Raw genomic sequence first — 57,171 nt, forward strand, 5'->3', positions numbered from 1 at the left:
GATTTATATAGGCATATATTAATAAATTATTATTATTTTTTTATGAAAATATTTATACTTGAAAATTGTAATTATAATTACTCCCCCCAATAGGATGGTTTATATGGTCTTTCAAGTTGTTTAGTATCTTTATGACTCAACTTTTTAATTATTGATTATAATTTCATAATCATATAACTCTCCAGATTCAACGAGATTATCTATATTTCCCTCCCTTGTTTTTGATCAAACCAGACTTTCTATGCATTATTATTTGAAGAAAGATATAAGCAATTTTCATTAATGAGGGGTGACAACGATGGAAGTGGTTGTTTCAAAAGCTTCTCAAAGCGACAGAGAACTATTGGAGAATTTATTACAGCTGTACATCTATGATTTCACGGAATTTACAAACCAACCGATCCCCTTGAACGGTTTATATAAAATCATGCCGGATTTTGAATCATATTGGATTGAGGGGCAGAGCCATCCATATATTATAAAAGCGAATGGTGAGATAGCAGGTTTTATTTTGACCAAGGAAATTGATGAGGGTAGAAAATACAACTATTTAGCTCACTTTTTTGTCCTGCGTAAATTTCGGGGAATGGGAATCGGAAAAAGAGCTGCTGAACAAATATTCCGGAAGTCCAAGGGAGAGTGGGAGCTAAATCAGCTATTAAAGAACGTACCGGCACAGAAGTTCTGGGATAAGGTTATAGAAGACGTATCTAAGGGCGAAGTAAAAATACGAATTGAAAATGGGAAGAGGTATCAAACCTTTATTTGTAAGTAACTCCTATTGGAGCCTTACTCCTCTCAAATTCGTGAATACGGAATCGTTTATATAAAATCTGTGAAAGCAATATTAATGGAGGTACTCATATGGAGGTTTCATTTAAAAATTACCTGATCTCAGATGATCGTTTCAAGATCAATCGGGAAATTGTTTTAGATTTTTTAAGTAAAAGCTACTGGGCAAAAAACAGAGCTCCAGAGCGTATTTTAAAATCAATTGAAACTTCTCATTGCTATGGTGTTTATTGCGAAGATGATCAAATTGGATTTGCTAGAGTCATCACAGATGAAGCAACATTTTATTATATTTGCGATGTATTTGTTTTGGAGGAATATCGTGGTCAAGGCATAGGCAAAAAGCTTATTGAAACCATTGTACATTCTGAACGATACGAATGGATGACTGGACTATTAGGGACAGCAGATGCACATGGATTGTATGAACAATATGGTTTCGGAAAAGATCCAGAACGGTTTATGAGAAGACCACCTCAAAGCAGAATGAAATAATTTCTTATTCGAGATGTGCGGATTTTTATGTAACTTATCGGAGATGGCAGCAACAAAATTACAAAGAATCATCGCGAGGTGTAGTAATACTAACAGTCCATAAGCCGTAATGGGACACCGTTAGATGCACCAAGAAAATACAGCATTCGTTCAATCATCGGTACGCTGGAGCGCGTCGTCACGTCGTAAAGACCTATCATAAAAACCATGCTGTTCGGATCGCTGGCAGGCGGTCTTTTTTCTTCTTCAGGGAACTTGGCGTTGTAGGGTGTTTTTGTAGTAAGCTGAAACTAAAGTAAATTTAACCTGAAACAGTGAGGATACGAAAAATGACGAAAAAGCTTTATTACGAATCCGCTTATATCCGGGATTGGGAGACACGAATCACGAGCAAATTGGAGCGGGAGGACGGAATATATTTGGTGCTGGAGGAGACGGCCTTTTATCCGCACGGCGGGGGGCAGCCTTGTGACTTGGGGTGGATCGATGCCATTCCGGTGCTTGATGTCGTTCAGGAGGAAGGAGAAATTTTGCATAAGGTCGAGCGTTTTCCTGAAAAAGATGTGGTTGGCTGCCGATTGGATTGGGAGAGAAGGTTCGACCATATGCAGCATCACAGCGGCCAGCATTTGCTGTCGGCCATGTGTTTGGAGGCATGCAAGGCGGAAACGCTCAGTTTCCACTTGGGACAGGATTACGCCACCATTGATGTGGCCCGTACCGATCTGCCTCAGGACGAGCTGATGATGCTGGAATTGGAAGTGAATGATCAGATTTATCTCAACCGGAAGGTAACGAATTATTTTGTGAACCGGGAGCAAGCTGCCGTCCTGCCGTTGGTAAAGCAGCCGAAGGTAACCGAAAATATCCGGATCGTTGAAATCGAAGGGATCGAATACAACGCCTGCGGCGGCACGCATGTCTCTGCAACGGGTGAAATCGGAATGATCAAACTGCTGAGAGTAGAGAAGCAGAAGGGACATATGCGCCTTTATTTTAAATGCGGCTATCGTGCGCTCAAAGAGTTTAATGCCGGCATGGAGATTCTCGGCAGTTTGTCGGCCCGTTTTAATACCGGAAAGGAAGAGATATTGGACCGGATTGCAAAATGGGATCAGGAGCAGAAGCAGCTCCAAGCTGAACTGAACGCCGTGAAGGCCGAAAATGACACGTACTTGGCCGAAAAGCTGTTGGCAGACCGTCAGGGCAGCCTGATCAAGCATGTCTTTGCGGACAAGCCGCTGAAGGATTTGCAAAACCTGGCGTCTAAGCTCACCGACCAAGCCGATGTGACCGTGCTCTTTGTGTCCGAAGGAGAAAGTAAGGTACTCCTTGCCCAAGGAGGAAAGAGCGAATTCGCCTGCGGTGCATTTTTTAAGCAGCATCTGGCTGATTATCGCGGTAAAGGTGGGGGCAGCGACAAGATGGCACAGGCCGGTTTTGCCACCGGGGAAGACGCCATGGCATTTTACCATTTTACTGCCCAGTCGCTTTCGGCGCATGAATAAGGCAGTCGGCCACATTAATTAGGTCGATAGAATAGACCGTTATCTTAGCGAGGGAGGTCTATTTCTTTTTCATGCAGAATAGTGTGTTAAGGGTTCTATGCATGAACAAAGAGATTACATATACAGCGGATAACAACATATTTGCAGATCGATTCTGTCGAAGAATACAATATGTAAAAATGATTTACCGATCCTTGAAACCAACAGGATTATTTGGAATTGCATGCTTTAGACCGGATTTTGGAGATCAAGGTGCGCCAGTACGTGAGATGTCAGATTGGGATGTTTATGAGGAAAGCACGATGAACACTATTATCAATTATAAGTTGAATACTGTAGAAGAGGAACATTCAAGTGAGATTAATAAATGGTTAGCGAACGCGAGAGAAACCGGAGAAGAAGGACAATATTTTACCTATTCTTATTCTGACAATACTAAAGAAAATATGTACTTATATGTATATCGAAAAGGATATCGTAATTATGAAGTTTCATTTATATATGACCCAAGTGATTCAAATTACCCTGGAAAAATCCATGTAACTGGGATCAATAAAGATAAGGAAAATGATGATTTTGTACAAATCCAATCCATAAATGACCTTTCAATTCAAATCATATTGTCTGATGAAAGTTTAAAGAATAAATTGAAATAAAGAATACGAGAGGAAGATTTCATGGAACTATTGGTGGTCAGAATCCCGAACTAAGGAGTGAGAAAAAATGAAATCTCCAGGCGGTTCGATATTTCCTTATTATTATAAGGGCGGCGAAATCCATTGCCTAAAGTATGGGAACAAATATAAAGATGAAGAAAAGCTTTTTGAATTGATGAGACAAGAAGAAGAATTCATCATGAACACCAATAAGAAGCTGAAAATATGGGTTGATATGTATAAAACATCGATAACCGGTAATGTTCTTCAAGAGTTAATCAATAATCTGAACAATCTGGATGGCTATATTGAAAGATTATCGTTTGTCGGGTTATCTGGAATGAACCAATGGAGATTAAAAAGAAAAATTAAAAAAGCGGGAATGAATTATAAAATTTCATTTTATTCCGACCCTGAAGATGCAAAGACATGGTTGGTAAGTGAATGATTGTTTTGAGGAGCTATCTAAGGCCGGCTTGTGTCATGTTGCGGAAATATTAGCTGAAGCCTATTCAAGATAACAATTTGAATCTGTGAGGTACAACAAATGAAACCATATAGATTAGAACAGGCGGAAAAAAATTCATTTGCGGTTCATCAAGTGATATATTCTAACGCTGACCTTGAGATGTGGTATGACTGGAATGCTCGTTTGGATGATACGAAGTTTACGGAGCAATGTTTTTGGATCATGTGCGGCGATGATCGGATTGGTGGGGTGGTAAAGATTAATGACACGGTCATGTATCCTTTTATCATACCTCCTTTTTCGGATCGACAACATATGTGGAGAATCTTATTACAATGCTTCCCAGATATAAAACATATTAACGGAGTTCTGCAAGATGATGTAAATATACTGTTGTCCTTAGGTTTTAAAGTAAATGTCATTCGACAAGTCATGTGCTGTCCTGCGGGCGCAAGTAAGAAGCCAGTTCTTCCTAATGGATTGTCTCTTTATGTGTTGGACGATTCTTTGGACCTAACCAAAATCAAAGAGGTCATGAAGGAAGGATATCATGGAGCAATTGACTTCGAGATTTTTGGTGTTCCTACTGATGAAAAGATTATGGAGGATGTATCGTATCTTTTACAAGTTTACAAGCATAGGAATCTTTCGATTTATATCGTAAATGAACAGAACCAAGAAATCGCGGGACTTTGCATAGCCGGTATCAGTGAAAAAATGCCGTTAGCATTTGCCGAAATCGGTGAAATATGTGTCGCCCCTCAATATAGAAACAAGGGAATTGCAGACTTCATGCTAAACTACATCAAAGAAACGGCGAACCCCTATACAGAGGTTGTGAAATTATGCGTTACTGTAGGGAATTATGCGGAAATGCTTTATATAAAAGCAGGATTTCAGGCAGGTCCCAGATTTGCTAGAATGACTAGAAGATCAATGCAGTGACTTATGGCTCTTAATTCCGTATCTAAGAAAGGACACATCCCATGCTGACTTCAAAAGAAATGATACACATCGTACAATCGCAGCTTGCCATCGACCTCAATTGTACCATCGACGACTTGAACGGAGAAAAAGACAGCATTGTTTTTGTAGACGCAAAGGAAAATCCCGGACGCAGGCCGTATCCAAGAAAAGAGCGTTATTTTGAAATTTTGTCCATGGGCAAATCAATCGTCGTCACGGCTACACCGGAACGATTGGCTATCGCTAAAACGCATATGCAAGGCAAAGATCGGGACACGATATTCTCCTTGCCGTTTATTAAAGGACTCTACCTTCACTTCCTCCCTGATTTGGAGAAAATAAAGCCAATGACACCCCCGGATGGTTTTTCGTATGAAGTGGTTGAGAAGGATGAGGTATACAAGCTATTGGGGCTTGAAGGTTTTGAAAATGCTATCATTTCTGACATGAATCATCCCTATCAAACGGTATTGGTCGTGCTAGCCAAGCAAAATGATAAAGTTGTCGGACTGGCAGGGGCGAGCAATGTGAGCGCAAAGATGTGGCAGATGGGGATCGATGTGCTTCCTGAATATCGTCATTTGGGGTTGGCAACGTATCTTGTAAACCGCTTAACCTTTGAAATATTAAATCGTGGTTGTGTCCCGACCTATGATGTGATTTCAAGTAATATTGCCTCTCAAAGGGTGGCTTACCGGGTAGGATATTATCCGGCGTTTGTGACGGATTGGCGATGTGATTTTAGGGATTACGAATCCCAGTGAAATGAAGCTGGTTGGGATGGGCTGTCACCCGGATTGTGGTATATTGGTGTAAAAAAATTAAAGGTGCAATACATGAAGAAAATAACGATTATCGGTTCGGGCGGTTCAGGCAAGTCGACGCTGGCAAGCGAATTAGGAAAAATATTAGGACTCCCAGTGTACCATCTTGATGCTCTTCATTGGAAAACAGGATGGAATCCTACTCCGAAAAAAGAGTGGGATCAGCTTATGGAGGAATTAGTAGCAAGAAATGAATGGATTATCGATGGGAATTATGGAAGATCCATGGATGTGCGATTGCAGGCATCGGACACGATTATTTACCTTGATTATCCTACTTACTTAAGCCTATTCCGTGGAATTAAAAGAAGCATGCAATATTATGGAAAGACACGCCCGGATATGGGAGAAGGATGTACGGAAAGAATCGATTTTCAATTTTTTAAATGGATTTTGCATTATCGACGGGATCAAAGGCCGGACATTCTGAAAAAGTTGAACGTGTTACAAGACAAGAAAAATATTCATATATTTGCATCACCCAAGCAATTAAAGAATTTTCTCAAGCAGCTTAATGAAGGCACCGCCGGCAAAACCACTGTATAAGAGAGGAATCAGAAATGAATAAGATTAAAGGCATCATTTTTGACATGGATAACACATTGTTGAAATCAAGAATCGACTTTAAGGCCATGAAAAATGAGACGTTTCACTTTCTGGTTTCCCGTGGAATTGTCTCCCAAGAACTGGATATAACAAACCATACCACTTCCACCATCATTGAAGAAGCGATGAAAACCCATTTGATGACAGAGAAGCTGCAATCCGAAATGTGGGAGATACCGAAAAGATTTGAAATGGATGGAATGAAGGACGCTGAATTGGAGGCCGGAGTTGTTGAAATCCTCGAAGAACTGAAGGGTGGATACCAAATGGCTGTTGTTACGAATAACTCGGTTTTAGCCGCAGAAATAGCGCTCAAAGATCATGATATATTGGACTTTTTTGATTTTGTGGTTGGGAGAGAACAAATGAAGTCACTAAAACCATCCCCGGATGGGTTTGAATATATTTTGGATCGGTGCAGCGATATTTTTGCAGAAGAATGGATTTCTGTGGGAGACTCATGGATCGACGGGAAAGCCTCATCAGCCGCTGGAATGAGGTTCATTTCATATCAAGGAGATCTTGAAAAGATGAACAGAATGGGCGTACATCCTTACGCATCGATTAACGATATTAGGGAATTGAAGGGATTAGTCTAGTCATCTCAAGGAAGGCGCACTTCAAACACCAAGCGCAGCAAAAGACCGGTCATAGAGCTTTCATCCCCGACCGATCTTTTTGTTGCCGCTTTTCTCCATTCACTTCACCTGCGCTCGAATTGCTTTTGACAAAGCTTCCTTTATCGGGTCTTCAATTCCCGCTCCCGTATGACACGTTCCAGTACGGCAAGCACGGGCTGGCTTTTGACGGGTTTACTGATATAATCGTCCATCCCCGCTGTAAGGCAGATATCCCGGTCTTCCTTCAGAGCATTGGCGGTGACGGCCACGATCATTGGGCATTTGTCCTTTGGCAAGCAGGCCCTCAGCTTCCGGGTGGCTTCCAGGCCGTTTAACCCCGGCATTTGAACATCCATAAACACCACGTCGTAGGACGACTGCTCTACCGTCCGAAGCACGTCATGACCGTTCGTGACGACGGTGACCGTATGTCCCTGCTTCTCCAACATTTTCCGCAGAACGATCTGGTTAATCTCATTATCTTCCGCAATCAAAATGTTCAGCGGGTCGGCATCCGATTGATGTTGGTCTTTGCAGTCTTTCGGATTGCGGGGCTGATCATATTTCCTTAGCAGAACCGTAAAGACAAATGTCGTACCCGGCCCTTCTTTTTTCTCCACCCAAATGCTCCCGCCCATCACGTTTACCAGCTTTTTGCTGATGGCCAGCCCCAGGCCTGTTCCTTCATAGTTGCGGGTCATAAAGTTGTCCACCTGGGAAAACGGCTCAAAGATCGCTTCCAGCTTGTTGTCCGGTATACCGATCCCTGTATCGGAAACCTTGAACTCCAGGTCAACAAGGTCTCCTTCCTCGTACAGCTTTCTTGCGCTGACCGTAATTCCGCCGTGAAGGGTGAACTTGACCGCGTTGCCCACCAGATTCATCAGCACCTGCTTCAGCCGTTTGGAATCGCCATAAAGCAATTCAGGAATGTCTTCGTCCACCGAAAAGGACATTTCCAGCTGCTTGGCGCTGGCTTTGGCCGACAGCACATCCAAGGTTTCCTGAATGCACAGCTTCACATCAAGCTCATCCTCCTGAAGCTCCGTCATGCCAGCCTCGACTTTGGAGAAGTCGAGAATATCGTTGATGATCGCCAGCAGCGTTTCACCGCTTTTGCGGATAATCTCGATATATTCCTTCTGTTCATCGTCCAGCTCGGTCGTCGTCTCCAAAAGGTCCGTCATACCGATGACTCCGTTCATCGGTGTGCGGATTTCATGGCTCATCATCGCCAGAAATTCGCTTTTGGCTTTGTTCGTATTTTCGGCCAGCTCTTTTGCCATGATCAGCTGTCTTTGCTCGGTAAAATCCTTGGCGATGATATAGAAGCCTACGTTTTTGTTGTTGATAATAATCGGAGCCAGCGTCGTAATGACCTCAACCATATGGCCGTCTTTATGCCGGATCGTGTTGATCTCCTGCTCAATGGCAGGGTTATCCAAGGCCTCCCGCAGAACCCGCTGCAGATTGCGCTCCCCGATAAACCGGGCAATGCTTTTGCCCGCCATTTCGCTGACATGGCAGCCCGTCATTTGCTCCGCCCGGGTGTTGGCATTCAGAATATTTCCGTTCAGATCGAGTGAAATGATTGCATCATGGTTATATCTTTTTAAGGACGTATACCGTTCGACGGTTTCCTGCAGCTTTTGTTCGGCCGCTTTATTTTGGGAAATGTCATTCACCGTCACGATGTAATATTGGGGAGTTCCGGCCTTATCGGGCATAAGGGAAATATGGATGGATGCCCATACGATCTGACCGTCCTTTCGAATATAGCGGCCTTCGATTTCAATTTCGTTCTGTTCCGGGTAATTTTGCAGCAGCGTCTTGAGTTGACTGATATTTCGCTGCCGATCGTCAGGATAAATCAGCTTGTCAAAGCGCTTTTTTTTCAGTTCCTCCACAGAATACCCAAGGATTCGGGTGAGCGCCGGATTCGCTTTGACCCATATTCCCTTGCGGGTAATCATGGCAATGCCAAAAGGAGCATGGGCGTACACATGCTGCAAATAGGAGTACTCATCATCGATTTGTATTCTTTCCATTTTGCGCCTCCATCGCGAGAATATACAGCTTCTGCTTGCAGCTTTACTTAAAGGGTGTTGTATGTGATAGGGAACGTAACCCCGCATTTACGGTCAAAAAAGCATAGTCATAATTATAAAGTAGATTAAACAATTGTGACAATTTTGAAACTCTTTAATCCGATTATAGCGCAAAAAGACGGATTTTTAGACATCGGGCAGAATTGGATATTTTATGAAAAAGATTTCTGCGGGAAAAAGAATATGCTGGTCAAAAGATTCAAAAAAAAATAGGGGATTTGGTACGTGGTGGAGAACTACAATATAGTGAAAATGATTAAAATTTAGATAAAGGAGATTTATGAAGTACAAAATCTATAAAGACGTTTCAAAAAACAAGATAAAAAATTATATCCCTCCAGGATATTTGAGCAGTTTGCCTGCATCATGGCCCGATCAGCTTACGATGATTGTTTTTAAGACCGGCAGAAACGATGTTGTTTTATCGAATACGGTAGCGGACGCTTTAATGGATAAAAAAATGATGGGTCAAGAAAATCTTATTGCCTTCGGCGGTTGCTTTACCATTGAATCCATCCAGCTGTTTAGGGATAAAGAAATCGAGTATGTGGCTTTAAAAGAATTTCCATGGACGGATGAAAGATACAAACAAATTAGAATGAATAGCGGAGGCTAAGTGACTCAGGGAGAAACAGGGATATTTAAAGCGAGGAAAGATTTCCTCTATACATGAAGCATAGCGACAAAATGATTGATTGCTCGAATAAGGATATTGAACCGTGTGTCAGGGAAATGATCGGGTGCATACAAGAATTGTGACTTAACCAAAAATCGATGGGAGAACACATGAAATGTATTTTATAATCGGCATCATTCTAAGCGTCCTCATTTATTTCGTTCTGACAATCCTATTTGGCGGCATTGGCGGATTGATTTTTTTACTGATTTTAACCGGCATCATCGGATATCTGTATGGCGAGATTCAAAAATTAAACGAAAGACTGCAAAAGATCGAAAAGCTTAATGGAATAGACGACTCCAAGGATTTTCATGTAAGCGATGAAGAAATCGAAAAAGAGTTGGAGCAATATGCAGACTCCGGAGAGAATAAAAACGAATAGGTCATAATCATGTAAGCGAAAGGAGGCGGCTTATGAAAAGAGGGATCATTTCGGTATTCATTTCCTTGGTTATGATTGCCTTAGCGACATACAGATTATGGTCATTGGATCAACCTAAAGTCGGTCCTGTGGGAGATGGGGAAATTCCTCAATTTGCTTATACTTCCATGTATGTAGCACTTGCTGCAGGCATCGTTTGTTTAGTCCTTGGGGTTGTCAGAATTATTATTGAATATAAGAACAAAGGGGAAGGTAGGGAAAACTAATCCCCAGGTTTATCAAAAATGGGAGGTTATCTGAATTCCCGAAAAAACGATTTAAACCAAACCGTACGTTTCCATGATGAAGATGATGTTATAAAATGTAAATTATGCAATACTTCAAAAAGGAATGATGATTTTGACTAGAAAAGAACTAATAATCAAAGCTAAATTATCAAGCAATGATATATTTATTTTTCAAATTACATATTTAATTCGACAATGGTATGCATGGTTGCTTATACTTACGTTTCTTATCTCGATTGGAAATATTGCGTATCGGTTAAGTGTAGGTGAACTTTCAGAAGTACCGCCTCAATCTTGGTTTTTCAGCTTGGTTATGTTATTTTTCCTTTTTCTTTTAATCTCAAGCTCGAAGAAAAGTGCTAAAAATAAAATTGTTAATGAAGAAAAGACTTATAGAATATCTGAAGAGTATTTCATGATGGAGACGGAATCAACAACTCAAAGGGTGTTTTGGAGAGATTTTGTGAAATACATTTTAACGGAAAGATTTGTATATTTATTTGTGTCTAATAACTCAGCTCATCTTGTGCCCTTAAATGCACTTTCTAATGATGAGAAGAATTTTTTAATTCAAATTATTCAATCTAGAGTAAAAACACAACAGAGAAGCTCGTTTTCTACGGTAGTGATTTGTCTAGTTTTGTTGTTGCTTACCATTGGGCTCGTACAATATTTTAATAATTGATGCTCGTGCTTCACTTCAAATAACTCGTGGAGTACGTGAATTTCGGCCCTTGAAGGGTCGATCGAATGAAATGTTATCGGCAAGCGCATGAAGAAATAAATGATAGTTAAATACACGGGAGGCGATTCCATTGGTAACAAAATAAAATGAGAAAATCGATATGCGAACCCGAGCCCCAAATTAGCATGCAGATTTTCTCTTAGCCGTTGCAAATAAAATATAGAGGAGAATTTGACATGCTAAATAAAATAAGTGAATCGATCTATTACTTGCCGAACCAAAACGATAAGGAAAGACCGACGCTAGGACTCGTTTGCGGAGACAAATACAGCCTGGTTATCGATGGCGGGAATTCGGTTCAGCACGCACGGGACTTCTTGCATGAAATCGGGAAATTAAACGTACCTCCGATAAAATATTTGGCCATTACGCATGCGCATTGGGACCATTTTCTAGGGATGAACGAATTTGAAGCTGCGATTATCGTGAATACCCGAACGAATGAAATCATTCAGGAATGGCGCAGCTTTTCGTTTGACGATCGTTCCCTCAAGGAATATGCGGATGCCAAGAAGATGGATTCGCTATGTGTGGAGACCATCAGGAGCGAAATACCGGATGGAAACAAATTCCAGTTAACTTCGCCGGATATCATTTTTGAGGGATCTCTTCATATCGACTTGGGAAATAAAGTTTGTGTTCTTGAAACCATTCGAAGCACGCATACGGATGACTCAACCATCGCATATATTCCGGATGAAAAAGTCCTTTTTCTGGGGGATAGTGCATATGGCACAACGAAAAATTCCTTGTATCATTTTAAGCAATCCCTGTTATTGCCAATGATCGAGGATATTCGGAAATATGATGCGATTCACTTCCTGCTGGGCCATGAATCTATTTGTGACATAGAGGAGATGGATCTGTATTGGAAAGAGCTCATCTCAACGAGCAATGCCGTAACATCCGCATCTTTAGAGAGTTCAATAGAGGTTTTTGAAAGGGAACACAACCGAAAACCCAATGAAAATGAACTTTTTTTCTTAAAGGCATTCGTGAATGATCAGATATTAAAATCGTAATGCGAACAAGCGGAAAGATCAAAAGAGGCAGCTGACAATATGTATTAGACAGAATTCATTTGTGAGTTAAACTGTGAGGATATAATCATCGAAGAATGCTCAGAGCAGCAAATGGCCCAGCTTAAGATAAGGTTATCTCAGGCTGGGTCGATTTTTTTATTTTTGCAAGAAGGGTTTCAAATATGAAGAGACGGGCGGTGTTTCACAATGGAACAAGCAAAACATATGATTGCCGTTTCAGCAGTCGTTAAGAATGAGGAAGGACATATTTTAATGGTTCGAACCCATCTGCGTTCAGACACCTGGGAATTGCCCGGAGGGTTCGTGGAAGCCGGCGAGCCGTTGGATATAGCGGTGTGTCGGGAGTTTCTGGAGGAAACAGGAGTTCATATCCGCCCTTTAGGCATATCCGGGGTCTACTATAATGAAAGGCTTCATGTTTTGTCCGTCGTTTTTAATGCGGAGTATGTCAGCGGCGAAATAACCATTCAACCCGAAGAAATTCGGGAAGCAAGATATGTGAACCTGGATGAAGGAAATATGGACGAATACATCACAAGGCCGCAACTAAAGTCGCGCATACGGGATGCGATGAATTCAACACACTCGACTCCGTATGAAACATGGGATTTAAATGCACCGAACTTTAAGCTGATGTCCAGATTAGACGGGGAACATAACCATTCCAAAAATGTGTTTTTACTGACGGGCAAGCCCAGAATGGGCAAATCAACGATGGTCAAAAAGCTTATAGGCGACGTGGGAGCGGAACATTGCAGCGGATTTTATACAGAGGAAATAACAAATGCGGGAGATCGGGTAGGATTTAGATGCGTGTCCGTGAATGGAGAAAGCGTAGAAATCGCGAACGTAGAAAACCCCAGCCAAACGCGAATTGGAAGATACGGAGTCGATATCGAAACTTTCGAACATTTTGCGGTTAAAGTACTGCAAGACGCTTTGTCTTCCAAGAAAATCATCGTCATTGATGAAATTGGGTTTATGCAGATGTTATCCGCTTCTTTCCAAAATATCGTACAGGAGATTGTTTCGTCGAACGAACATATTGTTCTCGGGACCGTTCCTGTAGACAGCCATCCCGAAATCGATAAAATCAAATATTCAAAGCATGCAAAGATCATTGGTTTGAATGAGTTTAACCGTGATGTGGTGGCGGAGTTTTTGACGGAGAATATTTTGAAAAGAAAGCTTTTAGTTGAAAACGAGATGAAAGACCGAGTAGGGCTCTTAGACACTAAACATACGAGGTAATACCTCGTACCAGGAGAGTAAAAAATGATATCAGAACTTAATATACAGGACTTCTATAAAATATGGCATATCACGGATCAGTGTCGGAACGTCGAAGTAAGGGCGATCATTAATGGGAATAACCCGGGCAGAGTTTATGTGGATGATTCAACGGAACCAACAGCCGCATTGATTTGGATCCAGGGCCAAAAAGGTTTTCAGATTGTCGGCAATGTGCAGAGCCAATCTTTTCTAGCGGATTTAGAAGGATACATGAGGCAACATATCGAACCCAAACTAAAGAAGTTAAATATTCATTCGGTTGAGATTGGTGCGGAGATGAATATTGGGGTTGAAGCGATACCGCGAATATTTCAAAGCCACAGCATTTCAAGCGATCATCAACATGTGTTTAGATTAACGGGGAGTTCAAAGCCCATTGTAGCTGTAGATCATGGAATAACGGTTCGAAGGATCGATAGGGATTTATGGGGTTCAAGACGGCTTACCAACCATTCGTTTTTAGAAAAAAAGATATTGCATTTTTGGGATTCGATGGATTCCTTCTTGCATCATGGATTCGGGTACTTGGCCGAATACAATAATACCATGGTAAGTATATGTTTTTCTGGATTTGTTGCCGATCAAACGCATGCCATCGATATAGAAACCTTGGAAGGGCACAGAAGAAGAAATTATGGCGCAGCCGTTGCCGGCGCTTTTGTATGGGAGTGCATGCAAAACGGAGTTCACCCCTACTGGGATTGTAGCCCAGAGAATACCGGATCCATTCAACTAGCAAAATCCATTGGAATGTCTCCTTATTTTGACTATCAGATCTTCTGGTACAATCTATCCTAAAGTCATGGTTAATCATAAATCGAAGAGAACCTGCAGACCACCCCGCCCCAAGATAGGACCTATCCAAGGCCGGGTTGTGTCTTTTAGATATCCAAGTGTCGCTGCAAACGTTAGGAGGACATATTTTGACCGCTGCAAAATTGATTCTATTCGAAGGCATTCCCGGATCGGGGAAAACCACTACTTCTCAGCTGCTTCATGCCCATTTTAAGGAACATGGAACGGATTCCATCGTTTTTGTGGAAGGCAGCGAACATCCGATCGACTTGCCGTTTTACGCTTATCAGTCTATGGATGAGTTTGAGCAGATGCTTTCAAAATATCCGCTGCATGCAGGCTGGCTAAAGCAAAAGTCCATTATGGAAGACGCATACGCACTCACGCCGTACCAGTCGCTTGAACCGGATCCCCGGGATGATACGCTGCTGAAATACTTGCGCGCAAAAGAATTTTGTTATGCCGATCATCCCGTTGTTCCGTTTGATACCTTTAAGCAAGTATTTTGCAGACGGTTTGAAAAATTTGCAGCGTCGGCGATGAAACAAGACACCGTTATTATTTTCGAGAGCGTCTTATTTCAGCACCAGATTCATGACATCCACAGGTTATACCCCGAGGTTGGCGAACCTGAAATCATTGACTATCTAAGCATGTTAGCCCGTATCATCAGACCGCTGAACCCGATGTTATTTTATTTATCCCAAAACAGCGTAAAAGATTCGCTGGAGCATACGTCCAAAATCCGTTCGAAACCGAAGTGGGCGGCCGAAGAAACCATTGCATATTATGTTCGCCGAAAAAGGCTGGAGCTGGACGCTATCAAGGAACTTCCGTTTTGTTCGGTCATTATTGATAACACGGATCGGGATTGGGGCCAGATGATGGCAACGATCTTACATACGCTTTCTTGAAAAATAAGACCGAGTCCGCAAACCGTCGGGAGAAACAACCATTCACCATTTGAGAGGGGCCATCCACTTGAACGAACAAAGCGAGCAAAACAAAAAAGCGTGGGAATATCGAGCCTATGAATTTTGGCATAAAAGAGACGGATCACCTGAAGAAAAAGCCATTCAAATCTTGGAAAATCCGCTGGCCAGCCTTAAAAAGCACAAACATCATTTCGAGCACATCGCAGGTCAAAAAGTGGCTAATCTCTGCGGATCTAATGGGAGAAAAGCGGTGCCGATAGCTTTATTGGGAGCAGAGGTCACCGTCTTCGATATTTCCGAGGAAAACCAAAAATATGCCTTGGAATTGGCCGCAGCTGCAAACACCTCCATGGATTATATCGTCACGGATATTTATGACATCGATTTGGACAAATACAGGGGATATTTTGACCTTCTCTATTTGGAGGGAGGGATTCTGCATTACTTTGGCGATCTCGGCAAGTTCATGTCCATCCTATATGAGTTATTAAAAGACGGAGGAAAAATGATTCTCAGCGATTTCCATCCGTTAAGAAGATGTTTGTTGAGCCAAGGAGAGATTGAATATTTTGATGCGGAATTAACAAGCGGTGACGTAGCGTACAAGGAATTCTTTGATGAGCAGGAACAGGCGGATTTTCCCGATGTCTCCGTCCGGCTGTATACGTTAAGTGATATTATGAATGCCGTTCTTGAAGCAGGTTTTACCTTGAAGAGGTTTGACGAACATCGCGGATGGAACAATGAAAATATCCCTTGGGAGTTTACGATTCTGGCGGATAAATAAGATCATGGGACCATATATGTTTCCTAAAAGAGGAGGTCATACCTTGGAATTCTCCCAATTTATTTTGATGTTTGTTCTGTTTTTATTTTTCGGCATATTCGTCGTAAAGCTTGGGATCGATAATTCTCAAACCAATAAGCTCACGAAAGACATCTTGCAAGAATTGAGAGAAATTAAGGAACTTTTGCGCGAACGTCCTCCGTATCATTAAAACGGGTGAAATTGCGAATACATAATATCATTTTTGTGAAGGAGATGAACACATGGGCTGGGGTGAAGTAAGAGAAATCCGATTTGAATATAATGAGGAGATCAAAGAAATCGATGAGCAAATGATTCGCTTGATTTCGACTCGCCGATCGCTGACAAAAGGCAAAAGATTTTTTCCAACAAATGAGCTCATAGCCGAATGGGCCAAAGCATTCGAAATGGATGAGTTAGAAATCCGGTTAATCCTCCATCATTTGCAGCCGCAGATCATGCGGCATTTTCCAAACGAACTCGGTGAGCTAAAGAATGTGATACCGATCATGAAAAAAACGGTTGTAGACTCTTGCGAGTATATGCTTACGCACGCCATGCAGCATGAAAATGTAAGCATCGTGCACGTGGAAATCAAGCTTTTGGATGAAGAAAAACGCAGTGAAGTTCATTTGAAGCCGAACCTTACGCTTGAAGTGATTAGCGATCAGCCATATTCCGTTCAAAGACATGGAAGCCGTGGAGGAGGCCATCATACGGAGATGGAATTTGCGATCTCTCCGCCGCTCCCTGAAACCCTTGAACATATTGAGTTTTCTTTAGTGCAAAGCGCCGTGTTTATGGAGCATCCAATCAAAGAGCTCATTTTGGATAGACAGGTTGATTTTGAATAAAAAACGTTAGACAGTGGAAGCCGGCAGCCGCCGGCTTTTATGCTGTTTCCGGCTATCGCCGCTTCAATACACCTTATACGTTCCATCGTTCTCTTTAAAATAGGAAATGATAAAATCACGGAACTCTGCCACGGCCGGAGACAACAAACGATCTTTGACCCATGACAACCTAACGGTATAGGTAGGGTCGATGTCCGCGATTTTGACGTAATGCAAATCGAGCGTCCTGCATGCCGAGATGGGAAGCAGCGCCACGCCTTGATCGAGTTTTATGATTTCCGCCAAAAGATGAGAATCCACCTCGAAATTGTTGCTTGGCGTGAAACCTGCCCTTTCGCAAAGGCTCGTCGTAAAACCACGATACTCCCCGTTGTTGGCCAAGGATATAAACGGTTCGTCGGCAACTTCGCTTAACGATATTTCGGATTGGCCCGCCAGCTTGTGGCTGGAGGGCAGAACCAGTACGATGTCTTCATCCACCAGCACGCAGCTTTCGATTTCTTCATCCGCGATGGGCAGACCGCCTGCGATGCCTAAATCGATAGCCCTCTTTTTCAAGCTGGTCATGATTTCGTTTCTTTCCCCGACTTCCTGCTGCATTTTCGTATCCGGATACCGGGTAATATATTCGCTGATCAATCCCGAGAGAAATCTCGGATTGGAAATCGATATCCTGATGGTCCGGTCACGTTCATGATCCTGCGACTGTATTTCCGTTTTTGCATTTTCAAGCTCGGTAAAAATTTTGTTCACATGTTTTAAAAGGATTTTTCCGGAGGGGCTTAACTCGATGTTCCTTCCTTTTCGGAGAAACAGGCTCGTGCCTAATTCGTCCTCCAGCCGCTTGATGGTCAGGCTTAAAGAAGGCTGGGCAATATTCAGTTGTTCCGCGGCCTTGGAAATATGCTCGGTATAGGCGACCGTCCGGAAATATTTTAATTGGAGCAGCTCCATGGATCTTTTTGCACCTCATTCATTTATTTTTATAAATGTATTTATATTTTATTATGTATTAGATTAAATGTAAAACCGCGATGTAAAATGGGGATAGGGATCGAACAGCAGGACAGCATAAATGCAAAAGGAAGGTGCATTCAGGTGAAAAAGGATGAAGTGGTGAAGCAGTTTACGACTCCGCTTGATGCGGGGGCGTTTCCTTTAGGCCCGTATCGTTTTTATCATCGCGAATATTTGAACATTTTATATAAAACGGATCTGGAAAAATTGAAAAAAATCGTTCCGGAACCGTTGGAGGTTATAGATCCGCTTGTCCGGTTCGAGATCATGAAAATGCCGGATGTGACCGGGCTTGGTTCGTACACGGAGTGCGGACAGGTCATACCGGTAAGCTTTGAAGGGGAGGAAGGCGATTATCTTCATGCCATGTATGTGGACAGCTTTCCGGCCATCGCATCCGGCAGGGAAATCGCAGCCTATCCTAAAAAGCTGGGCAAACCTAGCTTATATGTCGATTCCGATACCTTGGTTGGGCTTCTGGATTACGGCACGTTGAGAGTCGCTACAGCCACCATGGGTTATAAGCATTTTCCGCTGGATCATGCGGAGGCGCTTCAAGAAATCGTAAAACCGAATTATATGCTGAAAAAAATGCCGGGATACGACGGTTACCCAAGAATCTGCGAATTGGTCCGGAGCCAAATTACGGATATTCAAATCCTTGGCGCTTGGTCAGGCCCGGCCAGGTTGGAGCTATTCGCACATGCGCTTGCGCCGATGGCCGATTTGCCTGTGCTGGAGGTCGTGTCGGCTTCGCATATCGTAACCGAGCTGTCGTTGGCTTCTCCAACGGTTGTGTACGATTATTTGGCCGAAAAGTAAAAAGGGGGATTTTTAAATGCGAATTGCGGTTTTAGGAGCGGGTTCATTGGGAACCATTGCCGGAGCTTATATTGCTGCGGGTGGACAAGACGTGGAGTTGATCGATGTCTACCAGGCGCATGTGGACGCGTTAAATCAGTCCGGCGCGAAAATTACCGGTACGACGGATTTTCATACCAAGGTGAAAGCCATCACTCCTGATGACATGTCCGGAACCTATGATTTGGTGTTGCTGTTGACCAAGCAGCTTTATAACGATTCCGTCCTGCAGAATTTGCTGCCGTTTTTAGGCGATGATAGCGTCGTGCTTTCCTTGCAAAACGGCATCCCCGAAGAAAAGGTGGCTTCCATTGTCGGCCGGGAACGCGTCATCGCCGGGTCGGTCGAATTTGGCGCTACGTTTTTGGAACCGGGGGTTTCCAGCCTTACGACAGAGTACGGCCATTTTAAAAGCTATGCTTTTCAAATCGGGGAATTAAACGGCGAACTGACGGAAAGAATACAGTGGATCAAAGCGATTTTGGAACTTGTAGGGGGAACGCACATTTCCGACAACCTGGTTGGAACGAAATGGTCCAAATTGCTGGTCAACAACGCGTTTAGCGGTTTGTCGGCTGCGCTGAATACGGAGTTCGGCGGGGTGCTGGATCATGAGGCCAGCGTTGTCAGCGCGGCGCATATCGCGGATGAGACGATCAAAGTCGGCCATGCGAACGGCGTAACCTTTGCCCCAATGAATGGATTTGATATGGCGTCCTTGGAGATGAATAGCGAAGAGGATCTTCCGGAACGCGTTCAAACGCTCCGGAGCTTCATGAAATCTTCGAGACTGCTAAAAGCAAGCATGCTGCAGGACCTGGAGAAAAAACGCAAGACGGAAATCGATTATATCAATGGGGTCGTACCGCGGCTGGCAGAGGGGAAAGGCATTTTGACCCCTTATAATGACATGGTCGTTCAACTGGTAAAACAAGCCGAAGCAAACCAAAGCGTGCCGGATTTCGATGCCAACATTCGATTTTTTGAAAAACTAAACCAGTAATCATAATTTGTAGTAAAAGAGGCGCGGCCCATAAGGCTGCGCCTCTTTTGTTATGAGTGCAAGCAGTACCGTCTTCCTTGAAAAATAAATTCGAACATCTGTGTTGACTATATACAGTTTATGTAATACACTGTTTCCAACAGTTACTGTTTATACAATAAACAATAAGGAGAGGGTTTTTAAATGAACACTGTAACCCCTGCCGCGGCCAAACCGGCTGGCCGCAAAGAGTGGATCGCGCTTTGCATCCTTTGTCTTCCGCTGATGGTCGTATCGATGGACGTTTCCGTCCTGTTTTTCGCAGCACCTGCCATTGCCGCGGATTTACTGCCGACCGCCACCGAACAGTTATGGATTTTCGACATATACGGCTTCATTCTCGCCGGTTTGCTCCTGACGATGGGCGCCGTCGGCGACCGGATCGGACGCCGGCGCCTGCTGATGGTCGGTTCCGTCGGATTCGCCCTTAGTTCTTTGTTCGCAGCGTACGCCCAGTCGGCCGAAACCCTGATCGTGGCCCGGGGGATTCTGGGGATCGCGGGTTCGACTCTCATGCCGTCGACGCTGGCGCTGGTGCGCACGATGTTCCAAGACCCGGCGCAGCGGACGAAGGCGATGTCCATTTGGGGCGCCGTCATGGCGGGCGGCGTTACCGTGGGGCCGATTATCGGCGGTTTGCTTCTGGATTCGTTCTCCTGGGGATCCGTGTTCCTCATCAACATCCCCGCGATGGCGCTGCTGCTCATCATTGCGCCGTTTCTGCTGCCGGAGTCCCGCAGCAAGGCCAAAGTCAAGGTTGATCTATTCAGCTCCATTCTTGCTCTCGCCGCGATCCTTCCCATGACCTACGGTGTTAAGACGCTTGCGGAAGAGGGTTGGGCGATCCTTCCCGCCGCTTTGCTCGCAGCAGGTTTGCTCATCGGAGTGCTTTTCGTACGGCGCCAGCTGATTATCTCCAATCCTCTGCTCGATATCCGTGCGTTGATGGAGCGGCGGACCGGCGGTTCGATTCTCGTGAACTTTATTGCTACGTTTACCCTTATGGCCAGCTCGCTCATCAATACCCAGTTCCTTCAGTCGGTTCTTGGATACTCTCCGTTCGTCGCTTCCCTCTGGAGCGTAGCTCCTTCGGTTGTGGTCGGGGCAGCGGCACCTATTGCCGGTAAACTGTCGCAAATCTACGGAAGACCGCGGGTCATGGCCGGAGGTTTTCTCCTGTCGGCGGTTGGATTCGGCGTACTGACCCAGGTCCGCCTGGAAGGCTTTTCGCCGCTGACCGTGCTGCTCGTCGGCGCCAGCTTGGTTGCAGCGGGAATCGTCACCGTCATGACCCTCGTCACCGATTACGTCATTGGCGTCGCACCGGCCGACCGTGCGGGAGCCGTCGGCGGTCTTATCGAAACGTCCAACGAGCTCGGAGGCGCATTCGGCATCGCGCTTCTCGGCTGCGTCCTTGCGGCCATCTACCGCCATGCGGTCACCCCTTTCCTGCCTTCGGGGCTCGCGCCGGACGCAGCCCGGGCAGCCGGCCAGACCATTGCCGGGGCATCGGCCGCCGCCCTGCATTTACCGGCGGATGCCGCGGCACGGGTCATGAAGGTTTCCCGGGAAGCCTTTATCACCGCCATGCATGCCACCTGCCTCATCTCCGGCGTCATCCTGCTGCTTGCCACCGCAGTTACGCTCGTAATGCTCCGTGATCAGAAGAAGGCCGTTCATACCGTTGCTTAAGATCAGCGCATATGAGATAAAAAAAGGCTGCTTCCAGGACTCATCCTGGGAAGCAGCCTTTTTGGTTGAGCGGCAAAATTATCCGTTGGCGCCGCCGCTCAGTTTCCGATTCAAATATTGTTCGATCCCGTCCAGCATCCGCTCTAACCCGAACTCCAGATCATCGCCTACGGTGTTTTCAGCCTCGTTTTCGCCCGTATAAGCCCCGGACATGACGATCGGGTGCAGGTTCGGATATTGTTCCGGCTTGATCAGCGCCCGAAGCACCGCTGAATAATTGAGCCCGCTGAACTCTTTCTCGCTTGATCCGGCCTGAACGGCTCGATCGATATCCCGCTGGAGTAGTCCGCAGGAACGGGCGTACCCGCTTAGCAGGAGCACGATGGACATTTTCTCAAAATCGTCCAGGGGCATGTCCCGCAGCGGCTGCAGCCCCCATTCGACGATCCGTAAATTGTTAGGCGTGATCGGAATGCCGAGGATCGGAATATCCCCGTACCACGGATGGTTCCGAAAAACAGCGACCGTTCCCATCACATACTCACGCATACTCTCCCGCCATTCATGCGGGGGGCGCTCCGGAGGCAGCGGAATATCGCATACCGCATCCTGCATAAGGATGAGCAGGTCGTCTTTACTCGGGATATAGCGGTAGAGAGACATCGCCGTGAAGCCGAGGGCCGACGCGATCCGGTTCATCGAGACGGCGGCGAGGCCATCCTGGTCTGCGATTTCAACCGCCTTCGACACGATCAGGTCGATGCTCATCTCTCGCTTGGGCCCCCGCTGCGGCGGCTTCACCAACCCCCAGCCGAGAGCCGCGCCGGCAGGAAGCATCTTCGCCGCTTCTTCGGGTGTCATATCGTCATTACTCATTAGAATCTACCCCCTAGTCGTCCGTAGAAGTCTCCCTCAAAAATGTTTACCGTATAAACAGTATATCACAATGGCGCAGCATTATAAAAAGAAACGGAGCGCAAAGCAATCCTCCGCAACCGTACTTTGTCCGAACCCGATTTTATGATGGTACTCCTTTATGTCAATGGAGGACATTTAGCGAATATAATTCCAACATTCAATATTTTTTGCGTTTTTTAGGAGGAAATCACGGTAATAAAAGCCAATGGTTATCGTGGCCAGGATTCGTTAAATCAAAGGCCGCTGATGAAGACGGGATTAAAAGCAGCGATTACGCTCATGCCTCGGTAAGCTTCTAATACATTCGGCATGTCGGGAATATCATTCAGAAGGCAAAGGAGGGAGCAGCCCGCAATGGTTTACAAAGGATCGCAATTTTATGATGACGAACAGCTTCTCACCAAATATCTTGAACGAAGACGATGGGACGAAAACGCAAACGATACGATTGAGAAACCTGTTTTTATGGACCTACTAGGCGAAGTAACAGATAAAGACGTCTTAGACCTGGGTTGCGGGACCGCCGGATTTGGCAATGAACTTTTGGATTTGGGGGCCAGCTCTTATACGGGAATCGAAGGATCCAAGAAAATGTTCGAACTTTCAAAGGATATAATGACGAGGAACAACGGGAAGGTGATTCATACCGCAATTGAGGCCTGGGATTTTCCTGCATCTTCTTATGACATGGTCGTTTCTCGGCTTGTTATACATTACATCAACGACATCGATGCCCTTTTTGATCAGGTCTACAACACGCTTGCGCAAGAAGGCGCCTTTATTTTTTCGGTAGAACACCCCGTGATCACCTCATCCTACGGAACCGTCAAAACGGAAGGTTTGAAGCAAAGCTGGATCGTGGATCAATATTTTTATACCGGCCCCCGGGAGCAGGATTGGCTGGGAGGAAAAGTGATCAAGTACCACCGCACGATCGAGGATTATTTTGTCGGGCTGCAAAAAGCGGGTTTTGTCATCGAAGGTTTAAGGGAATCCAAACCGCAGGAGAAGAACTTTCACAATCAGGAGACGTATCATCGAAGAATGAAAATTCCGTTGTTTCTATTTATTAAAGCAAGAAAGGTTTTGGTATGATCGGTTTGCATAAAGCTTGGGAGGCGAGTTCATGGGTGAAGCATACAAATTAAACTGCGGGCGTTGCTCATATAAGCAAGAGATATTTTTAGGCATCGGATTTAGATACTGTAGCTTGAGAACCATTCAGGAATGGTACGAGGAAGAAGAGGGCAAAAAGCGAATCGCAGAGTTTATTCAACATGAAGAGGAATCGACCTATGATTGCTTTGACGGTTTGTATGTATGCCAGTCCTGCGGTTACCTATTAAATGCAATCTATTTACATATGGAGTCGGCCGCTGATTCTTACACCAATCGGTATGCCTGCCCGCGCTGCTCGGCGCCCATGCCGCCAAAACCTATAGAATATATCCCTGAGGATGCCGCGCTAAATTGCCCGGATTGCGGAAAGGAAAGGTTAGCCGTTCAGGCCTTTATGGATTGGGACTAAGAAAGCGATGAAAAAAATAATTTTAAGTTCTGTGGCAATGGTATTGCTGCTGATTACGATGTTGGGGTTTATTTTGCACCGGACGATCAATGAGGATGTATGGAGAAAATGGATCGCTGTAACTGAAATACCGGGTATTTTAAAGATCGGCACCGCACCTAACTTTCCCGAATGGGAAGTACAAAAGATCATGGCCTACGACGATCATTTTACGGCTCCCACATGTACGGTTTATTTTGCAAACGGCATTGAATTGTTGCTTTCAACTGGATCGGTCGGCTTTGAAGGAATGGACGAAAACCAGACGCTCATCGGGAATCGTAAATATACTGTATTTGGCAATAAAAATGATAAAGTGTACCAGTATCCTGAAGAAGGGGTATGGTATTCTTTGAAAACAACCAGGGGAGCGAAAGAAGAAATCATCGAGGCATATTTGAAAGCTAGGAATGCGGAGCCGGATTCGAAGTAATAGCGCATGAACCTTGTAAAATGGAGGCGAGGCATCGTGAAACGCATTCTGCTTTCCCTTTATATAATCGCTTTGATTACTGCCTGCAGTCCAAATTCATCGAAGCAGCAATCTCTTTCGATCATTGACCGAAATTTGGATGCGATCATTTCCAATGGCAAGATTCAAGCTTCAAGCAATCCTGTTGACTATATCAACGCAAACCTGGAAGGATACAGCGAAATACTAAACACCGGTAATCAAGGATTGGATTATTTGATGAATGAATTAAAAGAAAGCGCAGACAACGGCCTAAGAGAATGGATCATCGCCAAAGCATGTGAGGACATGTTAAAGGATCAAGCTCCTGATGCCCAGTGGGCCTCCGGGAAGGAATGGCTTCGCGTCTATGAGGAAAGCAGAGAGAAATAAACCAGTAAAGAGGGGATTTATGATTTGTTCTCCATTCGATCCGAAGGCCAATTGGTGCTGATCAGCTGTAATACCTTGGGGCTTAAATTAGCGGAACGCATATGCACGTCGTTGATTGAAACCGATGAAGGCCACGTGCATTTTGATGGTTTTTCAACCCAGGGAAGTCTTGAACTCATCCTGCGCAACAAAGACACGGATATGACATTCCAATAAAAAAGAGGTATAAGAAAATGGACGTTCTTGAACGTGCGGAATTAAAAAGAAACACGGCCCACAGGATCATGGCGGACTTAAACCTGCCGGATTTGTGGAAAACGGTGGGAGACCCGATTTTGGTCGGGGCGGTAGCGTATCATCTGGTCGTCAATCCGGATATCGATATGGAAATTTACTGCGACGAACCAAATGTAGCAAGCGGATTTGAAGTGCTCAAAAATCTCGCGATACATCCCAATGTCACCAAGGCAAGATTTTCGAACCATTTGGATGGGCCGGATCAAGGTCTTTATTTTCAGATCAGATACAAAAATGATGACGGGGAGGTCTGGAAGATCGATATGTGGCTTTTGGCTCATGACCATCCGGGGCCGTGCGCCAGAGATTTAGTCGAACCGCTGAAAAATGCGCTTGATGTTGCAAAAAGAAAAACAATTCTGGCCTTCAAAGAGGAAGCCATTAAAAACGGCATTAAAATCCCCTCTATTCAAATTTACGAAGCCGTCACGGATTACAATATTCAAAACTTCAACGAATTGATGCGTTGGCACGAGAAGCAGCCGCAGGGACTAACGGCTTGGAAGCCAAAAAGCTCATAATGTTTGTTTAACAGTGAGGGAGTGTCGTCAATGAGCATTTCTGCAAAGCAATGCCATTATTTATAAGAGGTGAAACGAATGAAAATGGAGATCGTCCATACCAACGAAATGACGTCTTTTGTGGGGATCAGAGCACACAGTATCATGGCGAATCTGGGCGAAGCTACAAATTTGGCATTTGAAGAATTAATTCGGAGAAGAAACGAAATTCAAAACATTTTGGACCAAGAGATCACTTACGGCATTTCGCCCCCGAATTATAAAGGAAACCAAGGGCCGGTCGATTTTTATTGCTGTTACGAAGTCAAACCATTAGCGAGTTTGCCGCACGGAATGGTGCATATCCACATGCCTCCAAGAATGTATTCCGTTACGTATTACAAAGGACCGGCAAGCAGGACGGAGTCGGCGTATAATTTTACGACAAATTGGCTTAGAGAAAACGGTTATGAGTACGACGATGTTTCCTATTATTTTGAACGATATGATCAACAGACGATCATCGAAAATGACGATCCCGGAAATGAAGTGAAAATATATTGCCCGATTAAGAAAAAGGGCTGAACGCAACGCGAATGAGTTGTATGATTATGGAAGATGACTCGGCTCAACACGCACCCCGGCTTTAGGTATCTAGGGCCGGGTTTTCATTTTTAATATTTGATACGTTACATGACGGAATGGAGAGGCTAAAATGAAAGTTATCGTAGAACTAACGGACGAACATACGAAATTTGTCATTAACAATATGTACCCTTTATATTTGCATGACTTGTCCGAGGTATGGAATTGGAAACCGAATAAATACGGCGTTTTTGAAGAAGATGATACCTCCACTTTGCATGAACAAAATAAAGTTTTTGATATTTGGTGGTCGGATCCATCCGTGCTTTTCCCGTACCTTATTCGGGTCAATGATCATCCGGCAGGATTTGCGTTAGCGGCTGCGCCGCCATATACGCCCCACGGGAGCGATTATTACTTGCATGAGTTTTTTGTTCTGAGGTCCTTCCGAGGAACGGGAGTGGCGGAAGCAGCGGCAGCGCAAGTTTTTAAGCTTCATCCAGGCGCTTGGGAATTGCAGACGAACCCTAAAGAAACGAATAAAAGGGCACAACTTTTCTGGAGAAAGACCATTCGCAAATATACAGCCGGATTTTACCAAGAGGAGATCGCCGAAACCAAAAATGACGGAATCAAGCTGATTTTCAGATTTAATCATGGAGATTTCAACTCCAAGGAGGCCCTTTATGATTAGAAATAAAATTAATGAAATTTTAGACGCGTTACCGGAAAGCGAGCTGGAGAAGGTTTATTGGCCGCTTGTATCCATTCATAAGAATTATTTGTTCAGAAAAAATGTAACCGACAAAGGCGTGCTCATTTCGGAAATCCTTGAAGATTCCCAAAAAATCATCGATTCATGGGATCGCGCATTTGCGCAAAACATCAGCCAAGAAGTCAAGGAGTCCATCTACTACAACCAATTTAAATGGCATATATTCAGTTATGAAAAGCAAGAGTGTTTAATAGGATGCCTGGCAAGGGAAGCGTTTGACGAAGCCGCCAAAGATGAACTGTATGTCATGTATCAGAACTCGCCCGACGTTTGGCTGTACAGCCATGCGAATCAAGTGGTTTCAGCTGATTTTGATTCCGAGCAGGACATTTATGTGTTTGATAAAAATTTTACGTGGACGTATGTACACACGCATGAATCGATGTGCGGACCGTATTTTTATAGTAAAAGTTGATAGCTGTGCGTGAGGAGGAGATTACTCTAATCAAAGAAAACAACTTAAAATTAAAATGATACCCTGAGGAAGATATTTAGCCTGAATAAACCTATCATTTAAAAACCTCTAAAGTGCTATAATTTAGAAAACAATGAAGGAACAGGTGGCACACATTAAACTACTTTTTATTTGCAGTCGCAATAAATGGCGGAGTTTAACCGCCGAGAAGATTTTCCATGGGGTTAACGGATATGAAGTTCGTTCAGCCGGAACGGAAGAAGGAGCAAGAATTAAGGTAACCGTGGGTCATATTGGATGGGCCGATATCATTTTTGCCATGGAGAAAAAGCATGTTCGAAGGCTAAGGGAGAGATTTTCAAGCGAATGCTCGAGCAAGCGCTTGATTTGCCTAAACATTCCGGATGATTTTGAGTTTATGGACGAAGAACTGATCGAGATATTAAAAGAGAGGGTATCCGGGTATATGGAAGTTCCCGAGTAGCCGGCTCAACGTCATCCAAGGCAAAGAGCAAGAGTTCGAAGACAGTTTTCGCAAGGCATCCAAAATAATCTCCGGCATGAAGGAGTAAGACCATACGGTCGGCTTCAGACAGCAAAAAGCATTAAAACCACGCCATGGAAAGGAGAATCGCGCGCCATGTTTACTTATCGCAGAGCCCTAAAAGAAGATTTTAAAATCATCGCCTCTTTTCCTCAAAACCAAGACGAACAGTTTTATATGTTTCCGCGGGGGACGTTTCCGCTTGATCCGTCACATTTGGAAGAAACAGCGAAGGAAAGACTATACCCCACCGTTATCTTGGACGGAGAAAAGATTGCGGGTTATTGCAATTTGTATGATGTGGAAGCCGACAGCCGCTGTTGGCTTGGGAACGTGATCATCAACCCAAGTTATCGGGGGCGGGGAGCCGGGAAGTTTTTGCTCGATACGATGCTTAAGACCGTTAGGGATGAGCTGCATTTGCCTGAACTGCACCTGATTTGCCACAACCCGAATACGCCGGCACTCAAGTTTTACCATAAAAACGGCTTTATCCCCTACGGCCTCAAAGAAATGTTCGACTACAACGAACAGCCGATTGTCGGTATTTTGATGAAAAAAACCGCGGGTAACGAAGGCAGCTAATAAAGGGGGAGCAGAATGAGGAAATGGATTTTTCCAAAAAGTGCAGGGAACTACTCCTCCCAATATGACCAATGAGGTGATCACGATGTTCGAACGAATCGAGGAAATCATCGAGCATTACCGGCGGGACCATGTTTTATCCGGCAACGTATTCATTTCAAAAGAAGGCAAAGAAGTGTTCAGCAAATCCTACGGCCATGCCAGTATGCAGCTAAACGTTCCAAATCGGATCGACACCAAATTCCACATTGCTTCCGTCACGAAAATGTTTATTGCTGCCGCAACGCTTAAGCTGTACGAGCAAGGTCTAATCGATTTGGATCAACATCCGGGAGCATACGTTGAGAAGTTTAAGGGCCTTCATCCGGACATCACGATCCATCATTTATTGAGTCATTCCTCCGGGCTGCAGGATATTTACGGGGTGCCCGATTTGCGTTTGGAGATGGGCCGATGGAAGGCGGAAAACCGGGATTTTATCGATTATTTGCTCCAGCTGGAGCAGCAATTCAAGCCGGGTGAGCGATGGGCGTACAGCAGCACCGGTTTCATTATGCTCGGATACATTTTGGAAGCATTGACGGGGATGGCATATGAAGAAGTTTTGGACTCATGGTTCTTTTCGCCTTTACACATGGAATCTACCGGAGCGGATAACCCGCGAAACATCAACCCCGGGCGTGCATACGGACATGCTTTGGAGAACGAAAAAATAACCAATGCAGACAATGATAAGTTAAGCGATGTCGATGCGCCGGGAGAGCTTTATTCAACCGTCCGCGATTTGGATCGATGGTGCCGGGCTTTGTTTGGCGGGGAACTGCTGAAGCAGGAGACGATGGATAAGATGTTTACGCCGTATTATGCCACGTCATTTGATCCGAATTTGAGTTACGGGTACGGGTGGTTTTTGAAGCCTGATATTCGTTTGATCGGCGGCGGCACGCCGGGATTCCGCTCCGAAATTTGGCATGATCCTGCAAATGATTTAAGGGTGATTATGCTGTGGAATTACGAAAAGGTCGATTCGCATCAATTATTCCGTCTGATTAGGCCGGTGCTATTGGAAGCTTAGTTGCAAAAGGAAACAGACTAAGCTGCAAGCATCCGGTTATAACGATAAACGATAAAGCAGGTGAATCCATGTTCATAGCAATCAGCGAATATCCGGTCGATAAAAGAATAGCCGGCATTCACTGCGTTCCCATTACCGATGACGGCATGGTCGTGATGGTATGGGATCACAACGAAAAGGCTCTGACCACCATCGGCGGAAGATTGGAACAAAATGAAGGGATTCATGAAGCCTTGGATCGCGAAGCGATTGAAGAAGCGGGAGTTATTTTAGGTGCACACCGGATCCCTATTGCAGCCTGGCATTGGGAAAATACGGATACGTACACGGTTTTTGTGGTCGCAAAAGTAAAGGAATACACAACGATGCCTGAGGGGTTTGAAACGACGGGCAGAGTGATCATGAATTTTGAGACGGCGCGTCAAATGGTCATGCGCTTAGAAGGGGACGGCCATCGTATAAAAGTGCTAGAACTGGCGGAAGAAGTTTACAGTAAATTTTTGAAGGGAAATGAGGCATTAAAATGAATTTCCAACAAGAGGAGGGATAATCCATGCTGCCATTTCCTTTTCCGGCTTCCCGGGAAGAAAAGCTTCAAATCGTAGACCGGATCAAAAACAGGCTGCTCGATTTATACGGGGACGATATCCTTGCCATCGGGATATATGGCTCTACCGCTTTAGGAAAAGAAGGTTCGTTCTCGGATATCGAGCTGCATGTGGTTTCCGCAGATGGGGTACAGATCCAAGGTCATGAATTCATTTACGATAAATTCAAAATTGAAATCAGTCCAAAGCAAAAAAGCGAAATCGCTAGGCAGGCTGCGGAAGTGGACGATTCCTGGGCGATTAAAGCGGGCGTGTTTATCAACATTTTGCCGGTATACGATCCGGGTCGTTTTTTCGAAGAGTTATCTCAAATGCCTATGCGGGTTTCCCAGGAAGCCATTCGATCCGTCATGAGGGAATTTATGATCTGGGAGCCATACGAAACGATGGGCAAAATCCGAAACAACTATGCGTCCGGGAACCTGAATTATATTCCTATGGGAGCCAAAGATTTGACCTGGCAAACAGCGAAGCTGATCGGATTAGCCAATAAACAATTTTTCAGCACCAGGGCGCGAACGTTTGAAGAGTCTTTACATATGGCGTCGCAACCGAGCGGATATGTGGAACTGGTCACCCGTGTCATGGAGGGAAATCTAATCGATAAAGGGTATGTGTACCGGCTCTGCGAAAATTTATGGACGGGACTAAATGAATGGTACGAGGAGCTAGGGATTGAATATAGGAGCAAGGAGCTTCCTTTTTGAATAACATACAAGCCCTTAAGGAGAAAAGCATGGAAGTTGAACTTCGCCCGGTTGCCTATGCAGAGAAACCTCTTTTATCGAATTTGTACCAATTCTATCATTATGATTTTAGCCCGTATACTGAAGAAGACTTAAATGAAGATGGAAGATTTGAGGCGAATATCGATTATTTTTGGCAAGGGGATCCTAGATGGAATCCGTATTTTATTATGCTCTCGGGAAAAATCGCCGGCTTCTTGGTCGTGTTATTCGAAAATCTGGATACGGATCCGGATCCGACGCACGTCATTTATGATTTAATGGTTTTGCCGAAATTCAGAAGAACCGGGGTTGGCTCTGCCGCTGCCCAAAAAGCATTTGCCTTGTTTAAAGCCAACTGGGCGGTGGCTCAAATGGAAAACAATACTGCCGCCATATCTTTTTGGCGAAAAGCCATCGGCGAATTTACGAACCATAGTTATAGAGAAACGTACCGGAAAGATATAAAAAAATACATTCAAAGGTTTAGTACCAAATCATGATGGGTTGAAGCTAAGTACAAAATACGATTCGGAAGGATGAACGAGATGAAAGTCCAGGAATTGAAGTTTCCTACTTCATGGGATGCGCAGGCGATGTTCAAAAAATTCGAAACCGAGGGCGCTGCCACGCTCGTCGTCGAATTTCCAGGCGCTCAATACGGCACCGAACTGCCGCTTTTTCACTACCCGAGAAAATTGGCTTTCCAATATGGATTCGATGTGTTATCGCTTGAATACGGTTACCAAAGCGCACGCCTTAAACCTGAATTCAATGACGAATCGATCCATAACATCGTTTCCGATCTGGAAGGGGCCTTTCAAACGATAGATCTCTCCCAATACAAACAAATCGTCTTTTTGAGCAAAAGCTTAGGGACCTTGATCGCCGGCTTGCTGGCCGAGAAATTGGGTATCGCTGTAAAGCATGTTTTTCTGACCCCGCTGAGCCGTACGATTCCATATATCCATGAAAATAATTGTTTGGTCGTGACCGGGACCGATGATCCGGTATTTACGGAAATAGAGAGGAACCAAATTTCGAGCGCCAGAATGCTTGTCATAGACGGGGCTAATCACGGGTTAGAGACGCAGGATCCAATGAAGGCGCTGAAGATGCTGAAAGACGTTTTAGAGGAAGTAGATCAGTACTATAAGGAATTGCGGTAAGAATGTGCAACGGAGGTAAAACGATGACCAAGCTTATACCGGTTCGCGGAACAAGGATTTACATCGAGGAGTTCGGTGAAGCCGGCAAAGAAACATTGCTATATTTGCACGGCGGCCCCGGCGCAAGCTGTATCGATTTTACGTATCATCAGGCGTTGGCGTTGTCTTCGTCGATTCGGGTGATCGCCATCGATCAGCGGGGAGTGCTGCGGTCCGACCCGATCCACGAGGGGGATTCGTTCGGCATTCAAGACATTATTGAAGATTGTGAAGAGCTGCGACGAACGTTAGGGATCGAACGCTGGTCCGTTTTGGGACATTCTTTTGGCGGATATATTGGGCTGATGTATGCAAGCCAGTATTCAGATGCGGTCAAAAAGATCATGTATGAAGCACCGATGTTTGACCAGACGCTTTCGATGAAATCGTTGTTCAGACGCGCCCTGCCGCTGTTTGAACAAGAAAATCAAACGGATCGAGTCCAAGAGTGCATTCAATACATCGATGGCTCGTTTTCGCCAAGCGAGCTTTGGGAAGCCTGGATCCGCATCGGCAATCTTTTGGGGAACCGGCGGGATGAGGTTTATTTTCATGGGATTGATCCAAGCGAATACAACGCCATATTCGAAAATACCAACCTGACGGAAGACCAGTGGGGCAGGAGTTATGTGCACGGTCGCCGATTGCAGGAGGAAGGGAAGTTTTTTGAGAGTTTGCTGCCTCTGCTGCCGCAAGTTGAACATCCTTCACTGCTTCTGTCAGGAAAATATGATCCGATATGCTGCGAAGAACAAACGCGTGCGTTCCGGGATTTATCCCCCAACGGGCGTACTATTGTATTTGAAAACAGCGGCCATTTTCCGAGAATCGAAGAGCCTTCGAAATATACGGACGAGGTGCTGAAATTTATTTTGGAATAGGTCTTTTCATTTTAGGCGGAGGCGGGACGGATCGTCGACAGGAAGGGGAACGACGGAGAACGACATGAAGCTTTTACCTGAATATGCAAAAATCTTGATCGTTGGCGTTGTTTTTCGAAAGGAATGGAGCTGGTACATCACCGAACGGGAGTATTGGTTTCTCAATACCGAGATGGAGGAACGGTTTGGCATTGAAATATTGGACGAAACGACGGCAGAATGTTTTTTTGAAAAAATACACGACTATAAAGTGTCTACAAGAGACCTGGCACGCATGCTAATCGAGCTGGAAGACGCGTTTGGGAGTTATGACGACGTGCTGGAATTTATGCCTACGATCTATGTGGATTTTGACCGAAAGGTGCTTTATTCGCTTTTTCCGGAGCCGATGTCTTTTGAAGATTACGTACCTGACGGTTGGATTGGGGCATATAAGGATTTTTATGAGCTTGTGCCTGAACGTGTACGGTATTGGATGATTCAAGGGGAAAGTTTTTTTGAGCGGATGTGGGATAAGTTCAGGGCTTAGAAGAAAAGGAAGATGGATGATGGCATAAACGGCCCCAGAACACAATATTAACAATATTTAAACTATCCGGGATTATCGCTTGAACCGCCATTGTTCTAAAGTCGGGAATCGGCCCTTCGACTCGAATTGGGAGCCGGGCTTATTCGGGTTCATATCTTCTAAAGGAGAGATGATACGGTTGGATGAATGTTTCTTATACCATTATTACGAAGCTGGAAACGGGCCGTTTAGGAATTTATCGCAATTACCGCTGGAAGAAGCTTTTGCAGTGATGGATAAGATCAAGATGGAAGGAACGTCTTTTGCAAGTAAACGATCGGACGATTATTTGATCATTCGACGGGAATTGGAACAGCATGCAAGGAAATTATTTATCTACAAAGGCGGGAAACCACAAACAGCATATCCGCACTATATGACGTTAGGGGAGTGCAACTGGCTAAAGGAATGGTATCAGACCCCTAAGGAAATCAAAATACATATAAATGAATTTGATTCGAAAACGATTAGTTTCACATACGGGGATTTATTTCCTACGATGAGGTATAAGGACGATAGGCCCTATCGAGGGCAGCTCTATCTGAAAAATGAAATTTCGAAATTGGTACAACAATACGGTTGGCCGCAAGAATGGAATAAGGAGGGAAACCACGGACCTGAACGGTACATCGAAGTACAAGTATGGGATGATCAAGTGATTCAACGATATTTGTGATGTCAGAATAGAGCGGCACAAGTAGGAGAAGAAAAAAAGGAGGCGTACTCGTTTGCAAACAAGGAACCTCATCATCCGCCATGCAGAACCCGAAGATGTTCCCGGAATGTGGCCGATCATTGAAGATCATTCAGACCAGAATAAAGAATTGTTTATTCGCAGAGTGCTGGAAAAAAGATTGCTGGCAGATCATTATATTCCGGTGGCGTTGCTTGAAAATCAAGTGCTGGGATATGCATGGGTTCACGATTATGGCCCGCATATTCGGACCGGACACAGCACGGCAAGATTAAATGACCTATTCGTTAGCGGCGGCCATCGGAGAAAAGGCGTGGGTCACCAATTGTTCCAGGCGGTCAAAAGCTGGTGCGATGCAAGGCAAGTCAGATGGCTGCAGTGGCAATCAAGCGCCGCAGGACTTCCTTTTTACGAAAGTTTGGGGTTTAAAGGTGATTCTTGTCCGGATCCGGAGCATCCTTTTTTCGAAATCGAATTCAGCGCAAAAAAGAAAACTTGAACATGGATGAAACTTTTAAGCAGAGAGGTGATTACATGGAGATTGTTTTTATCCGCCATGGCCATGGGGAGCATCTTATCGATTATCCTCACCAGTTAAACAAGCTGCATCCGGGATTAACGAGTCGCGGAATTTCACAAATACAGACCCTGCGGCAGCAGCTACCGATATATGATGAAGACCTCGTTTTGGTCAGTCCAACCAAGCGCACGATCGAAACGGCCCGAATTTTATGCCCAGCCCAAAAGATTTATGTGACTCCGCTCGTTGGTCCCCGCATGTTTCCGCAAAATCCTGATTATCCGGCACTTGTCTGTGATGAGATTTACACCAATGAAGAGGTCCGGGTGTTTGATCCTGAATGCGAGGTATTGGATTTGGGGTTGGATTGTTGGACGGAAGGGATTAATCGAATGGATCAAAACGTTTTTGAAATATACGCAGGGAAACTATTGGATTGGTGCCTTGACCGCGCCAAGCGGGTGATCATCATTTCTCACGATGGAACGATCACGAACTACCGGTTAGTGCTAGGGGAAAAAGATTTAACACGCGATGATTTTCTTGGAGAGGCGGGAGTATTTGAAACGACAATTTTTTCACATTAGGTTTTAATAATAGATTCCTGTATCGACACTTCGGCTTCGGATGTCATATGTTATATTGGAAGTTAACACTAGATTGCTAGAGCGTCCGAGTGAACGGGAGGTGTTGGACATGAAATATCCTTTTGATTGTCTTACGGATCTTGTTTTTGTCGAAGAAGAGCCCATTCTTCCGGCCGATATCATCTTGGTGCCGGGGGGAAGTCACACGGATCCGATGAGCATGGCAGCTGAACTATACCTTGCCGGTATGGCGCCATATATTTTGCCGTCGGGTGGATACAATATGAAGCTTGGGATGACCGAGTGGGAATTTTTTCGGGATATCGGCGTCTCGATGGGCGTCCCTGAGCACTCCATTCTTAAGGAAAACCAGGCCAAAAATACGTTTGATAACGCCAGAAACTCTTGGAAGGTTATACAAGACAACCATATCGAAGTGAAGCGGGCCATTATGGTATGCAAATCTTATTTTTCCAGAAGGGCGCTGATGACTTATCAAACGGTATTTCCGCCAAGCGTAACCATTCAAGTCATGCTGGACGATCTTCGGATCAATCGGGATAATTGGTTTCAAGACGAAGAAGGCATCCGATTGGTGCTGACGGAGGCGAAGAAAATATCGACTTATTTTGCCTACCATATCCCCAATTGGGTAAAACAAAACGGAAGTTGATGCTAAAAAGCTGAGCGGACCGGGGCGAATTCTTTGCGGCTAATGACATTGGATTCGCCCGCTTGTTTACATATTTCAGACCGATTATATCAATGGATGCAACCCGAGTGGCTCGACGCCGATTGCACATTAGACCGCATTCCAATGTTGAGGTGAACGGCTTGAAAAAATATACGGAAATCGGATTCGGCAATACATGGTTTATACGAACGGAATTCGAGGATTCGGATGGCACGGAGAGGGAAGTTCGGGGTTTTACGGCACCTTTTAAGCTGCAATCGGTCTATTTCAGGTTATGGATGGGAAAAAAGGTCATCATACTTGATTCGAAGGAAGGTTTAAAGCTGTCATCCAAGAATAGGAAAAACTTTAAACTCGTTATCGGGTTTATGGGGATATAGTTCGGAACTGGAACATTGAGAGCCCAAGAAACGGAGGTAATAAAGTGAATAAAATAGGGATACTTGCGGCAATCGCCATATCCTTATTGGTAGGTTTTGGTGCAGGAAGGTTGTACAGCGACTATATCAAAGTGAATACGGCTGTAAAAGAATCGTTGGAACGGCGAACGGTCGAATACTTAAAGCAAAAAGGATATTCTCCTGACCAATATACGATGACAACGATAAAAGCCGTAAAATTCGATGGCATGAACGACTACTCCGTTGATGTTCAATTTAAGGATGAAGCGTCGAGACATTACTACTACAGTGAGGATCCTGAAGGGAATATCCAGCAATACGGTTTTAACGGAACGAAACATATTGAGAGCGAAAGCCACGCAAAAGGGGAAATGGATGATGTCGATGATCGAGGTTTTGGATAAAGGTTATGTGCGGCTGGTTAACCATATGGGATCGGATTTGACGGTCGTGAACGCGGCGCGGGTATCTTACGCCAAAGAGTCGAAGGAGTTGAGCGATAAAGATATCCGGCTGATCAAGTTTCTTGCCCGGGAGGGGCACACTTCGCCGTTTCGGCACGTCATCCTGCAATTTGAAATTTTCGCACCGCTGATGGTGGCAAGGCAATGGTGGAAATACGTTATAGGCTCCGCGCATGCCGAAGGAACGGGCGACAGCTTGGAGGCGTGGAACGAGTCGAGCCGCCGATATATTACGGAAGAACCGACATTTTACATACCGGGAGAACAACAATGGCGGAGCAAGCCGGAAAATTCCAAACAGGGCAGCGGGGCTGTACTCGGGAATGAAGCGGGGCAAAAATTAACGAAGGAATTGATCGATTATATCGAGTTGGGCGTTCAAAAATATGAAGCTGCGCTGCAGGACGGTGTTTGCGCGGAGCAGGCGCGGTTATTTTTGCCTTCCTACGGCATGTACGTGAGATGGTATTGGACGGCCTCGCTCCAATCGGTATGCCATTTTTTGAACCAAAGATTGGAGCATGACGCCCAAAAAGAAATACAGGACTACGCTAAAGCGATTTTGGAGCTCAGCAAGCCGCTTTATCCCGTATCCGTCGAGGAATTGATGGGTCGTTCGGAAACAGCGGAGGTTTAAGGTCATATAGAAGAGGAGAAATGAGCCGAATATGATATCTAGAAGTTCGAAAGAAGAAAGCAGCTACGTTAGAAACAGACTGATCGAATTTAATGCCGGCCAGCTGCCGGATGATCTAAAGAATCGTTATGAGGAAATCAATCTGCATGTGAAGGATGACGAAGGGAATATTATTGCCGGTCTGCTTAGCGTCATGTGTTGGAACTGGCTGGAGGTCGACATTTTATGGGTGGATCCACGCTATCGAAAGCAAGAACAAGGCTCCAAGCTGCTGATGGAGGCGGAAAAGATTGCGCGGGAAAAGGGATGCACCTTCATTAAGCTGAATACGTTCAGCTTCCAGGCACCGGAGTTTTACAAAAAGCACGGTTACCGCGAAATCGCCGTCATCGACGACGCGCCGCGGGGATTCAAGCATTATTATTTTAAGAAGGATTTGTAGGGAAATCACAAGGATTCACCAAGGAGAACCTTATGCCTTACAACACATATTATCTCGCCCCGTACGACCCGGACTGGAAAAGAGAGTTCGCGGAGCTTGGAGCACGCATCAAACATGCGCTGGGAGACATTCCCCTTCGTGTTGATCATATCGGTTCGACCTCGGTGGAGGGGCTGGCGGCCAAGCCGATCATCGACATTCAGGTTTCGGTGGCTTCTTTAGAGCCGATTGGGCTGTACAAACCGCAAATGGAGGCGATCGGTTTCATCCACCAGGCGGACAACGAGGAGCGGACCAAGCGGTATTTTAGGGAGTCGCCGGGCCAAAAAAGGGTGCACATCCATGTCCGGGAGCAGGGAAGCTTCGGCGAGCAGTTTGCGCTGTTGTTCCGGGATTATTTGCGGGAGCATCCGTCGGAAGGGCAATTATACGTTGCGGAAAAGCGGAGGCTTATGAGTGAGTATCCGGATGAGCGGCAGAAGTATGTCGAAGAAAAAGAACCGATGATTTGGGAGATCATGCGGAGAGCAAGCCGGTGGAGCCAGCAGGTCGGGTGGAAACCGGGGCCTGCGGATTATTGAGCGGTAAGGAGCGTAAAACACGAGGAGGGATATGCCATGCCATGGCCCATGGTCCATTTTGCAGTCGCCCAAAGATTATTCGAGCCCGGTCCTTCGCCCGCTTTTTTGTTAGGCAGCATTTCGCCCGACGCGATTCATGCCCGGGAGCATGTCACCCGGAAGGAAAAGGGCGTTACCCACCTGGTCCACGAAGGACGGTTTCCAAGCATTCAAACGCTTCAGCAGGCCTGCGTTTCCTATTTGGATCAACACCGGGACCCGGATTGGAAGGCATTCGTTTGGGGGTATTTTGCGCACATTTATACGGATATCCGGTGGACCGAAACGCTTTACGCTGATTTTGAGCGGGAGTATGTAGGCGATCCCGACAAGATCAGGGATACGTATAACCGCGAGGTCAGCCAGCTGGAGTTCGATTTGCTGAAACGGGAGCCGTGGGCGCAGGATGCACTCATCCAATTGCGGCAGGCGCGCGCTTTTGCGGTTGAACCGTTCCTTACGCAAGACGAAGTCAGCCGGTACAGGGACATGAAACTCGCATGGCTCGAAGAGGAGCGTCATGAGCCGAAGATCGAAACCATGTATTTTCAAGAGACCAAAGCGAGGCGTTTTATCGAAAAAACAGCGGAGGAAATAACGGAATGGGTTGCTTGGGGATTCCCAAGGGAGAGGAGCGTCACCTAATGTACATTCAAAACATACAACGAGAGCAGGCGGCCGAGTTCTGGAAGCTGCGGCTTGAAGCGTTGAAAACGCATCCCGAAGCCTTTGGCTCCTCCTATGAGGATCAAGTGCATACGCCGATGAATGAGGTCGAACTGAGAATAAACAATGAACCGGATAATTATATCCTTGGCGCGTTTACGGAAGAGGGCCAACTTGTCGGGATGGCCGGATTCCGCCGGGAACCGGGCAGGAAGGTCCGGCATAAAGGCATGGTGTGGGGAGTGTACGTCGTTTCCGCTCATCGCGGCAAAGGCATCGCCAAACAGCTCATGGCGGAAATTTTGCGCCGGGGTCAAGAAATCGAAGGCCTGCGGCAGATCCAGCTGTCGGTGGTGACGGCCAACACGGCTGCGTCGGCGTTATATAAGGGATTGGGTTTTGTCGGTTACGGCCTGGAAAAAGAAGCATTGATCGTGGACGGACGGTTGTATGACGAAGAGTTTATGGCGTATTTTTTAGGATAAACCATGAAGGTTGCGAACATTCATCCATTGTAGGGTTGCTTCAGGCGAGGATATAGTTAATGTTATTATCATAGATCTTGATGATATGGGGTGATTCCTTGAGGCTAACCCTTCGTTTTATTCTGATTTGTATTCTCGCCGTTTGCTTCTCCTCATGCAATGATCAGGTTTCGTCCACCGTTTCTTATATCCAGGTCATCGGTAAAGAAACCGGGGAAAAAGGGAGCAGCACCATCACCGTGAAAAATCCATACGATAAAAACGCAAAGCCATTCAAAATAACCATTGCGGATGAGATGCTCTGGAATTTGATCGAAGTCGACCGCATTTATTTTTCTTCTTATGAAACGTATGGCAATGGAGATGTAAAGCTCGAAATGATTAAATATCCGGATGATGCATCACCCAAAAAGTAGACTCAAGGGAGAGATTCCCTTGGGTCTTTTTACATGTGTCCCTTTTGATTCGAAAACGTTATTATGGGGGCTGCAAGCTTTGCGGAAAAACCGACCGGGGATTATGAAAAGGCTGTCATAAAGTGTCGATTGGTCATATTTGATGTCGTTCTGAAAGCCTTTTCCCGCAAGCAAAAACGACATATTGTCTGCCTGTCACCCCCGATTGTCACACGGCGAAAACCCTGATGTGGCGCGGGTTTGCGCCGCTTCTAAAATGACATATTTACGATGCTTGGACATTTGTCTATCGTTAAGCATGTAAGCGCTAGCAACCCTGCATAACTTCTAGAGAAAACAAACAGAAAGAAATCATATGAAAGGGGTGATCCTATGCAGGATACAAAAGCTGCTGTTCCGGGCAATGCAATGTTGAAACCGGGAAAGGCCGGTACCGGCAAGGGCGTCTGGAAGAGAATCATAACCAACTGGGAATTGTACATCTTTATTGCGCCAGCGTTTCTGTACTTTCTCATTTTCTCTTACGGGCCGATGTACGGCATTCAGATCGCGTTCAAAAACTTCATTCCGACAAAAGGGATTTCGGGAAGCCCGTGGGTCGGCTTCGACCATTTCGAGCGCTTCTTCCATTCCTATTATTTTTGGGATTTGTTATGGAACACACTGAGCATCAGCTTGTACGAACTCGCCATCGGATTTCCGATTCCGATTATTTTGGCGCTCGCTTTCAATGAAGTGAGAAACGGTTTCTTCAAGAAACTGGCTCAAACGGTAACGTATGCGCCGCATTTTATTTCCGTCGTGGTCATGGCCGGGATGATTATTTCCTTCTTGTCTCCATCGACAGGGATCGTGACGCACATCATTGAAGGGCTTGGCTTTAAATCACCGGACTTCTTGACGGATCCGAGATGGTTTAAAACGATGTATGTATTGTCCGGCGTGTGGCAGAGCGCGGGCTGGGGAACGATCATTTACCTCGCGGCGCTTTCCGGGGTGGATCCGGGACTTCACGAAGCGGCGATCATCGACGGGGCCTCGCGGTTCCAGCGCATTCGCCATATTAACATCCCGACGCTGGTCCCTACGATGACAATCCTGCTCATTTTGAACATGGGTAGCTTGCTGGGGGTAGGCTTCGAAAAGATTCTCCTGCTGCAAAACCCGCTGAACATGGGATCTTCGGACGTCATTTCAACGTTCGTGTACCGCTCCGGGCTCGTGGACGCGCAGTATAGCTTCTCGACAGCGATCGGCTTGTTTAACTCCGTGATCAACTGCGTGATGCTGATCGTCGTGAACCAGATTGTGCGCCGGACGAGCGAGAATAGTTTGTGGTAGAAAAGGAGGGGCACGGATGTTAACAGGCGTAAAAGAAACCAAACGCGACAAGATCTTTGTAATTTGCAACTACATTTACGTGCTTCTGGCTTTCCTGATCGTCTTTTATCCGTTGGTCTACATGATCAGCGCATCGATCAGCAATCCGAAGTTCGTAGGCTCCGGGGAAATGTGGCTGTGGCCGAAAGGCATCACCTTTGACGGCTATAAGCGCGTGTTCGAAAATTCAAGCATTTGGATCGGCTACGGCAATACGATTTTGTACACGGTCGTGGGTACCGCGATCAACCTGATCGTAACGCTGCCTGCAGCGTATGCGCTGAGCCGCAAGGACTTCGTCGGACGCAACTTCTTTATGGGCATGTTTATGGTGACCATGTTCTTTGGCGGCGGTCTGGTGCCGACCTACCTGCTCGTCAAGCAGCTCGGCATGATCAACTCCATGTGGGCGATCGTGATTCCGTCTGCCGCATCGATTTGGAACATCATCGTTTCCCGCACGTTTTTCCAAAGCTCGATTCCGAAGGAGCTGCAGGAAGCGGCCCAAATCGACGGTTGTACCAACATGCGGCTGTTCGTTAAAATCATTCTGCCGCTGTCGATGCCGATTATCGCGGTTATGGCGTTGTTTTACGGCGTCGGCAACTGGAACAGCTACTTCTCGGCGCTCATTTATTTGAATGATTCCGCCAAATATCCGCTGCAGCTCGTCTTGCGCCAAATTCTCGTTTTGCAGGAGATGGCGGCCCAGGGCGGAGGGGCGATCGACGCTTCGACAGCCGCTGCGATGAACAGCAAAGCCGAAATCGCGGCGCTGGTCAAATACGCGGTCATCATCGTGGCGACGCTTCCAGTCATTGTAATTTACCCGTTCTTACAGCGTTATTTCGTTCAAGGTGTTATGATTGGTTCCGTAAAGGGCTGATCTTGCTAAATGGGGATTTTGCAAAATCCCGAACTACTAAAAAGGGGAGTTATACAGATGAAAAACATTCGCAAGGCTTCATCCATTTTACTTTGCCTTACCCTTTCCGCGTCCTTGCTTGCAGCATGCGGATCGTCCAAAGGCAGCGAAGGCGCATCCTCTTCGGCGCAGACTCAGGCTGAAGGCGTGAAAAAAGACGGTTTTCCGATCGTGGACAAGCAGCTTACGCTGACCATGATGTCGCAGGACGCCGGCGTGGCGGACTGGAACCAAATGCCCGTGCTTAAAGAGATGGAAAAACTGACGAACATCAAATTCAATTATCAGCTTTCGCCGATCGACAGCTTTGCGACGAAGAAAAACCTGGTGTTCGCGAGCGGCGACTTGCCGGACGTATTTTACGGAGCGGATCTGAAGCCTGCTGAACAGGTGACCTACGGAACGCAGGGCGTCCTGATTCCTTTGGAAAAGTACATCGACGGAGGTTACGCGCCGAACATCAAAAAAATCTTCGACGAGCATCCGGACATCCGCAAATCGTTTACGACGCCGGACGGACATATCTATGCGCTTCCGAACGTCGACCTTTCCGCCGTCTGGTACCGCAGCCCGATGTGGTATAACGGCAAGTTCCTGAAAGCGCTAAACGTTACCGAGCTGCCAAAAACGACGGAAGAGCTGTACACGTATCTCAAACGCGTGAAAAACGAAGATCCGAACGGCAACGGCAAAAAGGACGAAATCCCTCTGACTTCCGTAAAGCTTGACGATTTGCGCATGTACTTCCTCGGTTTCTTTGGCATCTATGACGAAGTGATTTACGCGGATAAAGACGGCAAAGTTCACTATACGCCTCAAGAAGAAGGCTACAAAGGTTACCTGACATTCATGAACCGCTTGTGGAAAGAAGATCTTCTGGACCACGAGACGTTCTCGCAAACGCCTGAACAGAAAAAAGCGAAGGGCCAAAACAACCAGCTGGGCGTATTTAACGATTATTATCCATACTTTACGCTCGGAGGCGAACCAAGCGGCGATAACCCGCTCATGACGCCGGTGAAGAGCGAAATTCCAGGTTCTCCGGTATACGGAAAGCATCCGGGCATTTCGGCCAACGGCACGTTTGCGATTACGAGCAAAAACCCTGCTCCGGAAGCGACCATGCGCTGGATCGACTACCAATACGGCTATGACGGCGCGACGCTGTTTGCCCAAGGCCCTGAGAACCTGCTGTGGAAATACAAAAACAAAGAAACGCATGAAAAAGAATGGCTTCCGGTTCCGGGAGGAAAAGACCGCGAGGAATACCGCGGCACAATGACGCCGAACTACGGCATTCTGACGCCGGGCATGAACTCCGCCGAGCTGACCAATGGTCTGAAGAGCGATTTCGACAAGTGGATCGACAAGGAAAATGCAGAGAAGCTTGTACCGATCGGCAAAACGCCGTTCCCTAACGTGTACTTGACGAATGAAGAGCAAAGCGAAGCAACGGCGCTGCTGTCCGACCTCAATACGTACGTTCAGCAGATGGAAGCGAAGTTCGTGACCGGACAAGAGCCGCTTTCCAATTGGGACAAATACGTCGCTCAGCTGAAAAAGATGGGCGCAGACCGTATCGTAGAGCTTTACCAAGGGGCATACGACCGCTGGAACTCCGAGAAGTAATTTATTAGCAGAACAAAATGAAGCCAACATGTCCCGGTCGTAAAGACCGGATGTTGGCTTTCATCATTATTCGCCGTCCAAATCGGATTCGTTTCCGGCTTGGCCGTCCGGCGAAAACATTTTGCGGTATTGGCCCGGCGTATAACCGGTTTCCTTCTTGAATTTCCGGATAAAGTTGGGCGTGTCCAGGTAACCGACCCGAAGGATGATGTCCTTTAACGGATCGCCCGTCGTCTTCAGCTGGTGCATCACTTCTTCCATCCTTTTTTGCCAGATGTACTGGATGAAGTTCAGTCCCATTTTATCCTTGAAGGAGCGGCTGACATGCGATGGGGAGATGCTGAACTCGAAAGCGACGGTTTCCAGGCTGAGCGTATTATCCGTGTAATGCTCGTCGATATAAGCGACGATTTGATCGATGATCGATTGCTCTTCCTTGCGCGTATCCTGCTCGACTTGCGCACAGATCTGCGAGCACAGCTTTAAAAAGCTGCGTTCCAGTTCGTCCAGGGAATTGCCGTAGATCATGTTCGGCGCGATTTCCTGCAGCATGCCGTTGTTGCCGAGCTCGGAAGCGGTTTTCAAAATGCTGTTCAGCAGATCGAAGCAAACGCAACGGATCAGCAGCGCGGAATGCTCGGACGTATGCAGGTTTTGCATCGCCGAATGGACGATTTGGGCCGCGACGTCGTAACTTCCCTGCTTCAAGCTTTGCGAAAGCTTAAGCAGCGTGTTGTTCGGGATCCAGAATTCCTGGTCCTGCGTTTTGGACAACTTTTCGAAATAAGTGACGGAGCCGTAGTCGTTGGAAACGCGAAGCTCAAACGCCGAGCATGCCTCAATAAACGATTGGTTCAACTGATCCGGGCTCGAATAGCAGGTGCCGACGCCGATCATCGGAATCGCTTCGAACGATTCGAGGATGTTGAAGCGCACCGCTTCAACGATCTGCCGGAGACGGGAGAATTCGTCCTTGCCGTCAAGGTTGAAGCTGATGATCAGGCCCAGCTGGTTCAGTTGGGACAGCTCGACGCCATATCCATGGGCGCTTAGCTCCGGAATTTCAATTTGGGAAAGCAGCTCGATCATATCCTGGCGTTCTTGTTTTTCGTTTTCCGTCATCTGGTCTTTGTCCCAGCCGATCACCATCACGAAATGATGGGACTTGTCGAACCGGAGATCAAACGCCTCCTGCAGCTCGGGCGTCAAACTTTGGGCGCTGCCGTACTTCAGCAGCATGGACAGAAAATGGTTCCGGGCAAAAGGCTCCTGCAGGTCGACGCGCGAGCTGTATTCCTGCAAGGCCGTTCGGATCCGGTCCAGCTCGTTGCCCGAGGCGGGAGATCCTTCGGGGCGTTTGACCCCCGATTTCGAGGCCGCAAACTCGACGAGCATCGAAATCGGTTGGTACTGCATGCGGGCCAACACGACGGCAATGGCGGCGCCGACCAGCACGACGATGATAAACAGCATGATGATAAAGCTTCGCACATGCAGCACGCTGCTGAAAAACTGGGCGCTAGGCATGATCGTCACGTAGCTCCAGCCGTTGTTTTCCGATTTGACGGAAACGATCGAATGCGCCTGTCCGTTGATGTTCCGGTCCTGGATGCCGGGCGACAAATTTTCGAACAGCGTCTTTGCGTCTTTTTCGCTCAAGGCTTCCCCTTGACGGTTGTCGACCATGATATGTCCTTCGTTATCGAGGATATACGTTTGGCCTTGGTAGCTTCCGAGAATCGAGTCGATCAGGCTGCTGAGCTCGGATTCCTTGATCAAATACATGACCGTTCCGTGAGGGGTGGAGCTCCCGGGCGTAATCGGAATCAGGTAAGCGAGCATCGTTTCCTGAATTCCGGAAGAGCTCGTTACGATGTCGGCCGGGCGCATGATCGGATATGTCGCCTCGTTTAAATCCCGGTATAGCGTGTCTTTGCTCCAGTTTTTAAAGCTGATGTTTTTCGCAAACACGTCGAAATTGTTCAAGCCTTTGCTGGAGTAGATTTTATCGTCCCGATGAAAATACAGGTACATTTCACCGATGATCGAGCTGGTGGCCTTATATTGGTCCAGCGCCTGAATCGACTCCCAACTGGAGACCGGGTCATGAACCTGGTAACTCGCCAGACGTTTGTCGTAGGAGATACGGGTTGCGATTTCGCTGAGCTCCTTCATCCGTCCGTCGATGATGACCTTCGCCTGCGTCAATTGGGCTAGACGGGACTGCTCGATTTCGGAACGGAGATTCGTGACTGCGTTTTCATAAATGAAAATGGTCATGCAAATCAGAGGAATCAGCAGGATGAACAAATAGGACCAGATATATTTCAAAAACAGCTTGGATTTAAAGTAGTTTCGTTTCAACAATTCTGCCTCCCGTGCGAGCTGATGATCTTTAGGTACCTCATAATGATACCAACAAATCGGCGGTTTGGACATAGAAGGGCGGAAAGTTTCGAAATCGGCCATTTGGAAAAAGCGGGGCAACAAAGAGATTTACCTTCGTTTGAATAGAGGATTCGGCATCCTTTCGAAGAAGTATCTCTCAAAGATAGCGTTTTCATAATTCTGGTGAAAAGCTGGAAACCGCGTTTAAATCCGTTTTTGCAGCGAAATCAAACCACAATCGTGACATGGAGGGTTAGCATGAGTGAAAAGGAACGTTTGATCGAAGAGGAAGAATCCGTTGTCGTGCAAGGGGTCCACAATTACAGCAGCGAGGAGAACTGGGTCAAACCCGAGGATCCGCTGCTTCTGGAGAGGCTCGAATGGTTCAAGGACCAAAAGCTCGGGCTGATGATGCACTGGGGGCCGTATTCCCAGCTGGGCCTGGTCGAATCCTGGGCGCTCAGCGACGTGGACGAGGAATGGTCCCGGAACGAAATCGACTGGGATATCGATGCCGAAGAACTGAAGCGGCAATATGTCGATCTCAATAAAACCTTTAACCCGCTTCGTTTTCAGCCGGATCTTTGGGCGGATCTTGCGGCAGACAACGGCTTCAAATATTTGAACTTTACGACCAAGCACCATGACGGATTTTGCATGTGGGATACCCATACCACCGATTATCGTATTACGGGGCCGGATTGTCCTTTCCATACGCATAAATATGCCGATATTACGAAGCAGCTGTTTAACGCGTTCCGGGCGAGAGGCCTCGGCATTTCCGCCTATTTCTCCAAAGCCGATTGGAATTCGCCGTATTATTGGGCGCCGGGCATGCGGCCGGGAACGACGACGTCCCGCGGACCGACTTATGATCCGAAGGAATACCCTTGGCTGTGGGAGCAATTCGTTCAGTTCACCCATGAACAGATTATGGAGCTGATGACGAACTACGGCCGGATCGACGTGTTGTGGCTGGACGCTGGCTGGGTTAACGACTATCGCGATCAGAACATCCGCCTCGGCGAAGTGGTGGAAAAGGCGCGCAAAATTCAGCCATGGCTTCTGTCGGCGGACCGCACGGTCGGCGGACCTTACGAAAACCTGATTACGCCGGAGCAAACGCTGCCTGAGCGCGCGCTTCACGTGCCGTGGGAAAGCTGCATCACGATGGGATCGGCGTTCTCGTTCCGATACGAGGATAATTACAAATCGGTTCGCCAGCTGATCCATCTTCTCGTCGAAATCGTGGCCAAAGGCGGCAACCTGGCGCTCAACGTCGGACCGCAGCCGGACGGAAGAATCTCCAGAACGGCGATTTCCCGGATTCAGGGCATGGGAGCCTGGCTGAAGGTTCATGGCGAAGGCATCTACGGAACGAGAGTTTGCGAGCCGTATTCGGTGGGCAACGTGCAGTTTACGCAAAAAGACGGCAAAATCTATGCCTTCTACCTGTACAAGGATGAGAACGAAACCGTTCCGGAAGAAATCCATCTGCCGCTGCAGAAGGAGTTCGGCCGGATCGACCTGATCGGCGGGCCGGAAGGGCTCGAGTACCGCAAGACGGAAAACGGCATCGCCGTGCGTCTTCCGGAGAAAGAGCGCGAGGCCAAAGCGCCGATCGCGCATGCGTTCCGGATTCAATAACGCAATCTTATCGCAAGACTGACATATTCGCATGATGTATCGGACTCAACATGAATTGAGCCGACCATTTGATCCGAAAGGTGCTGAACATATATGCAACAATGGTTTGAAGACGCGAAGCTGGGCATTTTTATTCATTACGGGATTTATGCGGTGGACGGCGTGGCCGAATCCTGGTCCTTTTATAACGGCAGAATGTCTTACGAGCAATACATGAAGCAGCTGGACGGCTTCACCGCTTCGAAATTCGACGCGGACAAATGGGCCGACCTGATCGAAAAATCCGGCGCCAAATACGCAGTGCTGACGACGAAACACCATGACGGCGTAGCGTTGTTCGATACGCAATACAGCGATCTGAGCGTCATGAAAAAAACTCCCGCAAAGCGTGACATTATCAAGGAATACGCCGAAGCGATCACGAAGCGGGGGATTCGCCTGGGCATGTATTACTCGCTCATCGACTGGTCGCATCCGGATTATCCAAGCGTGTACGAAGGCGGCAAAGTGCCGGAGGATTTGAGCACGGTCAACCGGTTTTCGAGCCCGCTGGACGGCGTGCAGGACGAGGAAAAATGGCAGAAGTTTTTGCAATTCAACAACGACCAGCTGAAAGAAGTCTTGACGAATTACGGCAAGGTCGACCTGCTGTGGTTCGACGGTGACTGGGAACGGAGCGCCGAGCAGTGGAATTTGCCGGAGTTCAAGCATTACCTGAAATCCTTCAACCCCGATCTGATCATCAACTCGAGGCTTCAAGGACATGGAGATTATAAAACGCCGGAGCAAGGCTTGCCGATCACGAGACCGGAAGGACCGTGGGAGTTCTGTACGACGATCAACTCCTCGTGGGGGTACGTGCCGACGGACAACCATTATAAATCGCTGAATCAGATCATCCGCATGTTCTGCGACTGCATCTCGATGGGCGGCAACATGCTGCTGGACATCGGACCGCGCGAGGACGGAACGATCGACGAACGCCAGGAAGAGATCCTGCTTGGCCTGGGCGACTGGATCCATACGCATGCCGAGGCGGTATACGGTACGCAGGAAGGCATCATGACGCGTTATTACCTTGGAGGCAGCACGTTGTCCAAAGACAAAAAGACGCTGTACCTGTTCGTTTATGACGATCCGAAGGAAAACATCTGCCTGAAGGGATTGTGCAACCCGATAAAGAAGATCACCGTGCTGCATTCGGGGAAAGAGCTTACCCACGAAATTCACGGGGGCGTTCCTTGGTTCAACATTCCGGGCACGACCTGGATTCCTCTGACGGCGGAAGATACGCATGAGCACGTGACCGTGCTGAAACTGGAATTCGACGAAGAAGTGGAGATGTACGGCGGCTCCGGAGCGGTCGTAACGCATAACTAAGGATGAGGAGGCGGCAATCGGAAAGGGGATGTTGCACACCGGGAGCCGCCCCCATCTTTATCAGGCAAAATCATACGTTGCAAAGGAGATTCCGATGGAGCAATTCAGATTACCGAAAATCCAAATGACCAGCTTTGAGCTTCCCAAAGCCGTGCAAGACGTCCTGAAAGAAGCGGAGGAGAAGCTGGCGCATCGTCCGAAGCTGCTGAAGCTGTTCAAAAACTGCTTCCCGAACACGCTGGAGACGACGACCAAGCTGATGGACGACGGCACGACTTTCGTCATTACCGGCGACATTCCCGCCATGTGGCTGCGCGACTCGGTCGAACAGGTCATGCATTACGTGCCGTTGGCGAAAGACGACGAGGATCTGCAGCGCATCCTGTCCGGCTTGATTAAGCGCCACATCCGGTACATCCAGATCGATCCTTATGCGAACGCGTTTAATGAGTCGGCTAATGATTGGCATTGGAATAAAGCGGATCAGACCGACATGTCCGCTTGGGTGTGGGAGCGCAAGTTCGAGATCGATTCGCTATGCTTCTCGATGCGTCTTGCCTACGCCTATTGGAAAGAAACCGGTCTTACCGATATTTTCGATGCCGGCTTCAAATCGGCGATGCGGCTCATCTATGACTTGTTCAAGACCGAGCAGCGGCATTTCGAGCTTTCCCCGTACCGCTTTATGAGAGACAACGGCATTCGCCAAGACACGCTCGCCAATGACGGCTTGGGCATGCCGGTCAACTATACGGGGATGGTTTGGTCCGGCTTCCGTTCCAGCGATGACGCCTGCGATTTCCATTACAACATTCCGGGCAACATGTTTGCCGTCGTCGCCCTGCGCCAGATGCAGGAATTTGCGGAGTGGGTGTTCCGCGATACCAATTTTCTGAAGGAGCTGAAAAAGCTCGAACAGGACATCGATCACGGCATTCAATTGTACGGCATTTACCGCCATCCGGAATTCGGGCCGATTTATGCGTACGAAACGGACGGATACGGCAATTACTGCCTGATGGACGACGCGGGCACGCCGGGACTCCTTTCCATTCCGTATCTCGGGTATGTGCCCGCCGATGATCCGGTGTACCAAAACACGAGACGTTTTGCGTTGTCGAAGGCCAACCCGTTCTATTTTGAAGGCAAAGCGGCTAAGGGCATCGGCAGCCCGCATACGCCGGACGGATTCGTATGGCATATGGCCCTTTCGATGCAGGGCATTACGGCCACGACAAAAGAAGAAAAGCTGGCGATGATCGATATGCTGGAGGCGACCGATGCGGATACGGGCTTTATGCATGAGGGCTTCCATGCGGATGATCCGGCCAACTTCACGAGAAAGTGGTTCGCATGGTCGAACAGCCTGTTCTCCAAACTCGTGTATCAAGCGATGAAAGAAGGGATTCTATGAGCCGGAACGTCATCATCTTTTACGATGCGGCATTTCCGGGAAGCCCCGGGCTTGACGATTCGGCCGTTGAAGCATTGCGGCAGATCGGCACCATCGCGGCCGCGGCGGACTTGGCTGCAGTTCTTCGCGAAAGCCGGGGCGGCTGCTTCGTTAATCTGCATGCGCCTTATTTTCCGAAAACGGCATGGCCGGAAATTCACGCCTTCCTGCGGCGCGGCGGAGGGCTTATTAGCATCGGCGGCGCGCCGTTCAAAATCCCGGTTCGCCCCGAGGAGGGCGGCTGGACGCCTGAAGCGGAGCAAACCGCTTACCACCGCGAGCTGTTCATTCACGAGACGCTGCGCGTAAACGCCGGTCCCGTCAAGTCTCTCGCCGCTTCGGATCGGATTCCTCTGCTGGCTGGCCGCGAGGCACTTTTTGACATCCGTGATACGTGGAATCTGGTGCCGCATACGACCCGCAACAGCGATTTTCCGCATGAAATGGGCTCGGCAGGGACGATGAGCACGCAGGTCTATCCGCTTCTGAAAGGCATTAGCGGCGAAGGGCGTGAAATTGCCGCCCCTGTCGTGTTGTGGGAGAATTCGCGCGGCGACTTTAAGGGTTCCAGATGGCTGTTCGTCAATCTGCCGTTATCGAAGGCGTTCTGGGAACAAGGCGGCGTCGATGCGTTAGCGGAATGGAGCAGCTTCTGTGCGAATCCGGTAACGGAGCTTTCCATCACAACCAACTATGCGTCCTACGAGCCGGGAGAGCATGCCGTGCTAATGGTGCAAATGCAGCGGATCGCGAAGCGGGATGATGCGGAGGCTTCAAACAAACGCTGGACGTTTGAGATCACCGTGGAGCAGGACGAAGGCGACCAGTATTGGGCGCAGCGGTTTGCCGCCGAGGTGACGAAATCGCTTGATTTCGTCCGCATTCCCGTGCCGCTGGTCATCCAAAGCGGGCTTTACCGCGTCGTATGCCGGGCGTCCTCCGAAGACGGGGAGACACGCGTGCTCCGTCACGGCTTCTGGGGGAACGATCCGGAGCTGCTTGCAAAAGGAAGCCCGGTAACCTGCGGGAGGGACTATTTCGTGAAGGACGGCCGTCCGCTGCCGATCGTCGGCATGACGTATATGGCGTCCGACGTGGCCCGCAAGTTTCTGTTTCTGCCGAACCCGGACGTCTGGGACCGCGATATGTCGCAGATGGCGAAGGCGGGGATCAACTGGATCCGGACGGGGCTTTGGACCGCCTACCGCAATGTGATGCAGGTGGACGGGCATGCGTCCGAAGAGGTGCTTCGCGCGATCGACGCCTTTATCCTTACCGCCAAAAAACATGATTTGCAGGTGACGTTCACCTTCTTCTCCTTTACGCCGGAAACATGGGAGGGCGTCAATCCTTATCTCGACCCGCAAAGCGTGGAGGCGCAGAAGCGGTTCATCCGTTCCATCGTGCACCGTCACCGGGCAACGAGCAACGTCGATTGGGATTTGATCAACGAACCTTCGATGTTCGATCCGAAACGGATTTTCGCGTCGGGACCGAGATCCTGCGGCGACCGGTTCGAGCGGGAGGCTTTCTCGGCCTGGCTGAAGGAACGCCACGGACGGATCGAGCTTCTGCAGGAGCGCTGGAACATGACGCCGGAGCAGCTGCCGAGCTTTGCGGCGGCGGCGATTCCGGGGCCGCAGGAAATCAACTTCGACGTGCAGGACATGATCCTGGAGAAAAAGGGCACGCGCTGGCTCGATTACTGCCTGTTCTCCATGGACATGCACAATCGCTGGGCCAAACAGCTTTATGCCGAGATCAAGGAACTGAACCCGAATCAGCTTGTAACGGTCGGACAGGATGAAGCGTTAGGCGCGCAGCGTCCTTCGCCGTTTTTCTACCAAGAGGCGGTAGACTATACGACGGTCCATTCGTGGTGGCTCAACGACGACTTGGTCTGGGACGGCGTTTTCGCGAAAACGGCGGACAAGCCGAACGTCATTCAGGAAACGGGCATCATGTACGTCGAAACGCCGGAGGGACGCGCCAAACGAAGCGAGGAAGAGCTGCGCAGCATCCTTGAGCGTAAATACGCCTATGCCTTCGCGACCGGAGGAGCCGGCGCGATCCACTGGATTTGGAACACGAACTTTTACATGGATAATGCGAACGAATCGCATATCGGCGCGCTCCGGGCGGACGGCACCGAAAAACCCGAAACGGATGTTTCGTATGCGTTCGGCAAGTTCATGGGCGAAATCCGTGATCTGTTCGAGGGACGTGAGCTTGAGGAAATCGCCGTCATTTTCCCGTACTCGAACGATTTTTCCAACCGGAAGCTGGCGTACGAAGCAACGACGCGCCTGACGCGCGTGTTGTCCTATCAGCTGAACATCCCTTTCCGCGGCGTATCGGAATATGATTTGCGGCCGCTGGAAAACGACCCGGCGAAGCTGATCCTGCTGCCGAGCGCCCATAATATCGACGATTCGGCTTGGGAGCGGCTGCTCGGCATCGTGAAGCGGACGGGAGCAACCCTATTGGTAACGGGACCGATCAGCATCGATGCTTACTGGCGGAAAACGGATCGGCTGGCCGACCTGCTCGGGGAAGCGCAGCTTCGCAACGTTCGCCGCGAAGAGCTGCTCTATGTGGACGGAAAAGAGATTCCGGTCTCTTACGGCAAACGCCGGATCGCCGAGGTGAGCAAGGAAACCCGGAGCGGAGGTCCCCTTGAAGCCGCCCCCGGAAGCACGGGAGGCGACGCGGTACGGAATATCCCGCTAGGAAACGGACGCCTGATCTGGTGCCCGCTGCCGATCGAATTGAACGACAGAACGGATTCGATGGCGGAGCTGTACCGGTACGCCATTGCCGAAGCGGGCTGCGGCAGCGGATTCGAATGGACGCGGGGCGACGTACCCGGCATCTACGGCCGCAAGCTGACATTCAAAGACGGAAGTTTGTACGTCTTCGTGTCGGAGTACGCCTTGGACACGAGCGTGGAAGTGGCAGACAAAGACACCGGCGCGACTTACGCATTTGAGCTGGAGCAGGAAAGATCGGTCCTGTTCGCGGCGGACGCCGAAGGACGGATCATTTCCGTCTATCGGCCGCATGAGGTTAAGATCAACACCAAACCATAACTGTCCGGAGGTATAGCGACATGAATTTAAGCGGAGTGCCTGAACCAAAGATCGAATATGCTCCGAAGCATTACATTTGCCGGCGGGCGGCGGGGCCGCTCGAGCTGGACGGGAAACTGGACAAGCCGTTTTGGGAGAACGCGGCCTGGACGGAAGACTTCGTCGATATCGAAGGCGACCTGCGTCCGAAGCCGGCGAAGCAGACCCGGGTCAAAATGCTCTGGGACGACGAATATATGTATTTCGGGGCGGAGCTGATCGAAGATCAGATTTGGGCGACGCTCACGGAACGGGAGTCGGTCATCTTTTATGACAACGACTTTGAAATTTTCATCGATCCGGACGGGGATACGCATCAGTATTACGAGTTCGAGATCAACGCGCTGAATACCGTATGGGATCTGATGCTCGTACAGCCTTACCGCGACGGCGGACCTCCGGTGAACGGCTGGGACATCCGCGGGTTGAAAACGGCCGTGCATATCGACGGGGAACTGAACAATCCCGAAGCGGACAACCGGAAATGGAGCGTCGAGGTGGCGATTCCGTGGAACATCCTGAAAGAATGCGCGCACGCAGGCCGTGCGCCGATCAAAGGAGAATTTTGGCGCGTCAATTTCTCCCGCGTCGAGTGGCAGGCCGAGGTTCGGGACGGAAAATATGAAAAAGTGATCAACCCCGAGACCGGCAAGCCTTATCCGGAAGACAACTGGGTATGGTCGCCGATGGGCATCATCAACATGCATTATCCGGAGTTGTGGGGTTATGTCGTGTTTGGGGACGCAGACAGCCCGGATTCATTCGAGCTGCCGCAGGACGAACGCATCAAGTGGGAGCTGCGCAAGCTGTATTATCGCCAGCGCAATTATTTCGAGGCGAACGGGGAATTCGCCAAGGACATCGGGCCGCTGAAAGGCAGCGATGCTTGGAGCATCGAGCCGGCCGTCGAAACGACGCGGAGCCTGTTCCAGATGACGGCCCCTTCGGCGGACGGATCCGCATTGCTTTGCATTCGCCAGGACGGAAAGCTGTGGAAGGAGGAACGGAAATGACGATGCAGACCGCTGCTTTTTCATTGAATCAAACGGCGATAGATCTGATTGAGCGCAAGTTTCGCGAGAAACGCCGGATGGCGCAGGCAAGGGAACAAGAGCTGTTCGGCATTTTTCAGGAAGAACTGACGGAAGAGGAGACTTGGGCGCTGAAATATTTGTACGCTTATATGCCGGTGAACGACATGGCCGATTACGACGGGGCGTTGTTTTTGAGCCATGTCCGCCGGACGCTCGAGATCCGAAAGGCCATGCCTTGGGGCGAACGCGTGCCGGATCACCTGTTCCTGCATTTCGTGCTTCCGTACCGGGTCAATACCGAAAACATAGAAGATTCCCGCGGCATCCTGCACGAAGCTTTGGCGGAACGCACGAAATCCTTGTCGATGGCGGACGCCATCCTGGAAACGAACTACTGGTGCCATGAAAAAGCCACCTACATCGGCAGCGACCTGCGAACGATTTCGCCGCTGACGATGATCCGCAATGCCCGCGGCCGCTGCGGCGAGGAGTCGACGCTGGCCGTCGCCGCGCTGCGCAGCATCGGCATTCCGGCCCGGCAAGTGTACACCCCGCGCTGGGCGCATTGCGACGACAACCATGCCTGGGTCGAAGCGTGGGCCGACGGAAAATGGTATTACTTCGGCGCTTGCGAGCCGGAAGCCCGGCTCAATCAGGGCTGGTTCAGTCCTCCTGCCCGGCGCGCGATGCTGATCAACACGCGGATTTATGCGGATTATCCGGGTCCTGAGGACATTACGCTCGCCGACGAGTGGTTTACGGAAATCAACCTGCTGGAAAACTATGCGCCGACGCGGACGATGACGGTTGCCGTCAAGGATCGGCAAGGAAGTCCGGTGAGCGGGGCGCAGGTACATTTCGAGCTGTACAATATGGCCGAGTTTTATCCGATCGCTACGATTCCTGCGAATGAACTTGGAGAAGCTTCGTTCAAGACCGGCTACGGCGACTTGTTGATCCGTGCGGTACATGACGGCGTTTGGGGCGAGCAAAAAATCACGGTGGCCGAAAGCGACCGGATTGAACTTGTTTTGGATCAGACAGAGCAGCCTTCCGGAACGCATGATCTGGATATGGTTCCGCCGCCTGAGCGGGAAGGGGACGAAGCGGAAGCTTTGTCCGAAGAACAAATCCAAAGGCACAACCGCCGACTGGAAGAAGGAACGAAAATCCGGACCGGTTACGAAGCGACCTTCCTGACCGAAGCGGATGCGGCGGCGTTGGCCGGGGAATTCGGACTTCCGGCGGAGCGGGTATGGGACGTGCTGCGCAAGGCGCGCGGGAACGACCGCGAAATCGCAGCTTTCCTCCGCGAGCGCTCGGGCGAATACGGCGAGTGGCCGCTGCGACTGCTGGAAAGCCTGAACGAAAAGGATCTGGTGGATACGTTCCGTCCGGCGCTGGATGATCATCTTATCGGCGCATTGGCGCGGCGCGGGGAGCTTGACGAAGAGACATTCGTTTCGCATGTGCTTTGTCCGCGCGTGCTGCACGAAATGATCGTGCCGTACAAGCGCTTTTTCCAAGAAGCGTTTGCCGCGGATGAAGCCGCGATCAAAGCCTACCCTTCCGTGCTGGTTCGCAAGCTGGAGAACGGCTACGGATTATGGGAGGACCTTCAAAATCTGAAGGGCAAAGGCAACCCGGTAGGTACTTACAAACTCATGCACGGGGACGAAATATCGCTGGGCATTCTGTTTGTCGCCGTGTGCCGTAGCCTCGGCATTCCGGCCCGATTGCATCCGAGCGAGCAAAAGCCGCAGTATATGGGGGACGGGGGCTGGAAAGACGCGCCGTTTGCATCGCGTACTTCCCAAGAAAAAGCGGAAGCGAAGGCATGGGGCTCGCTGCGTCTGCAACGCGACCCGGAGGCGGCGCCGGAAACGGCGGAAGCCTCGTATTACGAGAACTTCACGTTCGCCCGCCTGGAGAACGGCGTTTATAAGACGCTTGTTTATCCTTACGGCAAAAAAGACGTGTACGACGAGCCGTTCGAGGTGGAGCCGGGC

Annotated in this window: 65 protein-coding genes (1 of these 65 only partly in view); 61 read left to right on the forward strand and 4 right to left on the reverse strand. The window is 48.0% G+C overall.

Annotation, left to right across the window (positions count from 1 at the left end):
• Positions 1-298 precede the first annotated feature (298 nt).
• The 9 genes from RJP21_RS22880 to RJP21_RS22920 all read left to right on the forward strand — a co-directional run bounded on the left by RJP21_RS22880 (position 299) and on the right by RJP21_RS22920 (position 6,915).
• Entirely contained in the window at positions 299-775 is a 477-nt protein-coding gene (locus RJP21_RS22880; protein WP_310861363.1) for a GNAT family N-acetyltransferase, read from the forward strand.
• An 89-nt stretch (positions 776-864) separates the two neighbouring features.
• Complete coding sequence (locus RJP21_RS22885) at positions 865-1,287, forward strand: GNAT family N-acetyltransferase (RefSeq protein ID WP_310861364.1); 423 nt, start codon at positions 865-867, stop codon at positions 1,285-1,287.
• A gap of 329 nt (positions 1,288-1,616) precedes the next feature.
• Positions 1,617-2,795, forward strand: a complete 1,179-nt coding sequence (locus RJP21_RS22890) for an alanyl-tRNA editing protein (RefSeq protein ID WP_310861365.1) — start codon at positions 1,617-1,619, stop codon at positions 2,793-2,795.
• Between the two features lie 101 nt (positions 2,796-2,896).
• Entirely contained in the window at positions 2,897-3,451 is a 555-nt protein-coding gene (locus tag RJP21_RS22895; RefSeq protein WP_310861366.1) for a hypothetical protein, read from the forward strand.
• 67 nt (positions 3,452-3,518) lie between these two features.
• Positions 3,519-3,899, forward strand: a complete 381-nt coding sequence (locus RJP21_RS22900; protein WP_310861367.1) for a hypothetical protein — start codon at positions 3,519-3,521, stop codon at positions 3,897-3,899.
• A 99-nt stretch (positions 3,900-3,998) separates the two neighbouring features.
• Positions 3,999-4,865 carry a GNAT family N-acetyltransferase gene (locus RJP21_RS22905; RefSeq protein WP_310861368.1) on the forward strand — a complete coding sequence of 289 codons (867 nt, stop codon included), beginning with the start codon at positions 3,999-4,001 and terminating at the stop codon, positions 4,863-4,865.
• Between the two features lie 41 nt (positions 4,866-4,906).
• Entirely contained in the window at positions 4,907-5,650 is a 744-nt protein-coding gene (locus tag RJP21_RS22910) for a GNAT family N-acetyltransferase (protein WP_310861369.1), read from the forward strand.
• Positions 5,651-5,722: 72 nt separating this feature from the next.
• Positions 5,723-6,256 (forward strand): DNA topology modulation protein, encoded by a 534-nt coding sequence (locus RJP21_RS22915; protein ID WP_310861370.1) that lies wholly within the window; start codon positions 5,723-5,725, stop codon positions 6,254-6,256.
• A 14-nt stretch (positions 6,257-6,270) separates the two neighbouring features.
• Complete coding sequence (locus RJP21_RS22920) at positions 6,271-6,915, forward strand: HAD family hydrolase (RefSeq protein ID WP_310861371.1); 645 nt, start codon at positions 6,271-6,273, stop codon at positions 6,913-6,915.
• Positions 6,916-7,055: 140 nt separating this feature from the next.
• On the opposite strand, the gene RJP21_RS22925 is transcribed toward RJP21_RS22920, so the two are convergent.
• Positions 7,056-8,984, reverse strand: a complete 1,929-nt coding sequence (locus tag RJP21_RS22925; RefSeq protein ID WP_310861372.1) for a PAS domain S-box protein — start codon at positions 8,982-8,984, stop codon at positions 7,056-7,058.
• 340 nt (positions 8,985-9,324) lie between these two features.
• Between RJP21_RS22925 and RJP21_RS22930 the strand changes: the two genes are divergently transcribed.
• The 10 genes from RJP21_RS22930 (at position 9,325) to RJP21_RS22980 (ending at position 16,865) form a co-directional block, all read left to right on the forward strand.
• A complete protein-coding gene (locus RJP21_RS22930; protein WP_310861373.1) occupies positions 9,325-9,660 on the forward strand; it encodes a hypothetical protein in 336 nt (111 codons plus the stop codon).
• Between the two features lie 175 nt (positions 9,661-9,835).
• Entirely contained in the window at positions 9,836-10,105 is a 270-nt protein-coding gene (locus RJP21_RS22935) for a hypothetical protein (protein ID WP_310861374.1), read from the forward strand.
• A 32-nt stretch (positions 10,106-10,137) separates the two neighbouring features.
• Positions 10,138-10,371 carry a hypothetical protein gene (locus RJP21_RS22940; RefSeq protein WP_310861375.1) on the forward strand — a complete coding sequence of 78 codons (234 nt, stop codon included), beginning with the start codon at positions 10,138-10,140 and terminating at the stop codon, positions 10,369-10,371.
• A 133-nt stretch (positions 10,372-10,504) separates the two neighbouring features.
• Positions 10,505-11,077: a YcxB family protein gene (locus RJP21_RS22945; RefSeq protein ID WP_310861376.1), complete on the forward strand. Its 573-nt coding sequence runs from the start codon at positions 10,505-10,507 to the stop codon at positions 11,075-11,077.
• Between the two features lie 236 nt (positions 11,078-11,313).
• Positions 11,314-12,159, forward strand: a complete 846-nt coding sequence (locus tag RJP21_RS22950; protein WP_310861377.1) for an MBL fold metallo-hydrolase — start codon at positions 11,314-11,316, stop codon at positions 12,157-12,159.
• A 207-nt stretch (positions 12,160-12,366) separates the two neighbouring features.
• Positions 12,367-13,431, forward strand: coding sequence for a nucleoside-triphosphatase (locus RJP21_RS31335; RefSeq protein WP_397386264.1), 1,065 nt, complete (start codon positions 12,367-12,369; stop codon positions 13,429-13,431).
• Positions 13,432-13,455: 24 nt separating this feature from the next.
• On the forward strand, positions 13,456-14,271 hold the full coding sequence (locus tag RJP21_RS22965; RefSeq protein WP_310861378.1) for a GNAT family N-acetyltransferase: 816 nt from the start codon (positions 13,456-13,458) through the stop codon (positions 14,269-14,271).
• 125 nt (positions 14,272-14,396) lie between these two features.
• Positions 14,397-15,182: a P-loop NTPase family protein gene (locus RJP21_RS22970; RefSeq protein WP_310861379.1), complete on the forward strand. Its 786-nt coding sequence runs from the start codon at positions 14,397-14,399 to the stop codon at positions 15,180-15,182.
• A gap of 67 nt (positions 15,183-15,249) precedes the next feature.
• Positions 15,250-15,990: a class I SAM-dependent methyltransferase gene (locus RJP21_RS22975; RefSeq protein WP_310861380.1), complete on the forward strand. Its 741-nt coding sequence runs from the start codon at positions 15,250-15,252 to the stop codon at positions 15,988-15,990.
• A gap of 263 nt (positions 15,991-16,253) precedes the next feature.
• Positions 16,254-16,865, forward strand: a complete 612-nt coding sequence (locus RJP21_RS22980; protein ID WP_310861381.1) for a hypothetical protein — start codon at positions 16,254-16,256, stop codon at positions 16,863-16,865.
• A gap of 63 nt (positions 16,866-16,928) precedes the next feature.
• Here RJP21_RS22980 and RJP21_RS22985 read toward each other — a convergent pair whose 3' ends face one another.
• Complete coding sequence (locus RJP21_RS22985) at positions 16,929-17,819, reverse strand: LysR family transcriptional regulator (RefSeq protein WP_310861382.1); 891 nt, start codon at positions 17,817-17,819, stop codon at positions 16,929-16,931.
• 138 nt (positions 17,820-17,957) lie between these two features.
• Here RJP21_RS22985 and RJP21_RS22990 point away from each other — a divergent pair, with 138 nt between their 5' ends.
• From RJP21_RS22990 to RJP21_RS23000, 3 genes are all read left to right on the forward strand, one after another.
• Positions 17,958-18,704, forward strand: a complete 747-nt coding sequence (locus tag RJP21_RS22990; RefSeq protein ID WP_397386269.1) for an acetoacetate decarboxylase — start codon at positions 17,958-17,960, stop codon at positions 18,702-18,704.
• A 16-nt stretch (positions 18,705-18,720) separates the two neighbouring features.
• Positions 18,721-19,746, forward strand: a complete 1,026-nt coding sequence (locus RJP21_RS22995; protein ID WP_310861384.1) for a ketopantoate reductase family protein — start codon at positions 18,721-18,723, stop codon at positions 19,744-19,746.
• 183 nt (positions 19,747-19,929) lie between these two features.
• Positions 19,930-21,477, forward strand: a complete 1,548-nt coding sequence (locus RJP21_RS23000; RefSeq protein WP_310861385.1) for an MFS transporter — start codon at positions 19,930-19,932, stop codon at positions 21,475-21,477.
• A 78-nt stretch (positions 21,478-21,555) separates the two neighbouring features.
• Here RJP21_RS23000 and RJP21_RS23005 read toward each other — a convergent pair whose 3' ends face one another.
• Positions 21,556-22,353, reverse strand: a complete 798-nt coding sequence (locus RJP21_RS23005; RefSeq protein ID WP_310861386.1) for a TetR/AcrR family transcriptional regulator — start codon at positions 22,351-22,353, stop codon at positions 21,556-21,558.
• A 396-nt stretch (positions 22,354-22,749) separates the two neighbouring features.
• Here RJP21_RS23005 and RJP21_RS23010 point away from each other — a divergent pair, with 396 nt between their 5' ends.
• The 33 genes from RJP21_RS23010 to RJP21_RS23170 all read left to right on the forward strand — a co-directional run bounded on the left by RJP21_RS23010 (position 22,750) and on the right by RJP21_RS23170 (position 44,132).
• Positions 22,750-23,490 carry a class I SAM-dependent methyltransferase gene (locus RJP21_RS23010; protein WP_310861387.1) on the forward strand — a complete coding sequence of 247 codons (741 nt, stop codon included), beginning with the start codon at positions 22,750-22,752 and terminating at the stop codon, positions 23,488-23,490.
• A 31-nt stretch (positions 23,491-23,521) separates the two neighbouring features.
• Positions 23,522-23,923: a hypothetical protein gene (locus tag RJP21_RS23015; RefSeq protein ID WP_310861388.1), complete on the forward strand. Its 402-nt coding sequence runs from the start codon at positions 23,522-23,524 to the stop codon at positions 23,921-23,923.
• Positions 23,924-23,930: 7 nt separating this feature from the next.
• Complete coding sequence (locus RJP21_RS23020; RefSeq protein ID WP_310861389.1) at positions 23,931-24,395, forward strand: hypothetical protein; 465 nt, start codon at positions 23,931-23,933, stop codon at positions 24,393-24,395.
• A 36-nt stretch (positions 24,396-24,431) separates the two neighbouring features.
• Positions 24,432-24,806, forward strand: a complete 375-nt coding sequence (locus RJP21_RS23025; RefSeq protein WP_310861390.1) for a putative periplasmic lipoprotein — start codon at positions 24,432-24,434, stop codon at positions 24,804-24,806.
• A 24-nt stretch (positions 24,807-24,830) separates the two neighbouring features.
• Positions 24,831-25,022: a hypothetical protein gene (locus RJP21_RS23030; RefSeq protein WP_310861391.1), complete on the forward strand. Its 192-nt coding sequence runs from the start codon at positions 24,831-24,833 to the stop codon at positions 25,020-25,022.
• A 104-nt stretch (positions 25,023-25,126) separates the two neighbouring features.
• Positions 25,127-25,624 (forward strand): hypothetical protein, encoded by a 498-nt coding sequence (locus RJP21_RS23035; RefSeq protein WP_310861392.1) that lies wholly within the window; start codon positions 25,127-25,129, stop codon positions 25,622-25,624.
• Between the two features lie 78 nt (positions 25,625-25,702).
• The gene (locus RJP21_RS23040; protein WP_310861393.1) at positions 25,703-26,188 is read left to right on the forward strand and encodes a GyrI-like domain-containing protein; all 486 of its coding nucleotides are present in this window, start codon (positions 25,703-25,705) and stop codon (positions 26,186-26,188) included.
• Between the two features lie 130 nt (positions 26,189-26,318).
• On the forward strand, positions 26,319-26,882 hold the full coding sequence (locus tag RJP21_RS23045) for a GNAT family N-acetyltransferase (protein WP_310861394.1): 564 nt from the start codon (positions 26,319-26,321) through the stop codon (positions 26,880-26,882).
• The gene (locus RJP21_RS23050) at positions 26,875-27,378 is read left to right on the forward strand and encodes a DUF4275 family protein (RefSeq protein WP_310861395.1); all 504 of its coding nucleotides are present in this window, start codon (positions 26,875-26,877) and stop codon (positions 27,376-27,378) included. Before RJP21_RS23045 ends, RJP21_RS23050 begins: the two co-directional genes overlap by 8 nt.
• Positions 27,379-27,532: 154 nt before the next feature.
• Positions 27,533-27,862, forward strand: coding sequence for a low molecular weight protein tyrosine phosphatase family protein (locus RJP21_RS23055; protein WP_310861540.1), 330 nt, complete (start codon positions 27,533-27,535; stop codon positions 27,860-27,862).
• A 156-nt stretch (positions 27,863-28,018) separates the two neighbouring features.
• Positions 28,019-28,507: a GNAT family N-acetyltransferase gene (locus RJP21_RS23060; RefSeq protein WP_310861396.1), complete on the forward strand. Its 489-nt coding sequence runs from the start codon at positions 28,019-28,021 to the stop codon at positions 28,505-28,507.
• An 85-nt stretch (positions 28,508-28,592) separates the two neighbouring features.
• A complete protein-coding gene (locus RJP21_RS23065) occupies positions 28,593-29,582 on the forward strand; it encodes a serine hydrolase domain-containing protein (protein ID WP_310861397.1) in 990 nt (329 codons plus the stop codon).
• Positions 29,583-29,650: 68 nt separating this feature from the next.
• Positions 29,651-30,109: an NUDIX hydrolase gene (locus RJP21_RS23070; protein ID WP_310861398.1), complete on the forward strand. Its 459-nt coding sequence runs from the start codon at positions 29,651-29,653 to the stop codon at positions 30,107-30,109.
• A 26-nt stretch (positions 30,110-30,135) separates the two neighbouring features.
• Entirely contained in the window at positions 30,136-30,897 is a 762-nt protein-coding gene (locus RJP21_RS23075) for a kanamycin nucleotidyltransferase C-terminal domain-containing protein (protein ID WP_310861399.1), read from the forward strand.
• The gene (locus RJP21_RS23080; RefSeq protein ID WP_310861400.1) at positions 30,894-31,418 is read left to right on the forward strand and encodes a GNAT family N-acetyltransferase; all 525 of its coding nucleotides are present in this window, start codon (positions 30,894-30,896) and stop codon (positions 31,416-31,418) included. The genes RJP21_RS23075 and RJP21_RS23080 overlap by 4 nt, the downstream gene beginning before the upstream one ends.
• A gap of 45 nt (positions 31,419-31,463) precedes the next feature.
• Entirely contained in the window at positions 31,464-32,084 is a 621-nt protein-coding gene (locus tag RJP21_RS23085) for an alpha/beta fold hydrolase (RefSeq protein WP_310861401.1), read from the forward strand.
• Positions 32,085-32,107: 23 nt separating this feature from the next.
• Positions 32,108-33,004, forward strand: a complete 897-nt coding sequence (locus RJP21_RS23090; protein ID WP_310861402.1) for an alpha/beta fold hydrolase — start codon at positions 32,108-32,110, stop codon at positions 33,002-33,004.
• A gap of 64 nt (positions 33,005-33,068) precedes the next feature.
• The gene (locus tag RJP21_RS23095; RefSeq protein ID WP_310861403.1) at positions 33,069-33,533 is read left to right on the forward strand and encodes a hypothetical protein; all 465 of its coding nucleotides are present in this window, start codon (positions 33,069-33,071) and stop codon (positions 33,531-33,533) included.
• 169 nt (positions 33,534-33,702) lie between these two features.
• Entirely contained in the window at positions 33,703-34,248 is a 546-nt protein-coding gene (locus tag RJP21_RS23100; protein WP_310861404.1) for a hypothetical protein, read from the forward strand.
• Between the two features lie 52 nt (positions 34,249-34,300).
• Positions 34,301-34,765, forward strand: coding sequence for a GNAT family N-acetyltransferase (locus RJP21_RS23105; RefSeq protein WP_310861405.1), 465 nt, complete (start codon positions 34,301-34,303; stop codon positions 34,763-34,765).
• 35 nt (positions 34,766-34,800) lie between these two features.
• Positions 34,801-35,373: a histidine phosphatase family protein gene (locus RJP21_RS23110; RefSeq protein WP_310861406.1), complete on the forward strand. Its 573-nt coding sequence runs from the start codon at positions 34,801-34,803 to the stop codon at positions 35,371-35,373.
• A 109-nt stretch (positions 35,374-35,482) separates the two neighbouring features.
• Positions 35,483-36,046, forward strand: a complete 564-nt coding sequence (locus RJP21_RS23115; RefSeq protein ID WP_310861407.1) for a YdcF family protein — start codon at positions 35,483-35,485, stop codon at positions 36,044-36,046.
• Between the two features lie 92 nt (positions 36,047-36,138).
• Entirely contained in the window at positions 36,139-36,447 is a 309-nt protein-coding gene (locus RJP21_RS23120) for a DUF3977 family protein (protein WP_310861408.1), read from the forward strand.
• Between the two features lie 44 nt (positions 36,448-36,491).
• Positions 36,492-36,872 (forward strand): hypothetical protein, encoded by a 381-nt coding sequence (locus tag RJP21_RS23125; RefSeq protein WP_310861409.1) that lies wholly within the window; start codon positions 36,492-36,494, stop codon positions 36,870-36,872.
• A complete protein-coding gene (gene thyX / locus RJP21_RS23130) occupies positions 36,847-37,569 on the forward strand; it encodes an FAD-dependent thymidylate synthase (protein WP_310861541.1) in 723 nt (240 codons plus the stop codon). The genes RJP21_RS23125 and thyX overlap by 26 nt, the downstream gene beginning before the upstream one ends.
• Before the next feature lie 31 nt (positions 37,570-37,600).
• Positions 37,601-38,011, forward strand: coding sequence for a GNAT family N-acetyltransferase (locus RJP21_RS23135; RefSeq protein WP_310861410.1), 411 nt, complete (start codon positions 37,601-37,603; stop codon positions 38,009-38,011).
• 32 nt (positions 38,012-38,043) lie between these two features.
• Positions 38,044-38,592 carry a GrpB family protein gene (locus tag RJP21_RS23140; protein WP_310861411.1) on the forward strand — a complete coding sequence of 183 codons (549 nt, stop codon included), beginning with the start codon at positions 38,044-38,046 and terminating at the stop codon, positions 38,590-38,592.
• A 36-nt stretch (positions 38,593-38,628) separates the two neighbouring features.
• Positions 38,629-39,276: a hypothetical protein gene (locus tag RJP21_RS23145; protein WP_310861412.1), complete on the forward strand. Its 648-nt coding sequence runs from the start codon at positions 38,629-38,631 to the stop codon at positions 39,274-39,276.
• The gene (locus RJP21_RS23150; protein WP_310861413.1) at positions 39,276-39,782 is read left to right on the forward strand and encodes a GNAT family N-acetyltransferase; all 507 of its coding nucleotides are present in this window, start codon (positions 39,276-39,278) and stop codon (positions 39,780-39,782) included. Before RJP21_RS23145 ends, RJP21_RS23150 begins: the two co-directional genes overlap by 1 nt.
• 98 nt (positions 39,783-39,880) lie before the next feature.
• The gene (locus RJP21_RS23155; RefSeq protein ID WP_310861414.1) at positions 39,881-40,198 is read left to right on the forward strand and encodes a hypothetical protein; all 318 of its coding nucleotides are present in this window, start codon (positions 39,881-39,883) and stop codon (positions 40,196-40,198) included.
• A 408-nt stretch (positions 40,199-40,606) separates the two neighbouring features.
• On the forward strand, positions 40,607-41,539 hold the full coding sequence (locus RJP21_RS23160) for an ABC transporter permease (protein ID WP_310861542.1): 933 nt from the start codon (positions 40,607-40,609) through the stop codon (positions 41,537-41,539).
• Positions 41,540-41,555: 16 nt separating this feature from the next.
• On the forward strand, positions 41,556-42,464 hold the full coding sequence (locus tag RJP21_RS23165) for a carbohydrate ABC transporter permease (protein ID WP_310861415.1): 909 nt from the start codon (positions 41,556-41,558) through the stop codon (positions 42,462-42,464).
• A 57-nt stretch (positions 42,465-42,521) separates the two neighbouring features.
• Positions 42,522-44,132: a type 2 periplasmic-binding domain-containing protein gene (locus RJP21_RS23170; protein ID WP_310861416.1), complete on the forward strand. Its 1,611-nt coding sequence runs from the start codon at positions 42,522-42,524 to the stop codon at positions 44,130-44,132.
• 66 nt (positions 44,133-44,198) lie between these two features.
• Here RJP21_RS23170 and RJP21_RS23175 read toward each other — a convergent pair whose 3' ends face one another.
• Positions 44,199-46,496 carry a helix-turn-helix domain-containing protein gene (locus RJP21_RS23175; RefSeq protein WP_310861417.1) on the reverse strand — a complete coding sequence of 766 codons (2,298 nt, stop codon included), beginning with the start codon at positions 46,494-46,496 and terminating at the stop codon, positions 44,199-44,201.
• Between the two features lie 282 nt (positions 46,497-46,778).
• On the opposite strand from RJP21_RS23175, the gene RJP21_RS23180 reads away from it, so the two are divergent.
• From RJP21_RS23180 to RJP21_RS23205, 6 genes are all read left to right on the forward strand, one after another.
• Complete coding sequence (locus RJP21_RS23180; protein ID WP_310861418.1) at positions 46,779-48,167, forward strand: alpha-L-fucosidase; 1,389 nt, start codon at positions 46,779-46,781, stop codon at positions 48,165-48,167.
• Between the two features lie 93 nt (positions 48,168-48,260).
• Positions 48,261-49,547: an alpha-L-fucosidase gene (locus RJP21_RS23185; RefSeq protein ID WP_310861419.1), complete on the forward strand. Its 1,287-nt coding sequence runs from the start codon at positions 48,261-48,263 to the stop codon at positions 49,545-49,547.
• A 94-nt stretch (positions 49,548-49,641) separates the two neighbouring features.
• Positions 49,642-50,961, forward strand: a complete 1,320-nt coding sequence (locus tag RJP21_RS23190; protein WP_310861420.1) for a glycoside hydrolase family 125 protein — start codon at positions 49,642-49,644, stop codon at positions 50,959-50,961.
• Positions 50,958-54,089 carry a beta-galactosidase gene (locus RJP21_RS23195; protein ID WP_310861421.1) on the forward strand — a complete coding sequence of 1,044 codons (3,132 nt, stop codon included), beginning with the start codon at positions 50,958-50,960 and terminating at the stop codon, positions 54,087-54,089. The genes RJP21_RS23190 and RJP21_RS23195 overlap by 4 nt, the downstream gene beginning before the upstream one ends.
• A gap of 20 nt (positions 54,090-54,109) precedes the next feature.
• Positions 54,110-55,141, forward strand: a complete 1,032-nt coding sequence (locus RJP21_RS23200; protein ID WP_310861422.1) for a carbohydrate-binding family 9-like protein — start codon at positions 54,110-54,112, stop codon at positions 55,139-55,141.
• Positions 55,138-57,171: the 5' portion of a transglutaminase-like domain-containing protein gene (locus RJP21_RS23205; protein WP_310861423.1), read on the forward strand. 582 nt of this gene lie beyond the right edge of the window; only the first 2,034 of its 2,616 coding nucleotides appear in the window; the start codon lies at positions 55,138-55,140; its stop codon lies beyond the right edge, outside the window. Before RJP21_RS23200 ends, RJP21_RS23205 begins: the two co-directional genes overlap by 4 nt.

The sequence above is a fragment of the Paenibacillus sp. VCA1 genome, assembly GCF_031583795.1.
Taxonomy (GTDB): Bacteria; Bacillota; Bacilli; order Paenibacillales; family Paenibacillaceae; genus Paenibacillus_AQ; species Paenibacillus_AQ albilobatus.

Excerpts from the sequence above, each read along its gene's own strand:
- RJP21_RS22880 (WP_310861363.1), top strand. The coding sequence starts at position 299 with ATGGAAGTGGTTGTTTCAAAAGCTTCTCAAAGCGACAGAGAACTATTG.
- RJP21_RS22885 (WP_310861364.1), top strand. The coding sequence starts at position 865 with ATGGAGGTTTCATTTAAAAATTACCTGATCTCAGATGATCGTTTCAAG.
- RJP21_RS22890 (WP_310861365.1), top strand. The coding sequence starts at position 1,617 with ATGACGAAAAAGCTTTATTACGAATCCGCTTATATCCGGGATTGGGAG.
- RJP21_RS22895 (WP_310861366.1), top strand. The coding sequence starts at position 2,897 with ATGAACAAAGAGATTACATATACAGCGGATAACAACATATTTGCAGAT.
- RJP21_RS22900 (WP_310861367.1), top strand. The coding sequence starts at position 3,519 with ATGAAATCTCCAGGCGGTTCGATATTTCCTTATTATTATAAGGGCGGC.
- RJP21_RS22905 (WP_310861368.1), top strand. The coding sequence starts at position 3,999 with ATGAAACCATATAGATTAGAACAGGCGGAAAAAAATTCATTTGCGGTT.
- RJP21_RS22910 (WP_310861369.1), top strand. The coding sequence starts at position 4,907 with ATGCTGACTTCAAAAGAAATGATACACATCGTACAATCGCAGCTTGCC.
- RJP21_RS22915 (WP_310861370.1), top strand. The coding sequence starts at position 5,723 with ATGAAGAAAATAACGATTATCGGTTCGGGCGGTTCAGGCAAGTCGACG.
- RJP21_RS22920 (WP_310861371.1), top strand. The coding sequence starts at position 6,271 with ATGAATAAGATTAAAGGCATCATTTTTGACATGGATAACACATTGTTG.
- RJP21_RS22925 (WP_310861372.1), bottom strand. The coding sequence starts at position 8,984 with ATGGAAAGAATACAAATCGATGATGAGTACTCCTATTTGCAGCATGTG.
- RJP21_RS22930 (WP_310861373.1), top strand. The coding sequence starts at position 9,325 with ATGAAGTACAAAATCTATAAAGACGTTTCAAAAAACAAGATAAAAAAT.
- RJP21_RS22935 (WP_310861374.1), top strand. The coding sequence starts at position 9,836 with ATGTATTTTATAATCGGCATCATTCTAAGCGTCCTCATTTATTTCGTT.
- RJP21_RS22940 (WP_310861375.1), top strand. The coding sequence starts at position 10,138 with ATGAAAAGAGGGATCATTTCGGTATTCATTTCCTTGGTTATGATTGCC.
- RJP21_RS22950 (WP_310861377.1), top strand. The coding sequence starts at position 11,314 with ATGCTAAATAAAATAAGTGAATCGATCTATTACTTGCCGAACCAAAAC.
- RJP21_RS31335 (WP_397386264.1), top strand. The coding sequence starts at position 12,367 with ATGGAACAAGCAAAACATATGATTGCCGTTTCAGCAGTCGTTAAGAAT.
- RJP21_RS22965 (WP_310861378.1), top strand. The coding sequence starts at position 13,456 with ATGATATCAGAACTTAATATACAGGACTTCTATAAAATATGGCATATC.
- RJP21_RS22980 (WP_310861381.1), top strand. The coding sequence starts at position 16,254 with ATGGGCTGGGGTGAAGTAAGAGAAATCCGATTTGAATATAATGAGGAG.
- RJP21_RS22985 (WP_310861382.1), bottom strand. The coding sequence starts at position 17,819 with ATGGAGCTGCTCCAATTAAAATATTTCCGGACGGTCGCCTATACCGAG.
- RJP21_RS22995 (WP_310861384.1), top strand. The coding sequence starts at position 18,721 with ATGCGAATTGCGGTTTTAGGAGCGGGTTCATTGGGAACCATTGCCGGA.
- RJP21_RS23000 (WP_310861385.1), top strand. The coding sequence starts at position 19,930 with ATGAACACTGTAACCCCTGCCGCGGCCAAACCGGCTGGCCGCAAAGAG.
- RJP21_RS23005 (WP_310861386.1), bottom strand. The coding sequence starts at position 22,353 with ATGAGTAATGACGATATGACACCCGAAGAAGCGGCGAAGATGCTTCCT.
- RJP21_RS23010 (WP_310861387.1), top strand. The coding sequence starts at position 22,750 with ATGGTTTACAAAGGATCGCAATTTTATGATGACGAACAGCTTCTCACC.
- RJP21_RS23015 (WP_310861388.1), top strand. The coding sequence starts at position 23,522 with ATGGGTGAAGCATACAAATTAAACTGCGGGCGTTGCTCATATAAGCAA.
- RJP21_RS23020 (WP_310861389.1), top strand. The coding sequence starts at position 23,931 with ATGAAAAAAATAATTTTAAGTTCTGTGGCAATGGTATTGCTGCTGATT.
- RJP21_RS23040 (WP_310861393.1), top strand. The coding sequence starts at position 25,703 with ATGAAAATGGAGATCGTCCATACCAACGAAATGACGTCTTTTGTGGGG.
- RJP21_RS23045 (WP_310861394.1), top strand. The coding sequence starts at position 26,319 with ATGAAAGTTATCGTAGAACTAACGGACGAACATACGAAATTTGTCATT.
- RJP21_RS23050 (WP_310861395.1), top strand. The coding sequence starts at position 26,875 with ATGATTAGAAATAAAATTAATGAAATTTTAGACGCGTTACCGGAAAGC.
- RJP21_RS23060 (WP_310861396.1), top strand. The coding sequence starts at position 28,019 with ATGTTTACTTATCGCAGAGCCCTAAAAGAAGATTTTAAAATCATCGCC.
- RJP21_RS23065 (WP_310861397.1), top strand. The coding sequence starts at position 28,593 with ATGTTCGAACGAATCGAGGAAATCATCGAGCATTACCGGCGGGACCAT.
- RJP21_RS23070 (WP_310861398.1), top strand. The coding sequence starts at position 29,651 with ATGTTCATAGCAATCAGCGAATATCCGGTCGATAAAAGAATAGCCGGC.
- RJP21_RS23075 (WP_310861399.1), top strand. The coding sequence starts at position 30,136 with ATGCTGCCATTTCCTTTTCCGGCTTCCCGGGAAGAAAAGCTTCAAATC.
- RJP21_RS23085 (WP_310861401.1), top strand. The coding sequence starts at position 31,464 with ATGAAAGTCCAGGAATTGAAGTTTCCTACTTCATGGGATGCGCAGGCG.
- RJP21_RS23090 (WP_310861402.1), top strand. The coding sequence starts at position 32,108 with ATGACCAAGCTTATACCGGTTCGCGGAACAAGGATTTACATCGAGGAG.
- RJP21_RS23095 (WP_310861403.1), top strand. The coding sequence starts at position 33,069 with ATGAAGCTTTTACCTGAATATGCAAAAATCTTGATCGTTGGCGTTGTT.
- RJP21_RS23100 (WP_310861404.1), top strand. The coding sequence starts at position 33,703 with ATGATACGGTTGGATGAATGTTTCTTATACCATTATTACGAAGCTGGA.
- RJP21_RS23110 (WP_310861406.1), top strand. The coding sequence starts at position 34,801 with ATGGAGATTGTTTTTATCCGCCATGGCCATGGGGAGCATCTTATCGAT.
- RJP21_RS23115 (WP_310861407.1), top strand. The coding sequence starts at position 35,483 with ATGAAATATCCTTTTGATTGTCTTACGGATCTTGTTTTTGTCGAAGAA.
- RJP21_RS23120 (WP_310861408.1), top strand. The coding sequence starts at position 36,139 with ATGGATGCAACCCGAGTGGCTCGACGCCGATTGCACATTAGACCGCAT.
- thyX (WP_310861541.1), top strand. The coding sequence starts at position 36,847 with ATGTCGATGATCGAGGTTTTGGATAAAGGTTATGTGCGGCTGGTTAAC.
- RJP21_RS23135 (WP_310861410.1), top strand. The coding sequence starts at position 37,601 with ATGATATCTAGAAGTTCGAAAGAAGAAAGCAGCTACGTTAGAAACAGA.
- RJP21_RS23140 (WP_310861411.1), top strand. The coding sequence starts at position 38,044 with ATGCCTTACAACACATATTATCTCGCCCCGTACGACCCGGACTGGAAA.
- RJP21_RS23145 (WP_310861412.1), top strand. The coding sequence starts at position 38,629 with ATGCCATGGCCCATGGTCCATTTTGCAGTCGCCCAAAGATTATTCGAG.
- RJP21_RS23150 (WP_310861413.1), top strand. The coding sequence starts at position 39,276 with ATGTACATTCAAAACATACAACGAGAGCAGGCGGCCGAGTTCTGGAAG.
- RJP21_RS23160 (WP_310861542.1), top strand. The coding sequence starts at position 40,607 with ATGTTGAAACCGGGAAAGGCCGGTACCGGCAAGGGCGTCTGGAAGAGA.
- RJP21_RS23165 (WP_310861415.1), top strand. The coding sequence starts at position 41,556 with ATGTTAACAGGCGTAAAAGAAACCAAACGCGACAAGATCTTTGTAATT.
- RJP21_RS23170 (WP_310861416.1), top strand. The coding sequence starts at position 42,522 with ATGAAAAACATTCGCAAGGCTTCATCCATTTTACTTTGCCTTACCCTT.
- RJP21_RS23180 (WP_310861418.1), top strand. The coding sequence starts at position 46,779 with ATGAGTGAAAAGGAACGTTTGATCGAAGAGGAAGAATCCGTTGTCGTG.
- RJP21_RS23185 (WP_310861419.1), top strand. The coding sequence starts at position 48,261 with ATGCAACAATGGTTTGAAGACGCGAAGCTGGGCATTTTTATTCATTAC.
- RJP21_RS23190 (WP_310861420.1), top strand. The coding sequence starts at position 49,642 with ATGGAGCAATTCAGATTACCGAAAATCCAAATGACCAGCTTTGAGCTT.
- RJP21_RS23195 (WP_310861421.1), top strand. The coding sequence starts at position 50,958 with ATGAGCCGGAACGTCATCATCTTTTACGATGCGGCATTTCCGGGAAGC.
- RJP21_RS23200 (WP_310861422.1), top strand. The coding sequence starts at position 54,110 with ATGAATTTAAGCGGAGTGCCTGAACCAAAGATCGAATATGCTCCGAAG.